Origin of the sequence: Pseudomonas sp., from assembly GCF_048269965.1 — a bacterium.
Classification (GTDB): Bacteria; Pseudomonadota; Gammaproteobacteria; order Pseudomonadales; family Pseudomonadaceae; genus Aquipseudomonas.
On sequence record NZ_JBLWTV010000001.1, the window covers coordinates 167,754 to 223,380 of the forward strand.

The 55,627-nt window shown below is 63.3% G+C and carries 49 protein-coding genes, 2 tRNA genes and 1 pseudogene (1 of these 52 running past the window's edge); 29 read left to right on the plus strand and 23 right to left on the minus strand.

Annotation, left to right across the window (positions count from 1 at the left end):
* Positions 1–906, plus strand: the 3' portion of a protein-coding gene (locus ACN0X6_RS00810; RefSeq protein WP_417701290.1) for a DEAD/DEAH box helicase. Its footprint begins 420 nt before the window's first position; the window shows 906 of its 1,326 coding nt (coding positions 421–1,326); the start codon falls outside the window, past its left edge; the stop codon is at positions 904–906.
* A 156-nt stretch (positions 907–1,062) separates the two neighbouring features.
* Here ACN0X6_RS00810 and ACN0X6_RS00815 read toward each other — a convergent pair whose 3' ends face one another.
* Complete coding sequence (locus tag ACN0X6_RS00815) at positions 1,063–2,898, minus strand: ABC transporter ATP-binding protein (RefSeq protein WP_417701292.1); 1,836 nt, start codon at positions 2,896–2,898, stop codon at positions 1,063–1,065.
* 46 nt (positions 2,899–2,944) lie between these two features.
* Positions 2,945–4,009 (minus strand): metal-dependent hydrolase, encoded by a 1,065-nt coding sequence (locus ACN0X6_RS00820; RefSeq protein WP_417701294.1) that lies wholly within the window; start codon positions 4,007–4,009, stop codon positions 2,945–2,947.
* A 131-nt stretch (positions 4,010–4,140) separates the two neighbouring features.
* Here ACN0X6_RS00820 and arfB point away from each other — a divergent pair, with 131 nt between their 5' ends.
* Entirely contained in the window at positions 4,141–4,554 is a 414-nt protein-coding gene (gene arfB / locus ACN0X6_RS00825; protein ID WP_196475372.1) for an alternative ribosome rescue aminoacyl-tRNA hydrolase ArfB, read from the plus strand.
* Positions 4,555–4,673: 119 nt separating this feature from the next.
* Here arfB and ACN0X6_RS00830 read toward each other — a convergent pair whose 3' ends face one another.
* Both ACN0X6_RS00830 and gap read right to left on the minus strand, forming a co-directional pair.
* Positions 4,674–5,138: a methylglyoxal synthase gene (locus ACN0X6_RS00830; RefSeq protein WP_417701295.1), complete on the minus strand. Its 465-nt coding sequence runs from the start codon at positions 5,136–5,138 to the stop codon at positions 4,674–4,676.
* Positions 5,139–5,151: 13 nt separating this feature from the next.
* Positions 5,152–6,153: a type I glyceraldehyde-3-phosphate dehydrogenase gene (gene gap, locus ACN0X6_RS00835; protein WP_417701297.1), complete on the minus strand. Its 1,002-nt coding sequence runs from the start codon at positions 6,151–6,153 to the stop codon at positions 5,152–5,154.
* A gap of 130 nt (positions 6,154–6,283) precedes the next feature.
* On the opposite strand from gap, the gene edd reads away from it, so the two are divergent.
* A complete protein-coding gene (gene edd, locus ACN0X6_RS00840) occupies positions 6,284–8,107 on the plus strand; it encodes a phosphogluconate dehydratase (RefSeq protein WP_417701299.1) in 1,824 nt (607 codons plus the stop codon).
* Between the two features lie 79 nt (positions 8,108–8,186).
* Here the strand turns inward: edd and rdgC are convergent, their stop codons facing one another.
* Positions 8,187–9,107 carry a recombination-associated protein RdgC gene (gene rdgC / locus ACN0X6_RS00845; protein ID WP_160020646.1) on the minus strand — a complete coding sequence of 307 codons (921 nt, stop codon included), beginning with the start codon at positions 9,105–9,107 and terminating at the stop codon, positions 8,187–8,189.
* Between the two features lie 304 nt (positions 9,108–9,411).
* Between rdgC and ACN0X6_RS00850 the strand changes: the two genes are divergently transcribed.
* The 4 genes from ACN0X6_RS00850 to ACN0X6_RS00865 all read left to right on the plus strand — a co-directional run bounded on the left by ACN0X6_RS00850 (position 9,412) and on the right by ACN0X6_RS00865 (position 11,261).
* A tRNA-Val gene (locus ACN0X6_RS00850) sits at positions 9,412–9,487 on the plus strand.
* 15 nt (positions 9,488–9,502) lie between these two features.
* Positions 9,503–9,579 (plus strand) — tRNA-Asp (locus tag ACN0X6_RS00855).
* Positions 9,580–9,766: 187 nt separating this feature from the next.
* A complete protein-coding gene (locus ACN0X6_RS00860) occupies positions 9,767–10,483 on the plus strand; it encodes an FKBP-type peptidyl-prolyl cis-trans isomerase (RefSeq protein ID WP_417701301.1) in 717 nt (238 codons plus the stop codon).
* 334 nt (positions 10,484–10,817) lie between these two features.
* Positions 10,818–11,261, plus strand: a complete 444-nt coding sequence (locus ACN0X6_RS00865; RefSeq protein ID WP_417701303.1) for a YkvA family protein — start codon at positions 10,818–10,820, stop codon at positions 11,259–11,261.
* Here the strand turns inward: ACN0X6_RS00865 and ACN0X6_RS00870 are convergent.
* Positions 11,212–11,982, minus strand: coding sequence for a substrate-binding periplasmic protein (locus ACN0X6_RS00870; protein ID WP_417701304.1), 771 nt, complete (start codon positions 11,980–11,982; stop codon positions 11,212–11,214). The two genes, ACN0X6_RS00865 and ACN0X6_RS00870, sit on opposite strands and share 50 nt — an antisense overlap.
* A gap of 182 nt (positions 11,983–12,164) precedes the next feature.
* On the opposite strand from ACN0X6_RS00870, the gene ACN0X6_RS00875 reads away from it, so the two are divergent.
* The 3 genes from ACN0X6_RS00875 to ACN0X6_RS00885 are packed head-to-tail and all read left to right on the plus strand — an operon-like array spanning position 12,165 to position 13,328.
* Positions 12,165–12,488, plus strand: a complete 324-nt coding sequence (locus tag ACN0X6_RS00875) for a helix-turn-helix domain-containing protein (RefSeq protein ID WP_417701306.1) — start codon at positions 12,165–12,167, stop codon at positions 12,486–12,488.
* The gene (locus tag ACN0X6_RS00880) at positions 12,485–12,850 is read left to right on the plus strand and encodes a hypothetical protein (protein WP_192983598.1); all 366 of its coding nucleotides are present in this window, start codon (positions 12,485–12,487) and stop codon (positions 12,848–12,850) included. The genes ACN0X6_RS00875 and ACN0X6_RS00880 overlap by 4 nt, the downstream gene beginning before the upstream one ends.
* The gene (locus tag ACN0X6_RS00885) at positions 12,843–13,328 is read left to right on the plus strand and encodes a tetratricopeptide repeat protein (protein ID WP_417701309.1); all 486 of its coding nucleotides are present in this window, start codon (positions 12,843–12,845) and stop codon (positions 13,326–13,328) included. The genes ACN0X6_RS00880 and ACN0X6_RS00885 overlap by 8 nt, the downstream gene beginning before the upstream one ends.
* Here ACN0X6_RS00885 and ACN0X6_RS00890 read toward each other — a convergent pair.
* On the minus strand, positions 13,317–15,071 hold the full coding sequence (locus ACN0X6_RS00890; RefSeq protein WP_417701310.1) for a bifunctional diguanylate cyclase/phosphodiesterase: 1,755 nt from the start codon (positions 15,069–15,071) through the stop codon (positions 13,317–13,319). The genes ACN0X6_RS00885 and ACN0X6_RS00890 overlap by 12 nt on opposite strands.
* 98 nt (positions 15,072–15,169) lie before the next feature.
* Entirely contained in the window at positions 15,170–17,251 is a 2,082-nt protein-coding gene (locus ACN0X6_RS00895; RefSeq protein ID WP_417701312.1) for a carboxy terminal-processing peptidase, read from the minus strand.
* 128 nt (positions 17,252–17,379) lie between these two features.
* Between ACN0X6_RS00895 and ACN0X6_RS00900 the strand changes: the two genes are divergently transcribed.
* The 11 genes and pseudogenes from ACN0X6_RS00900 to ACN0X6_RS00950 all read left to right on the plus strand — a co-directional run bounded on the left by ACN0X6_RS00900 (position 17,380) and on the right by ACN0X6_RS00950 (position 30,298).
* The gene (locus tag ACN0X6_RS00900; RefSeq protein ID WP_417701314.1) at positions 17,380–18,342 is read left to right on the plus strand and encodes an NAD(P)H-quinone oxidoreductase; all 963 of its coding nucleotides are present in this window, start codon (positions 17,380–17,382) and stop codon (positions 18,340–18,342) included.
* 314 nt (positions 18,343–18,656) lie between these two features.
* Positions 18,657–19,220: an alkyl hydroperoxide reductase subunit C gene (gene ahpC / locus ACN0X6_RS00905; RefSeq protein ID WP_160020638.1), complete on the plus strand. Its 564-nt coding sequence runs from the start codon at positions 18,657–18,659 to the stop codon at positions 19,218–19,220.
* A 203-nt stretch (positions 19,221–19,423) separates the two neighbouring features.
* Positions 19,424–20,980, plus strand: a complete 1,557-nt coding sequence (ahpF, locus tag ACN0X6_RS00910) for an alkyl hydroperoxide reductase subunit F (RefSeq protein ID WP_417701316.1) — start codon at positions 19,424–19,426, stop codon at positions 20,978–20,980.
* A 221-nt stretch (positions 20,981–21,201) separates the two neighbouring features.
* Positions 21,202–22,375 (plus strand): annotated as a pseudogene (gene moeB, locus ACN0X6_RS00915) (molybdopterin-synthase adenylyltransferase MoeB).
* 31 nt (positions 22,376–22,406) lie between these two features.
* A complete protein-coding gene (locus ACN0X6_RS00920) occupies positions 22,407–22,838 on the plus strand; it encodes a Mov34/MPN/PAD-1 family protein (RefSeq protein ID WP_417701318.1) in 432 nt (143 codons plus the stop codon).
* A gap of 59 nt (positions 22,839–22,897) precedes the next feature.
* The gene (locus ACN0X6_RS00925; protein WP_417701320.1) at positions 22,898–23,170 is read left to right on the plus strand and encodes a MoaD/ThiS family protein; all 273 of its coding nucleotides are present in this window, start codon (positions 22,898–22,900) and stop codon (positions 23,168–23,170) included.
* A 91-nt stretch (positions 23,171–23,261) separates the two neighbouring features.
* Positions 23,262–25,121, plus strand: coding sequence for a CoA transferase (locus ACN0X6_RS00930; RefSeq protein ID WP_417701322.1), 1,860 nt, complete (start codon positions 23,262–23,264; stop codon positions 25,119–25,121).
* Positions 25,118–26,767, plus strand: a complete 1,650-nt coding sequence (locus ACN0X6_RS00935) for a class I adenylate-forming enzyme family protein (RefSeq protein WP_417701324.1) — start codon at positions 25,118–25,120, stop codon at positions 26,765–26,767. Before ACN0X6_RS00930 ends, ACN0X6_RS00935 begins: the two co-directional genes overlap by 4 nt.
* A 10-nt stretch (positions 26,768–26,777) precedes the next feature.
* Complete coding sequence (locus tag ACN0X6_RS00940) at positions 26,778–27,995, plus strand: acyl-CoA dehydrogenase family protein (protein WP_417701326.1); 1,218 nt, start codon at positions 26,778–26,780, stop codon at positions 27,993–27,995.
* A gap of 9 nt (positions 27,996–28,004) precedes the next feature.
* The gene (locus ACN0X6_RS00945) at positions 28,005–29,228 is read left to right on the plus strand and encodes a CynX/NimT family MFS transporter (protein WP_417701328.1); all 1,224 of its coding nucleotides are present in this window, start codon (positions 28,005–28,007) and stop codon (positions 29,226–29,228) included.
* Positions 29,225–30,298 (plus strand): glucuronyl hydrolase, encoded by a 1,074-nt coding sequence (locus ACN0X6_RS00950; protein WP_417701330.1) that lies wholly within the window; start codon positions 29,225–29,227, stop codon positions 30,296–30,298. The genes ACN0X6_RS00945 and ACN0X6_RS00950 overlap by 4 nt, the downstream gene beginning before the upstream one ends.
* A 37-nt stretch (positions 30,299–30,335) precedes the next feature.
* Here the strand turns inward: ACN0X6_RS00950 and ACN0X6_RS00955 are convergent, their stop codons facing one another.
* From ACN0X6_RS00955 to ACN0X6_RS00975, 5 genes are all read right to left on the minus strand, one after another.
* Positions 30,336–32,846, minus strand: a complete 2,511-nt coding sequence (locus ACN0X6_RS00955) for an aminotransferase class III-fold pyridoxal phosphate-dependent enzyme (RefSeq protein WP_417701332.1) — start codon at positions 32,844–32,846, stop codon at positions 30,336–30,338.
* 24 nt (positions 32,847–32,870) lie between these two features.
* A complete protein-coding gene (locus ACN0X6_RS00960; RefSeq protein ID WP_417701334.1) occupies positions 32,871–35,285 on the minus strand; it encodes a decarboxylase in 2,415 nt (804 codons plus the stop codon).
* A gap of 88 nt (positions 35,286–35,373) precedes the next feature.
* Positions 35,374–36,639 carry an MFS transporter gene (locus ACN0X6_RS00965; protein ID WP_417701335.1) on the minus strand — a complete coding sequence of 422 codons (1,266 nt, stop codon included), beginning with the start codon at positions 36,637–36,639 and terminating at the stop codon, positions 35,374–35,376.
* Positions 36,636–37,688 (minus strand): methyltransferase, encoded by a 1,053-nt coding sequence (locus ACN0X6_RS00970; protein WP_417701337.1) that lies wholly within the window; start codon positions 37,686–37,688, stop codon positions 36,636–36,638. Before ACN0X6_RS00970 ends, ACN0X6_RS00965 begins: the two co-directional genes overlap by 4 nt.
* Positions 37,685–39,673, minus strand: coding sequence for a TonB-dependent receptor (locus ACN0X6_RS00975; protein WP_417701339.1), 1,989 nt, complete (start codon positions 39,671–39,673; stop codon positions 37,685–37,687). Before ACN0X6_RS00975 ends, ACN0X6_RS00970 begins: the two co-directional genes overlap by 4 nt.
* A gap of 176 nt (positions 39,674–39,849) precedes the next feature.
* Between ACN0X6_RS00975 and ACN0X6_RS00980 the strand changes: the two genes are divergently transcribed.
* The gene (locus tag ACN0X6_RS00980) at positions 39,850–40,851 is read left to right on the plus strand and encodes a helix-turn-helix transcriptional regulator (protein WP_417701341.1); all 1,002 of its coding nucleotides are present in this window, start codon (positions 39,850–39,852) and stop codon (positions 40,849–40,851) included.
* Positions 40,852–40,935: 84 nt separating this feature from the next.
* Here the strand turns inward: ACN0X6_RS00980 and ACN0X6_RS00985 are convergent, their stop codons facing one another.
* Complete coding sequence (locus ACN0X6_RS00985) at positions 40,936–41,778, minus strand: bifunctional allantoicase/(S)-ureidoglycine aminohydrolase (protein ID WP_307317030.1); 843 nt, start codon at positions 41,776–41,778, stop codon at positions 40,936–40,938.
* Positions 41,779–41,921: 143 nt separating this feature from the next.
* On the opposite strand from ACN0X6_RS00985, the gene ACN0X6_RS00990 reads away from it, so the two are divergent.
* Positions 41,922–42,776, plus strand: a complete 855-nt coding sequence (locus tag ACN0X6_RS00990; RefSeq protein ID WP_417701344.1) for a LysR substrate-binding domain-containing protein — start codon at positions 41,922–41,924, stop codon at positions 42,774–42,776.
* A 96-nt stretch (positions 42,777–42,872) separates the two neighbouring features.
* On the opposite strand, the gene ACN0X6_RS00995 is transcribed toward ACN0X6_RS00990, so the two are convergent.
* From ACN0X6_RS00995 to ACN0X6_RS01020, 6 genes are all read right to left on the minus strand, one after another.
* Positions 42,873–43,526 carry an HAD family hydrolase gene (locus ACN0X6_RS00995; RefSeq protein WP_417701346.1) on the minus strand — a complete coding sequence of 218 codons (654 nt, stop codon included), beginning with the start codon at positions 43,524–43,526 and terminating at the stop codon, positions 42,873–42,875.
* On the minus strand, positions 43,526–44,512 hold the full coding sequence (locus tag ACN0X6_RS01000) for an ABC transporter ATP-binding protein (RefSeq protein WP_417701348.1): 987 nt from the start codon (positions 44,510–44,512) through the stop codon (positions 43,526–43,528). Before ACN0X6_RS01000 ends, ACN0X6_RS00995 begins: the two co-directional genes overlap by 1 nt.
* Entirely contained in the window at positions 44,509–45,303 is a 795-nt protein-coding gene (locus ACN0X6_RS01005) for an ABC transporter permease (RefSeq protein ID WP_417701350.1), read from the minus strand. The genes ACN0X6_RS01000 and ACN0X6_RS01005 overlap by 4 nt, the downstream gene beginning before the upstream one ends.
* Positions 45,290–46,132: an ABC transporter permease gene (locus ACN0X6_RS01010; protein ID WP_417701351.1), complete on the minus strand. Its 843-nt coding sequence runs from the start codon at positions 46,130–46,132 to the stop codon at positions 45,290–45,292. The genes ACN0X6_RS01005 and ACN0X6_RS01010 overlap by 14 nt, the downstream gene beginning before the upstream one ends.
* Entirely contained in the window at positions 46,129–46,935 is an 807-nt protein-coding gene (locus tag ACN0X6_RS01015; protein ID WP_417701353.1) for an alkaline phosphatase family protein, read from the minus strand. Before ACN0X6_RS01015 ends, ACN0X6_RS01010 begins: the two co-directional genes overlap by 4 nt.
* A gap of 102 nt (positions 46,936–47,037) precedes the next feature.
* Positions 47,038–48,096 carry an ABC transporter substrate-binding protein gene (locus ACN0X6_RS01020; RefSeq protein ID WP_072422729.1) on the minus strand — a complete coding sequence of 353 codons (1,059 nt, stop codon included), beginning with the start codon at positions 48,094–48,096 and terminating at the stop codon, positions 47,038–47,040.
* Between the two features lie 316 nt (positions 48,097–48,412).
* Between ACN0X6_RS01020 and ACN0X6_RS01025 the strand changes: the two genes are divergently transcribed.
* The 4 genes from ACN0X6_RS01025 (at position 48,413) to ACN0X6_RS01040 (ending at position 50,947) form a co-directional block, all read left to right on the plus strand.
* On the plus strand, positions 48,413–49,129 hold the full coding sequence (locus ACN0X6_RS01025; protein ID WP_417701356.1) for a UTRA domain-containing protein: 717 nt from the start codon (positions 48,413–48,415) through the stop codon (positions 49,127–49,129).
* A gap of 200 nt (positions 49,130–49,329) precedes the next feature.
* Positions 49,330–49,692 (plus strand): YciI family protein, encoded by a 363-nt coding sequence (locus ACN0X6_RS01030; protein WP_417701357.1) that lies wholly within the window; start codon positions 49,330–49,332, stop codon positions 49,690–49,692.
* Between the two features lie 28 nt (positions 49,693–49,720).
* Positions 49,721–50,503 carry a DUF899 domain-containing protein gene (locus tag ACN0X6_RS01035; protein ID WP_417701359.1) on the plus strand — a complete coding sequence of 261 codons (783 nt, stop codon included), beginning with the start codon at positions 49,721–49,723 and terminating at the stop codon, positions 50,501–50,503.
* Positions 50,504–50,524: 21 nt separating this feature from the next.
* Positions 50,525–50,947 carry a YybH family protein gene (locus ACN0X6_RS01040; RefSeq protein ID WP_417701360.1) on the plus strand — a complete coding sequence of 141 codons (423 nt, stop codon included), beginning with the start codon at positions 50,525–50,527 and terminating at the stop codon, positions 50,945–50,947.
* A 14-nt stretch (positions 50,948–50,961) separates the two neighbouring features.
* Here the strand turns inward: ACN0X6_RS01040 and ACN0X6_RS01045 are convergent, their stop codons facing one another.
* Positions 50,962–51,498 carry a tetratricopeptide repeat protein gene (locus ACN0X6_RS01045; RefSeq protein WP_417701362.1) on the minus strand — a complete coding sequence of 179 codons (537 nt, stop codon included), beginning with the start codon at positions 51,496–51,498 and terminating at the stop codon, positions 50,962–50,964.
* 150 nt (positions 51,499–51,648) lie between these two features.
* Between ACN0X6_RS01045 and ACN0X6_RS01050 the strand changes: the two genes are divergently transcribed.
* A complete protein-coding gene (locus ACN0X6_RS01050; RefSeq protein ID WP_417701363.1) occupies positions 51,649–52,776 on the plus strand; it encodes a M14-type cytosolic carboxypeptidase in 1,128 nt (375 codons plus the stop codon).
* 232 nt (positions 52,777–53,008) lie between these two features.
* Here the strand turns inward: ACN0X6_RS01050 and ACN0X6_RS01055 are convergent, their stop codons facing one another.
* Positions 53,009–54,268 carry an OprD family porin gene (locus tag ACN0X6_RS01055; protein WP_417701365.1) on the minus strand — a complete coding sequence of 420 codons (1,260 nt, stop codon included), beginning with the start codon at positions 54,266–54,268 and terminating at the stop codon, positions 53,009–53,011.
* Positions 54,269–54,751: 483 nt separating this feature from the next.
* Here ACN0X6_RS01055 and ACN0X6_RS01060 point away from each other — a divergent pair, with 483 nt between their 5' ends.
* A complete protein-coding gene (locus ACN0X6_RS01060) occupies positions 54,752–55,105 on the plus strand; it encodes a 5-carboxymethyl-2-hydroxymuconate Delta-isomerase (protein ID WP_417701366.1) in 354 nt (117 codons plus the stop codon).
* Here the strand turns inward: ACN0X6_RS01060 and soxR are convergent.
* Positions 55,102–55,554 (minus strand): redox-sensitive transcriptional activator SoxR, encoded by a 453-nt coding sequence (gene soxR, locus ACN0X6_RS01065; RefSeq protein WP_417701729.1) that lies wholly within the window; start codon positions 55,552–55,554, stop codon positions 55,102–55,104. The two genes, ACN0X6_RS01060 and soxR, sit on opposite strands and share 4 nt — an antisense overlap.
* Positions 55,555–55,627: the final 73 nt, after the last annotated feature.

Sequence of the window (55,627 nt, forward strand, 5' to 3'; positions counted from 1 at the left end):
AACCTGCCGCTGAACGAGGTCGAGGTGCTGGTGTTCGACGAGGCCGACCGCATGCTCGACATGGGCTTCGCCGAAGACGCTCAGCGTCTGGCCGAGGCCTGCGGGCCGCACCAGACCCTGCTGTTCTCCGCCACCACTGGCGGCAATGGCCTGCGCGAGATGGTCGCCAAGGTGCTCAAGGATCCGCAGCACCTGATGCTCAACAGCGTCAGCCAGCTCAATGAAGGTACCCGCCAGCAGATCATCACGGCCGACCATAACTACCACAAGGAACAACTGGTCGACTGGTTGCTGACCAACGAGGCCTATGACAAGGCCATCGTCTTCACCAATACCCGCGTGCAGGCCGACCGTCTCTACGGCAAGCTGGTGACCGCCGGGGTCAAGGCGTTCGTGCTGCATGGCGAGAAGGACCAGAAGGATCGCAAGCTGGCCATCGACCGCCTGCGCCAGGGCGCAGTCAAGGTCCTGGTGGCCACCGACGTGGCCGCGCGCGGCCTGGACGTCGAAGGCCTGGATCTGGTGATCAACTTCGACATGCCGCGCTCCGGCGACGAGTACGTGCACCGCATCGGCCGTACCGGCCGTGCCGGGGGCGAAGGCCTGGCGGTATCGCTGATCTGCCACACCGACTGGAACCTGATGTCGAGCATCGAGCGCTACCTCAAGCAGCGTTTCGAGCGTCGCACCATCAAGGAACTGAAAGGCATCTACCAGGGGCCGAAGAACCTCAAGGCGTCCGGCAAGGCTGCCGGCAGCAAGAAGAAAAAGACCGAGAAGAAAGACCCGAAGAAAGCCACCGCTTCCAAGCGCAAGACCGGCCCGCGTCCAGCTGGCAAACCGTCTGTGCTGGTCAGCGCCGATGGCAGCGCGCCGCTCAAGCGCAAGAAGCCGGCTGCTGAGTGATCTGTCCGGCTGACTAATGTTGTAGCCCGGAACCGCAGGGTGCGCCGTGCGCACCAGATCCCTTGGCCGCTTGCGGTTACTCGGATTACGTCTGTGGCTAATCCGGGGCTACGGCTGATCTTCTCGGTGCGCACGGCGCACCCTACTGCGTGGTTTTCACTCCACCCCGACGAAACCACCGGTCTGATGCTGCCACAGGCGTGCATACAGACCGCCGTGGGCGATCAGTTCGGCGTGGGTGCCGGTTTCGATGACCTGGCCCTGATCGATCACCACCAGGCGATCCATTCGCGCGATGGTCGACAGGCGGTGGGCGATGGCGATCACCGTCTTGCCTTCCATCAGGCTGTCCAGACTTTCCTGAATGGCCGCTTCGACTTCCGAGTCGAGCGCCGAGGTGGCTTCGTCCAGCACCAGAATCGGCGCGTCCTTGAGCAGCACGCGCGCGATGGCGATGCGCTGGCGCTGGCCACCGGACAGCTTGACCCCGCGTTCACCCACCTGAGCATCCATGCCGCGCCCGCCCTGGCTGTCATCGAGCGTGGGGATGAAGGCATCGGCGCGTGCCTTGCGTACCGCTTCCCAGAGCTCGTCTTCGCTGGCGCCGGGTTTGCCGTAGCGCAGGTTGTCACGGATCGAACGGTGCAGCAGGGCGGTGTCCTGGGTCACCACGCCGATGTTGGCGCGCAGGCTTTCCTGGGTCACCGTGGCGATGTCCTGATCGTCGATCAGGATGCGTCCGCTTTCCAGGTCGTACAGGCGCAGCAGCAGATTGACCAGGGTCGATTTGCCGGCGCCGGAAGGGCCGACCAGGCCGATCTTTTCGCCGGGACGAATCGCGATGCTGAGGCCGGCGATCACGCCGCCCTTCTTGCCGTAATGGAAGTGGATGTCCTCGAAACGCACACCGCCCTGCTGCACCTGAATCGCGTTGGCATCGTCGTGGTCGAGCACCTGGCGTGGCTGAACGATGCTCTGCATGCCGTCCTGCACGGTGCCGACGTTCTCGAAGATGCCGTTGACCACCCACATGATCCATTCGGCCATGTTGTTGATGCGGATCACCAGGCCCAGGGCCAGGGCGATGGCGCCGGTGGTGATCAGCGACTGGCTCCACAGCCACAGGGCCAGGGCACCGGTGCCGACGATCAGTACGCCGTTGAGGCAGGTGATGAGAAAATCCAGGGCGGTGATGGTCCGCGACTGCAGGCGGAATTTCTCGAGCAGATCCTGCATGGCTTCGCGGGCGTAGCTTTCCTCTTCCTGCGAGTGGGCGAACAGCTTGAGCGTGGCGATGTTGCTATAACCATCGACCACGCGCCCCATGACCTTGGAGCGCGCCGAGGAAGCGGCTGCCGAGCGCGCCTTGATGCGCGGCACGAAGTACCAGAGCGCTGCGCTGTAACCGACTATCCACAACGACAGCGGCACCACCAGGCGCAGATCGGCGGCTGCGAACAGGTACAGCGCGCTGCCGGCGTAGACCACCACATGCCACAGCGCATCGATCACCTGCATGGCCGAGTCGCGCAGCGAGGGGCCGGTCTGCATCACGCGCTGGGCGATGCGGCCGGCGAAGTCATTCTGGAAGAAGCTCAGGCTCTGCTTGAGCACGTAGCGGTGGTTCTGCCAGCGGATCAGGTTGGTCAGGCCCGGATTGACTGCCTGGTGCGTGAGCAGGTTGTGCAGGCCGAACACCACGGGGCGGATGACCAACGCCACCAGCACCATCCACAGCAGCGCGTTCTGGTGCTCGCCGAAGAAGCTGCTGGCATCCGTGCTGGCCTGGGCCATGTCGATCAACTGGCCGAGGAAGCTGAACAGCGCGACCTCGATCAGTGCGGCGAAGAAGCCGATGATCAGCACCGCCAGCATCAGCGGCCACACCTGTTTCAGGTAGTGGCCGTAGAAGCGCAGCATGCCGGTTGGCGGGGCGACGTCGGGACTGGGTTTGAAGACGTCGATCAGGGATTCGAAGCGGCGAAACAGCATTGCAGGCGTCCTGCCTCAATAGGGTGGGACGCCGATAGTAACGCTGTCAGTGCGAGCGGGTCTCAGTTAAAAGTGGTTTCTGCAACTCGCCGGCCCAGGCCAGCAGCGGAATCTCCACTTGCGGTTGCCAGATGCGCTTGAACAGCAGAGCCAGATGCTCGGCTTCGCCGCGCTCGAAGGGCAGGCGGTCGATGCGCTCGTGCACCTGCCACTGGCCGTCCTGCAGATGGGCGAAGTCGAAGCGGAAGGGATGAAAGCCGGTCATGCCCAGACGCAGATCGGTGACGATCAAACGCTCGCCCACCTGGTCGTAGCGCAGCACGCCGCCGGTGAACCACTGCAGGCGCTGGTGCATGGGCGAGTCCGTCAGTTGTTCGCGCAGGTGCGTGCCGCGCGGCAGGCGTTGCAGTTGCGGCGGCTGGTCATCGAACCAGCCGACCAGGGCTTCGTGATAGTCCTCGCCATCGAGCACGATGACGCGCCATAGCAGCGTGTTGAGCGGCGTCGGCGTAGTGAATAGTCGTTCGGCCTGGATGCCTTGGCGCGCCAGTTCGTGCTCCACGCGCTGCTCGGCCATGAATTTGCCGGCCAGGCTGAAGCCGATGTACAGCGTCGATACCGCCAGCGCCACGGCCGGTACGCGCCAACTCTGCTCGCGCAGGCCGGTGAACAGGCTGATCACCAGCGCTGCGATCAGCGGCACGGTATACAGCGGGTCGATGATGAACAGGCTGGACCAGGCAGTGGGCGTTGGCATCAGCGGCCAGAACAGCTGAGTGCCGTAGCTGGTGAAAGCGTCCAGCAAGGGGTGGGTGATCAGCACCAGCCATAGCGTCAGCAGCAGGCGATTGGCCGAATAACCAGGGTGGGGGCGAAAGCGTCTGGCCAGCCAGGTCAGTAGCAGGGCAAAGCCGCTGAGGACGAACAGCGAGTGGCTGAAGCCGCGATGGTAGGTCATGTTGGCCACGGCATCGCCGTATTCCATGACCACGTCCAGATCGGGAACTGTAGCGAGCATGGCACCGTAGAGCAGGGCTTTGCGGCCCTGCCAGCGACCGAGCAAGGCGCCCTGGATACTGGCGCCGAGTACCGCCTGGGTTATGGAGTCCATCGAGTGCTTCCGGAAAAAGTCAGGCCGCTACGTTAGCCGAGGTGCCGAGCGAATGCCGTGGGGAAATTTCAAGCAAAGATTACAGCGGCGGCGGGTATCCTGATGCCCATGCCTTTCAAGAAATCATGGCCATGCTGATCGTCTCCAACAGTATTCACCTTCCCGATGATGAAATCGAACTGACCGCCATCCGTGCCCAGGGTGCCGGCGGGCAGAACGTCAACAAGGTATCCAGTGCGGTGCACCTGCGCTTCGACAGCCAGGCTTCATCGCTGCCACCGTTCTACAAGGAACGCCTGCTGGCGCTCGCTGACAGTCGTATCACCGCTGATGGCGTGGTGATCATCAAGGCGCAGCAGTATCGAACCCAGGAGCAGAATCGCGCTGACGCTCTCGAACGTCTTGTCGAGTTGATCCGCAGCGCCGGCAAGGTGGAAAAGAAGCGCCGCCCGACCAAGCCGACCCTGGGCTCGAAAAAGCGCCGCCTGGATGGCAAGAGCAAGCGCGGGGTGATCAAGGCGGGACGGGGCAGGGTGGATTTCTAGTGGCGCGTCAGCAGTCAGGTGCCGCAGAGGATGACAGCGGCTTTGCCTAAGGTGCGCCGCGCGCACCGGCTTTGCTGTGGAGGCATTGGTGCGCATGACCTAGGCGGCCTTGCGACACCCTATCCGCGTGCCGCCAGATAGGCCTGGTAATCGGGAATGCGATACTCATGCTGTTGCTCCAGCAGGCTGCTGCTGAGCAGGTAGTCGGCGCTGCTCTCGTTGCAGGCTACCGGGATGTTCCACACCGCCGCGACGCGCAGCAGGGCCTTGATATCCGGGTCGTGTGGCTGCGGCTCGAAGGGGTCCCAGAAGAACACCAGCATGTCCACGCGCTGTTCGGCGATGCGCGCGCCGATCTGCTGGTCACCGCCCAGCGGGCCGCTGATCATGCTCTCTACCGGCAAACCCAGGCGCTTGCTCAAAAGCAGGCCGGTGGTGCCAGTGGCCAGCAGTTGATGGTTGGCCAGCCGCTCGCGCTGGCGTTCGCACCAATCCAGCAGGAAGCCTTTGCAGTGATCGTGCGCCACCAGGGCGATACGTTTGCGCGCCGGCAACTGGGCGCGGGTGAAACTGATACGGCTCATCGAGCCTCCTCGTTCAATGCAGGCGGGCCAGGACCATGCAGTTGTCCAGCATGCGGTTGGAGAAACCCCATTCGTTGTCATACCAGGCCATTACCTTGAGCAGCTTGCCGCTGACCTTGGTGTGGTTGGCGTCGAAGATCGATGACAGCGGGTTGTGGTTGAAATCGCAGGACACCAGCGGCAGCGCGTTGTAGCCCAGCACCGGGGACTTCTCGCTGGCGGCCTTGAGCAGGGCGTTGACCTCCTCGGCAGTGGTCTCGCGCTTGACCTGCAGGGTCAGGTCGACCAGCGATACGTTGATCACCGGCACCCGCACGGCCATGCCGGTGAGCTTGCCGGCCAGCTCCGGCAGCACCAGACCGACCGCTTCGGCAGCACCGGTCCTGGTCGGGATCATCGACTGGGTCGCCGAGCGCGCACGGTACAAATCGCTGTGGTAAACGTCGGAAAGGTTCTGGTCATTGGTGTAGGCGTGAATGGTGGTCATCAGCCCCTGTTCGATGCCCAGCTCGCGATGCAGCACCTGCGCCACCGGCGCCAGGCAGTTGGTGGTGCAGGAAGCGTTGGAGATGATCTGCATGTCAGGCGTCAGCACCCGTTCGTTGACGCCATACACCAGGGTGGCGTCGGCGCCCTTGGCAGGTGCGGAGATCAGCACCTTGCGTGCGCCGGCCGCGAGATGCGCAGCGGCCTTGTCGCGTTCGGTGAACAGCCCGGTGCATTCGAGCACCACATCGACCTGATGGGTTTTCCAGGGTAGTTCGGCCGGATTGCGAATGGCGCTGACGGCGATGCGGTCACCCTTGATCCACAGGCTTTCGCCGTCGACTCTAACGTCCTCGGAGAAATGGCCGTGGACGCTGTCATATTGCAACAGGTGGGCATTGATCGCGCTGTCGCCCAGATCGTTGATCGCCACGACCTGCAGGTGCTGGCGATAATTCTGGGTATAGAGTGCGCGTAGCACGTTGCGACCGATACGGCCGAAGCCATTGATGGCGATGCGTAGTGTCATGGTGAGGGTCTCGTCAATTTGTTGTTGTAATTACAAGATTATTCCCATTGCTCTAGAAATCAAGCCCGTTGAGTGGCAGTATTTTGTTGTAAATACGAACAGACGCTAGAAGCTAGCCTGGAGATTTCCCATGCATCCCCGCGTTGTTGAAGTTACCGAACGTCTCGTCGAGCGCAGTCGCGCCACCCGCCAGCGCTATCTTGAGATGATCCGTGCGGCCGCCAGCGAGGGGCCGCAACGTGGCAAGCTGCAGTGCGCCAACTTCGCTCACGGTGTGGCGGGTTGCAGCGGTCACGACAAGCAAACCCTGCGCCTGATGGAGGCGGCGAACGTGGCCATCGTGTCTGCTTACAACGACATGTTGTCGGCCCATCAGCCTTACGAAACCTTTCCCGAGCAGATCAAGCAGGCCCTGCGCGAGCTCGGCTCGGTGGGGCAGTTCGCCGGTGGCGTGCCGGCCATGTGCGATGGCGTCACGCAGGGTGAGCCCGGCATGGAACTGGGCATCGCCAGCCGCGAGGTGATCGCCATGTCCACCGCCGTGGCGCTGTCGCACAACATGTTCGACGCCGCTCTCTATCTGGGGGTGTGCGACAAGATCGTGCCGGGGCTGGTGATGGGGGCGCTGCGTTTCGGTCATCTGCCGTCCATGTTCGTGCCGGCCGGTCCCATGACCTCGGGGTTGTCCAACAAGGAGAAAGCCGATGTGCGCCAGCGCTACGCCGAAGGCAAGGCGACCCGTGAAGAGCTGCTGGCTGCGGAAATGGCTGCTTACCACGGGCCGGGGACCTGCACCTTTTATGGCACGGCCAATACCAACCAGTTGCTGATGGAAGTGATGGGCCTGCACCTGCCGGGCGCTTCCTTCATCAATCCGGGTACGCCGCTGCGTGATGCGCTGACCCGTGAAGCCGCGCAGCAGGTCACGCGCCTGACCAGGCAGAGTGGCCAGTTCATGCCCATTGGCGAGATCGTCGACGAGCGTTGCCTGGTCAACTCCATCGTTGCCCTGCATGCCACCGGCGGTTCCACCAACCACACCCTGCACATGCCGGCCATCGCCCGCGCCGCCGGGATTCTGCTGACCTGGCAGGACATGGCCGACCTGTCCGAGGTGGTGCCGACCCTGGCGCACGTCTATCCCAACGGCAAGGCCGACATCAATCATTTCCAGGCGGCGGGCGGCATGGCCTTCCTGATTCGCCAGCTGCTCGACGCCGGGTTGCTGCATGAAGAGGTCAACACCGTGGCCGGGCGCGGGCTGTCGCGTTACACCCGCGAGCCCTTCCTGGAAGATGGCAAGCTGGTCTGGCGCGACGGGCCGACCGAAAGCCTGGAGCAAAGCGTGCTGCGTCCCGTGGCGCGGCCGTTCTCGGCCGAAGGGGGGCTGCGCCTGATGCAGGGCAATCTGGGGCGTGGGGTGATGAAGGTATCTGCGGTGGCGCCCGAGCATCAGGTGGTGCAAGCGCCGGCGCTGGTGTTCGAGGATCAGCTGGATCTGGTCGAAGCCTTCAAGGCTGGCAAGCTGGAGCGCGATTTCGTCGCCGTGGTGCGTTTCCAGGGGCCGCGCAGCAATGGCATGCCGGAGCTACACAAGATGACGCCTTATCTGGGCGTGCTGCAGGACCGCGGTTTCAAGGTGGCGCTGGTGACCGATGGGCGCATGTCCGGTGCCTCAGGCAAGATCCCGGCGGCCATTCATGTGTGCCCGGAGGCATTCGATGCTGGGCCCTTGGCGCGGGTGCGCGATGGCGATCTGATACGCCTCGATGGGCTGACGGGAGAATTGCTGCTGCAGGTCGACGAGGCCGAGTTCGCAGCGCGCGAGCCGGTCGCGCGGCCTGCGCAGGCAATGGGTTGTGGGCGCGAGTTGTTCGCCTTCATGCGCCACAACTTCAGTTCGGCCGAGCAGGGCGCCAGTGCCTTTACCGAGAGTCTCGAGTCGCTGGTCTGAGGGGGTAGGGTGGACAACGCGCAGCTTGTCCACCGTCTGTCCGAAGGGCGGATGAAAAAGCGTCATCCACCCTGGGTCATCAGATGCCCTGCGGAATCTCTTCGCCGCCCAGTGCGGTGAACAGCTCTGGCAGGAACTCCACCAGCGTCATCATCATCAGGATGAAGCTGGCGTCCTGCTGAGCCAAGGCGTCGTCACCGCCATCCTGTTCGGCCTGTTCCTGCAGCACGTCCTCGAAACGCAGGCGCTTGATGGTCAGCTTGTCGTCGAGCACGAACGACAGCTTGTCCTGCCAGGCCAGTGACAGCTGGGTAACCTGCTTGCCGGTGGACAGGTGCAGCTGGATTTCCTCGCTGGTCAGATCCTGGCGCTTGCAGCGCACCACGCCGCCGTCCTCGTGGGTATCGCGCAGCTCACACTCGTCGAGTACGAAGAAGCCTTCGGCAGCGCTCTGATTCTTCAGCCAGTCGGTGAGGGTAGCGGTCGGTGCGATCTTCACCGACAGCGGGCGCACTGGCAGCGAGCCGATGGCTTCACGCAGGGTGGAGAGCAGGTCTTCGGCCTTCTTGGCGCTGGCGCTGTCGACCAGGATCAGGCCCTGCTTCGGCGCGATGGCGGCGAAGGTGCCGGATTTGCGGATGAAGGCGCGCGGCAGGAAGGCCTGGACGATTTCGTCTTTGATCTGGTCGCGCTCTTTCTTGTACACCTTGCGCATCTGGGTGTTTTCGATTTCGTCGACCTTCTCCTTCAGCGCGTCGCGCACCACCGAACCCGGCAGGATGCGCTCTTCCTTGCGCGCACCGATCAGCAGGAAGTCGCCACTGACATGCACCAGCGGGGCATCGGCGCCCTTGCCGAAGGGCGCGTTGAAGCCGTAGGTGGTCAGCTCCTGGCTGGCGCAGGGACGTGCCGGCTTGCTGGCCAGTGCGGTCTCCAGTGCTTCGGCGTCGAAAGGGATGTCCTGGGTAAGGCGGTAGACCAGCAGGTTACGAAACCACATGAGCGGGTGATTCTCCATTGATGATGAGATCGCGAGTTGGCGCCATCCTTGGGCTCTCCCGTTCGGGAAAGCCGGCGCGCGGCGACGGATGAAGGTGGCGGGCCATCAACAGGATCATGATCGGTCCGCCGGCACAGAGCGCGCATTATTCTCCGCTGGCGTGCTCAGGCCAACCCTGACAACGAGCCGCTGAGGAAATTCGCTGGCCTCGCCTAAGTTCTTGCTGCGGCGATAAATTTTTTTGCGAAGAGGGCTTGCCAAGGTTGGGATCGCTCTCTAGAATGCGCCCCACTTCGAGAGTGAAGGGTGATTAGCTCAGCCGGGAGAGCATCTGCCTTACAAGCAGAGGGTCGGCGGTTCGATCCCGTCATCACCCACCAATCTCGCAGTTACGCGCAGCGGTAGTTCAGTCGGTTAGAATACCGGCCTGTCACGCCGGGGGTCGCGGGTTCGAGTCCCGTCCGCTGCGCCATTCTTCTTCTCGCTTCATCCCCTCCTGTGACAAGCCTTCGGCATCCGCCGAAATCTTCGAAAAAATCCTTTGTTTGCTTGAACTTATGCGCATTGCTCGGCTCCTATGCCGTAGCCAGTGATTGCGGCGTACTGCTAAGCTCGCGCTTTCACACGACGGCCTTCGGGCGCATCTACAAGGAACAAGCATGAAACAGCATCGTTTGGCGGCAGCGGTTGCCCTGGTGGGCCTGGTGCTTGCCGGTTGCGATTCGCAGACCAGCGAAGTCGAACTCAAGAGCCCGGCGCAGAAAGCCTCCTACGGCATTGGCCTGAACATGGGGCGCAGTCTGTCCGAGGAAGGCATGGATGACCTGGATTCCAAGGCCGTCGCTCAGGGTATCGAGGACGCGCTGGCGAAGAAGGAGCCGCGGATCAAGGACGAAGACATGGTCGAGGCCTTCTCCTTCCTGCAAAACCGTGCTGAAGAGCGCATGACGGCGCTGAACAAGGAGGCCGCTGAAGCCGGCAAGAAGTTCCTTGAAGAGAACGGCAAGCGTGAAGGCGTGGTGACTACCGCTTCCGGTCTGCAATATGAAGTGATCAAGAAGGCCGACGGCGCACAGCCGAAGGAAAGCGACGTGGTGACCGTTCACTATGAAGGCAAACTGACCGATGGCAGCGTGTTCGACAGCTCTGTCGCGCGTGGCAGTCCCATCGATCTGCCGGTCGGCGGCGTGATCCCGGGTTGGGTCGAAGGTCTGCAGCTGATGCACGTCGGTGAGAAGTACAAGCTGTACATCCCCAGCGAGCTGGCTTATGGCGAGCAGAGCCCGTCACCGGCGATCCCGGCCAACTCGGTACTGGTGTTCGATCTGGAGCTGATCGCCATCAAGGATCAGGCAGCCGAGCCGACCGAGCAGTAACACTCGGTACTCGTTTACAGCGCCCCGTCTTGACGGGGCGTTGTCGTTTCTGGGGTTGCAAACAAGGATGTGGAGATCAGGGTGTTACGCTTATGCACATCGCGGGAAACATTCCTAACAAGCCTGGGCTACAACTGGATCGTGCTCGTGTCAATCAGCAACTTATTGATTTTCATGGATTTTATATGCTGTATAAAAAATATCCGATCTAAGCCCAGGCCCCATGCCACGGGGCTTTGATAAGCTTGTCGAAAGACTTTGCACAGATTTATCCACAGCTTCGGTGGATAAGCGAGGCAAGCCCTGATACTGCCTGGCTTGCCGAGGAGGCCGCATGAAAACTCCCTGGAAACTGACGCGTTACCTGCCGCTGGCTGCCCGCTTTCTGCGTGACGGCCGGTTGCCGGAGTTGCTCCGCGCGCTGGCTGACAAGCGCACGCCACAAGGACAACGCTTCGCCGCTCTCAAAGAGGATCTGCGGCTGCTGCGTGCACTCAGTCTGGCCTGGTTCAAGGGTGAGTACCGGCAGATCAGCAGTCAGGCGCTGTTGATGGTGGTGGCTGCACTGCTGTACTTCATCGCTCCGCTGGATGCCGTTCCCGACTGGCTGGTCGGCGTCGGTTTCGCCGATGACCTGGCCGTGCTGGCCTGGGTAATGCGCACCTGGCATGGCGAACTCGAGGCCTTCAGGGCCTGGCGCGACCAACAAAGTCCGGAGCGTTTGGCGCTCATCGAGCACCTGCCGACAGTGGAGCGGGTCGATCCGCTGCACTCCTGACGGCTTCATCCAGCCACTGGCCGATCATGCGTTGATCGCGCAGTTCCAGCAGCAGGGCGTCCAGTCGTTCTGCAGGGATGGGCAGGTGGCGGCTGTAGGCGCAGTAGACCTGATAGCGCTGCACCACCCAGGGACTGAAGCGCAACTGCATCTGCGGATGCTGAGCGAGCTTGTAGGCCAGGTTGCGCTGCATGTCGATCACCGCGTCCAGGCGCTGCTTGTCGAGCATGTGCAGGCTGGTGTCCAGGTCGCGTACGTCTTGCCTGTCGACCCTGCCGCTGCTGAATGCGGTCATCAGGGGCTGGCTGTAGATGTAGCCGAGGCTGGTACCAAGCACCTTGCCGTAAAGGCTGGCAAGACCGGTCAGCTCTGGCTGGTCCATTCGCTGCAGCAGCACGTCCTGTTCGTCATAAAGTGCCGGTGACCAGTGATACTGTTGCGGCTGGCTGACCCATTCGGGGTTGGTGTTGCAGATCAGGTGCAGGCGGCCCTGTTGCAGGTAGGGTTCAAGCCGATTGTTGGGGGTTTCGAGAAATTCAACGGGCAGGCCGAAGCGTTTGCTTATTTCCTGGCTGACCTGATAGGCCAGCCCATGTTCCACGTGCTGTTGTTCCAGGCCCACATAGGGCATGGAGTCGGCTGGGCCGTAACCCCACATCAGGCTTTCGGCGCTACAGAAGTTGCTCAGCAACCCGAGCGACAATGCGCATGATCTTCTCAAGGCGACTCCCCACGCAGGTTTACGGGGTCGTTTCCGCACAGATACGGCTGGCGCCGCAGTGTGGGAACCGTGCTTGATGCCCCGGCAGTATAGATCACGCCCCAGGCGCCACACGCCTGTTAAGATGGCGCGTGCAAGGAAGGGGTCGAGGTCGTCGGTCCTGCTTTCCAACGGAGAGATTCATGACTGTGCAAATCATTGCCCGCGATGGCGAGCCGGAATACGCGGTGCTGCCATGGGCCGAGTATCAGGCCTTGCTGCAGGCCACAGGTCACCAGCCGGCGGCACAGAACCGCGCCGTTGAACCGCCGGTCGAGGCCAAGCGGCCAGCGCTCGACCAGCTGCGCGCGCTGCGTGAGGCCAAGGGTCTGGCGGCAGAGAGTCTGGCGCGTAGCGTCGGTATCAGCCCGCACTACCTGGCGATGATCGAGAGTGGCGAGCGCCAACCCGATGCCGCGATTCTGCGCTCGCTGGCCTGGGAACTGGGTTTGGAGGGCTGGTCTTGAGTGTACGTATCAGCCGTCAACACTGGCAGGCACTGCTGACGGAGCTTGACGACGCTCGCCGTCAGCGTCATCTGCTGACCTACCGCGCGCTGATCGAGCGTCTCGAGCTGCCAACACCTGCCATGCAGACGCTGACCGCTGCACTGGAGCATCTGGCTGCGCTGGATGCCCGTGCCGAGCGTCCGCTGCGCAGTGCGCTGGTCATCAGCCAGGGCGCCAGTCGCCTGCCGCGTACTGGATTCTTCGACTGCGTGACGAGCCTTGGACGCTTCAGCGGCGCTTCCGATGGTGTGGCGGCTGCATCCTGGCACGCTGCCGAGGTGGTCAGGGTGTTCGAGTTCGATTATCCCGCCGATGTCTAGGTGGCTCTGGCAGTTGCGTGCGCGACTGGGCTACTGGCTGGCCCGGCGCCTGTTTCATTGGCCAGCGGCGCTGCGCCAGCCCCGTTTGTGGCAATGGATGCAGGGCCAATACGGGCGTATGGCCAATCTCGGTGACAGCGCGGCGCAGAGCTTTTACGGCCATGTTCTGCTGTTCAGGGGGCAGGGGCTCGGTGCGCGCGAGGAAGGGCTGAGGTTGTTACGCCTGGCCGCCAATGGCGGTGACGGCAAGGCCGCCTATCAACTGGGCGTGCTGGCCTTGCAGGGCGATACCCGGCAGGCGCCGGATGCCTCGCAAGCAGTGCGTTGGTGGGAAATGGCCCTGGCTGCCGGCCATCCTCTGGCTGCCAGCCGTTTGAGTCAGCTCTATCGCGATGGTGCGCCCGGGCTTGACGTTGATCTGCACGTCGCCGAGCGCTACGCCTCCATGGCTGATGAGGCTACCCGCTCAGGCCGTTGAGCCTGCGAGAATATGCAGGCTGTAACCAGGCACGGCTTTGGCCTGGCGCTTGGCCTCGGAGGCCAGCTCGGCCAGGCGCGAGGCATCGAGCTGGGCGCAGTCTTGCGTTTTTACATGCACCACGCCGATCGACAGTGACAGCAGCGCATATTCCTGGCGCTGCCCGTGGCGGTTGTGGGCGATGAAGCAGCCGGCCTGCAGGTGCTCGTCACGGTAGAAGCGTCGGCACTGATTCTGGAAATCCTCGATCAGCTTGCCGAGCTTTTCGCGCCAGTCGTCTGAGCCGAGCACCAGCATGAAGTCGTCACCGCCGATATGCCCGACGAAGTCACGGGCCGGATCGACCCGATCGTTCAGGCATTGCGCCAGGCACAGCAGGACCTCATCGCCCTTGGCATAGCCGTAGAGGTCGTTGAAGGGTTTGAAACTGTCCAGATCCACGTAGCACACCGCAGCTTCGCGCTGCTGCTGCAGCAGGCGCCCAAGGCATTGCTGGATCGGTACGTTGCCGGGCAGCAACGTAAGCGGATTGGCGTGACGGGCCTGCTGCAGCTTCTGCTCGGTGATCAGCTTGAGCACGTCGATGACCCTGCCCAGGCCCAGGTAACGTCCACCCTGGATGATGATGAAGTCTTCTTCGATGCGCTGGCGCGCACGGCTGGTGAGCAGGCGACTGACCTTCTGCAGTGACTGGGTCAGTTCCACGGCGAGAAAGTCCTGACTCATCAGGCGGCTGATGGGTTTGCGCGCGAACAGATCGGTGGCGAAGGGCTTGAGCAGCGCTTCGGACAGCGAATGGCGGTGGACGATACCCACCGGGCGGCTTTGCGCATCCAATACGGCCAGCGAGTTCAGGTTGGCCTGAGCGCGAAATACGTCCAGCACTTCGGCGATGGCCGTGTGCTGATCGACCGCGGGTTGGTCGTTGAGCAGGGCGCTGAGGTCATGGTTGTCTTCATTGAGGCTGATCTGATTGCTCAGGACCTGGGGCAGCAACTGGCGGGCATCGCGCGGCGGTTTTTCCTGCGGCCTGCTGAGCAGGTAGCCCTGCACCAGGTCGACCCCCATCTCCGCCAGCACGGCCAGCTCTTCGGGCAGTTCGATGCCTTCGGCTATCACTTGAGCCCGCGAGGCTTCGGCCATCTTCAGGATCGAGCCGACGAACTCGCGTTTCACCCCATCCTGATGGATGCCGTCGATGAAATGGCGGTCGATCTTCACGTAGTCCGGGCGCAGTTCCGACCACAGGCGCAGGCTGGAATAGCCCGCGCCGAGGTCATCCAGGGCAATGGAAAAGCCCATGGCGCGATAGTGATGCAGCGCATTGTCGAGCAGGGCGAAGTCTTCAGTGGGCGATTGTTCGGTGAGTTCGATCACCACCTGGCTCGGTGGGATACCGTAAGCCTGCAGCAGTTTTAGGGTACGCCCCGGTTGGTGGCTGGGGTCCAGCAGCGACTCCGGCGAGACGTTGAGAAACAGTTTGCCCTCCAGCCCCATTGAGCTGAAGCCCTTGCAGGCGCTCTTGCGGCACGCCATTTCCAGCTCGCTCAGACGTCCTGCGTGACGGGCGACGGCGAACAGCGTCAACGGCGAGTGCAGTGGACTGTTGGAGGGGCCACGGGTCAGTGCCTCATAGCCGAGAATGCGCTGTTCGGACAGCGAGACGATAGGCTGGAACAGGCTGCTGAGGTCGCCGTGAGCGAGGATGTTTCCCAGTGCGCTCAACTGCTCGGTGACGGTCATGATTTGCTCGATCTGCCGGAAACGAAAGGGCCGGCTTATGGCCGGCCCTTTATTTCACGACAGTTCGATGACGATTTGATGACGCTCGATGAGTCGTCTCAATGCAGCGCCAGCGAGGGGTTCAGGCCCAGGTAGTCGAGCAGGATGCGTCCGCTTTCTGCCAGGTAGGCGTCGTCTTCCGGTGTGCTCTTCTCATCGGCGACGGGCAGTGCGTCCTCGTCTTCTTTTTCCAGCTCCTTGAGCGGCTCCTCGCCTTTGGCCTGGCGGCGGCTGTTCTCCAGTGCCAGTTGCTTGGCTTCGACCTCGGCCTGGCGCGCCCGACGGGTCTGCTCGTTGAGGCTGACAGTGGTTTCCGCCATCAGCTTCTTGGCCAGGGTCAGGCGGTCGCGAGTGAAGACGAAATCCGGGTCCTTGGCCGTGCGCAGGTCATGACGGGTCTTGAGTTCGGTCAGGAACGGCTTGATCGGGTCCAGTTCGGGAGTGATCGCCGGGCGGATGCTGTCCCAGGGCAGGGCTGCAGGCAGCGCGCTTTCGCCGATGTCCTTGGTGTCCATCACGTCCGGGTAGGTGATGTCGGGAATCACGCCCTGATGCTGAGTGCTCTGGCCGGAAACGCGATAGAACTTGGCCAGGGTCAGTTTCAATTCGCCATGGTTGAGCGGCTGGATGGTTTGCACCGTGCCCTTGCCGAAGGTCTGGCCGCCGAGAATCAGCGCGCGGTGATAGTCCTGCATGGCACCGGCGAAAATTTCCGAGGCAGAGGCGGACAGACGGTTGACCAATACGGCCAGCGGGCCGCTGTAGTAGACGCCCTTGTTCTCGTCGGCGAGCACGTCGACACGGCCGTCGGCGTTGCGCACCAGCACGGTGGGGCCCTGTTCGATGAACAGGCTGGTCAGTTCGGTGGCTTCCTGTAGCGAACCACCGCCGTTGTTGCGCAGGTCGATGACCACGCCGTCGACCTTCTCGGCCTGCAGCTCGTCGAGCAGGCGTTTGACGTCACGGGTGGTGCTCTTGTAGTTCGGGTCGCCAGCGCGGAAGGCCTTGAAATCGAGGTAGAAGGCCGGCAGCTCGATGACGCCGAGCTTGTAGTCACGGCCCTCGTGCTTGAGTTCCAGGACCTTCTTCTTGGCCGCTTGCTCTTCCAGCTTGACCGCTTCACGGGTGATGGTGACCACCTTGCTGGTCTGGTCGCTGGGCGGATTGCTGGCCGGGATCACTTCCAGACGCACGGTGGAACCTTTCGGGCCGCGAATCAGCTTGACCACTTCGTCCAGGCGCCAACCGATGACATCGACCATTTCGTCGTTGCCCTGGGCAACGCCGACGATCTTGTCTGCCGGAGCGATCTGCTTGCTCTTTTCGGCCGGGCCGGCCGGCACCAGGCGCACCACCTTGACGTGCTCGTTGTCACTTTGCAGGACGGCACCGATGCCTTCGAGCGACAGGCTCATGTTGATGTCGAAGTTTTCCGCGTTATCCGGCGACAGATAGGTGGTGTGCGGGTCGTAGGTGGTGGCGAAGGCATTGATGTAGGCCTGGAACACGTCCTCGCCACGGGTCTGCTTGAGGCGCGTCAACTGGTTCTTGTAGCGCTTGCTCAGCAGCTCCTGGATGTCCTTGCTTTCCTTGCCGGCGATCTTCAGGCGCAGCACTTCGTCTTTGACACGCTTGCGCCACAGTTCGTCGAGTTCGGCGCGGTCTTTGGCCCAGGGTGCTTTCTCGCGGTCGACCTGCAACTGCTCGTCGACGGTGAAGTCGATCGTGTCGACGCCCTTGTCCAGCTCCGCCAGCGCGTAGTTCAGGCGCTCTTCCATGCGGGTCAGGTGGCGGCGATAGAGGGTGAACCCCGGCTCGAGGTCGCCGCTTTTCAGCAGATCATCGAATCTGCTGCGCCACTGGTTGAATTCGGCGATGTCAGACGCAGTGAAATAGCTGCGAGAGGGATCGAGCAACTTCAGGTAGTTGTCATAGATCTGAATCGAGCGCTCGTCGTTCAGCGGCGGCTTGTTGTAGTGGTGGCGGCGCAGCAACTCCACTACGTTGAGGCTGGCGATCACCTGCTCGCGGTCTGGCTGCAGATACTCCCAACTGGTCGCTGTGGTGGTCTTGGCCGCCAGCGGCAGGGCACTGAAGCCGAGTACGAGGGCGAGGGCGGTGCTTGCAAGAGAGCGCTTCATGCTGATTCGACGTAGTGGCAGTTGATAACGCATATTAGGCCGTATTTGAGGGCGCCAGGTTCCGTTGGCGCTAGGCAAAAGCCCGGCGGTCTGCGCTGGGCTCGGTTCACTTGCACTATGGAGGCAGCATGAAGGCATTGCAAGGCGTCGAAGGGCGTGCGGAGTGGCTGGAACAACCGGCGCAGACCTGTGACGCGGGGCAGATTCGGGTCAAGGTGGCTGCAGCGGGGCTCAACCGGGCTGACCTGTTGCAGCGCGCCGGGCTCTATCCGCCGCCGCCGGGTGCGAGCCAGGCACTGGGCCTGGAGTGCGCCGGGGTGGTGGTCGAAGTGGGCGCCGGGAGTGCCTGGCAGGTGGGGGATCGCGTCTGCTGTCTGCTCGCGGGTGGCGGCATGGCCGAGGAGGTGGTGCTCGATGCTCGCCACGCCATGCCGGTGCCGGAGGGTCTGAGCCTGGTAGAGGCCGCTGTGGTGCCCGAGGTATACGCCACCGCCTGGCTCAATCTGTTCCAGCTCGGGGCCCTGCGTCCCGGCGAGAAAGTCCTGCTGCATGCCGGCGCCAGCGGTGTCGGCTCGGCCGCCATCCAGCTGTGCAAGGCATTCGGCAGCCCTTGCTGGGTCAGCGTTGGCTCGCCAGAGCGGTTGGCCTACTGCGAAGCGCTCGGTGCCCAGGGGGGTGCCCTGCGCGGTGAAGATCTGCAAGCGCTGCGTGATTTCGGACCGTTCGATGTGATCCTCGATCCGGTTGGCGGGCAGTACGCGGCGCTGAACCTGGAATTGCTGGCCCGTGATGGTCGCTGGATCAATATTGGTTTGATGGGCGGCCGTGAGGCCACCCTGGACCTGGCTCAGGTGCTGGGCAAGCGCGTTCAACTGATCGGCTCGACCCTGCGCAATCGCGACGACTCGTTCAAGGCCGACCTGTTGCACGATCTGCAGCAGCAGGTCTGGCCGCTGTTTGCCGAGGGGAGGTTAAAGCCGCAACTCGAGCGCAGTTTTGCCCTCAAAGACAGCGAAGTGGCATTCGAGACACTCGCCGGTAATCAGGTTGCGGGTAAAATCGCGCTGCTTATCGATCCCGATCTTGTCTGAGCGAGAGCTCCAGCAGGCCGTTGAAAAACGTAGGCGAGGCAGCCAGTGCAATATCGATGGCGGCCCCACAAAAACAGGCGAAAAAGCGGAGTTTACGAGTTGTAAATGAGCATTTTGAGCTTGTTTTTAACGCAGCAATGGCAACGCAGGTAGTTTTTCAACAGCCTGCTAGCCCGCGTCTGGTGCGGGCTTTGTCAACGATTGGCTCATTCAATCAATATCATGGCCGTAATCAATAAGCTTTTTTTCGTTAGGTCGCTAAGATACGTCCTGTAGATTTCAAACCCTCACGCAAACCTCAGAAGGAGTCAGAGATGTCCCTCATCAACACTCAGGTACAACCGTTCAAGGTCAACGCTTTCCACGCTGGCGAGTTCGTCGAGCTCACCGAGCAGAGCCTGAAGGGCAAGTGGTCGGTACTGATCTTCATGCCGGCTGCCTTCACCTTCAACTGCCCGACCGAAATCGAAGACGCTGCCAATAACTACGCCGAGTTCCAGAAGGCTGGTGCCGAGGTCTACATCGTGACCACCGACACCCACTTCTCGCACAAGGTATGGCACGAAACTTCGCCGGCCGTTGGCAAGGCACAGTTCCCGCTGATCGGCGACCCGACCCACCAGCTGACCAACGCTTTCGGCGTGCACATCGCTGAAGAAGGTCTGGCGCTGCGTGGCACCTTCGTGATCAACCCGGAAGGCGTGATCAAGACCGTCGAGATCCACTCCAACGAAATCGCTCGCGACGTTTCCGAGACTCTGCGCAAGCTGAAGGCCGCTCAGTACACCGCCGCTAACCCGGGTCAGGTTTGCCCGGCCAAGTGGAAAGAAGGCGAAGCCACTCTGGCTCCTTCGCTGGATCTGGTTGGCAAGATCTAAAAACGGTTTCAGGGCTGCTGCGTTCGGCTAGGCAGCGCTCACTCAGATTTGCCTGGCCGTCGCTCGCGACGCTCTGAAATCCGTTTTGCAATTGCTGCCTGCGCTGTTTGGGCCATTAACCGGCCCTTGTGGTGCCCGATGCCCGGGCGCGATCCGTCCGGGCATTTTATTGCCCGAATTTTCGTATTTGAGGAATTTCCGCCATGTTGGACGCCAATCTTAAAGCCCAGTTGAAGGCCTACCTGGAGAAGGTCACCCTGCCGTTCGAGATCGTTGCGTCCCTCGATGACAGCGCGAAATCTCAGGAGCTGCTGGGCCTGCTTCAGGACATCGTCGGCCTGACCGACAAGATCACGCTCAAGACCGACGGCAGCGATGCCCGCCGTCCGTCGTTTGCCCTGAACCGTCCGGGTGAAGACACCGGCGTTGCCTTCGCCGGTATCCCCATGGGCCACGAGTTCACCTCGCTGGTGCTGGCGCTGCTGCAGGTGGGCGGTCATCCGTCGAAGCTGGACGCCGACACCATCGCGCAGATCAAGAGCATCGAAGGCACGTTCGCGTTCGAGACCTACTTCTCGCTGTCCTGCCAGAACTGCCCGGACGTGGTCCAGGCGCTGAACCTGATGGCCGTGCTCAACCCCAATATCCGCAACGTCTCCATCGACGGTGCGCTGTTCCAGGAAGAAGTCGAGCGGCGCCAGATCATGGCTGTGCCGAGCATCTACCTGAACGGTGAGGTCTTCGCTTCCGGTCGCATGGAAGTGAAGGAAATCCTCGCCAAGATCGACACCGGCGCTGCCAACCGCGACGCCGAGAAGATGAGCGCCAAGGACGCCTTCGATGTACTGGTAGTCGGTGGTGGTCCGGCCGGTGCTGCGGCTGCCATCTACGCCGCGCGCAAAGGCATCCGCACTGCCATTGCCGCCGAGCGCTTCGGTGGTCAGGTGCTCGATACCATGGCCATCGAGAACTTCATCTCGGTCAAGGAAACCGAAGGCCCGAAACTGGTGCGCGCACTGGAAGAGCACGTCAAGGAATACGAAGTCGACGTGATGAACCTGCAGCGTGCCTCGGCTCTGGTACCGGCCAGCAGCGAAGGCGGCCTGCACGAAGTGAAGTTCGAGAACGGCGCGTCGCTCAAGGCCAAGACCGTGATCCTCTCCACCGGCGCACGCTGGCGCGAGATGGGTGTGCCCGGCGAGCAGGAATACAAGGCCAAGGGTGTGTGCTTCTGCCCGCACTGCGACGGCCCGTTGTTCAAGGGCAAGCGCGTGGCAGTGATCGGCGGCGGTAACTCCGGCGTCGAGGCGGCCATCGACCTGGCCGGTATCGTCGCTCACGTGACCCTGCTGGAGTTTGCCGACACCCTGCGTGCCGATGCCGTACTGCAGAAGAAGCTGCTCAGCCTGCCCAACGTGACCGTGATCAAGAGCGCGCAGACCACCGAGGTCAAGGGCGATGGTCAGAAAGTCACCGGCCTGGTGTACAAGGACCGCACCACCGAGGAGCTGCACAGCGTCGAGCTGGAAGGCATCTTCGTGCAGATCGGCCTGTTGCCCAACAGCGACTGGCTCAAGGGCAGCGTGGAGCTCAACCGCTTCGGCGAGATCATCGTCGATGCCAAGGGCGCGACCAACATCCCTGGCGTGTTCGCGGCAGGTGACGTGACCACCGTGCCGTACAAGCAGATCGTCATCGCCATGGGCGAAGGTTCGAAGGCCTCGCTGAGCGCCTTCGACCACCTGATCCGCCATAGCTGATCGCCGCCACGTTGAAAAAAAGGCCACCCCTCGGGGTGGCCTTTTCGTTTTGGCGGGGCAGGTGCCAATGACCCTGCGGGGCTCCGGGGCGACCGCTCAACAAATCCCTGGTACGCATACGAATCGTACTCGAATACATACGAATCCTGCTTCAACCCCGATTGTTCGAGCCTATCTCTCGCTCGAGAATTGTTCTCAGTGAAACACTCGGGAATACGAAGATGAGACTTCCTCCTTTGGTTGAGCCGGTTGCGACGCTGAGCAAGCATGAAATCACGCGCTACAGCCGTCACCTGTTGATTCCTGACGTTGGCGTGGATGGTCAGCGCCGCCTCAAGACGGTCAGGGTACTGGTCATTGGCGCAGGAGGGCTGGGCTCGCCAGCCTTGCTTTACCTGGCCGCTGCGGGAGTGGGCACGCTGGGGCTCATCGACTTCGATGTGGTCGATGAATCCAACCTGCAGCGTCAGGTGATTCACAGAGTGTCCAGCGTAGGCCACTTGAAGGTGGAAAGTGCTGCGCAGGCGATTCGTCAGCTCAATCCCTACGTGAATCTGAAGCTGCACAGCGAGCGCCTCGAGCCGGAAATGGCCGTGCAACTCTTCGCGCAGTACGACCTGATCCTCGACGGCACCGACAACTTCGCTACCCGCTACCTGGTCAACGACGCCTGTGTGCTGGCTGGCAAGCCCTATGTCTGGGGGTCGATCTTTCGCTTCGAGGGACAGGCTTCGGTGTTCTGGGAGGATGCGCCGGGTGGCGCCGGTCTCAATTACCGTGATCTCTACCCTGAGCCGCCACCGCCGGACCTGGCGCCATCCTGCTCCGAGGGTGGGGTGCTGGGCGTTCTCTGCGCCGCCATTGGCTCGATCATGGCCACTGAGGCGATAAAGCTGATCACCGGTATCGGCGAGACGCTGCTCGGCCGGCTGATGATCTACGACGCGCTGGACATGACCTACCGGCAGGTCGCCCTGCGCCGCGCCCCCCGGTCGCAAGCCGATCACCGGGCTGAGCGACTATCAGGCTTTCTGCGGACTGAATCGTCCCCACGGCATGGCGGAGTCGGACATTCCATCGATCAGCGCCGTTGAGCTGAAGGCACTGCGTGACAACGCGGCATTGCACGAGCTGATCGACGTCCGCGAACCCACGGAGTGGGACATCGTGTGCATCGACGGTGCCCATCTGATGCCCAAGGCACCCTCGCTCGCCCGCGAGATAGCTGCGCGCTTCGGCAAGGACACCCCGCTGATCCTGCACTGCAAGAGCGGGCAGCGCTCTCGGGCGGTGCTGCTGGAATTGCAAAACCTGGGCCTGGGCAATGTGCGCAATCTGGACGGCGGCATCCTCGCCTGGGTTCGCGACGTGGATACGACCTTGCCCAGCTACTGAGCACCCCCCCCCGACCATGGGAGCAAGCAGCATGCTGATTATTCTTTCCGAACTGCTCGATGCGATGCTCGCACAGGCGCATGCGGATCATCCGATTGAAACCTGCGGCGTAATCGCCGGGCCGAGTGGTTCGCGGCGGCCGAGTCGCATGATCGCCATGCGCAATGTTGCGCAGTCGACATCTTTCTTCCAGTTCGATGCGCAGGAGCAATTGTGCATCTGGCGCGAGATGGAGGCGCTCGGTGAAGAGCCGCAGGTGATCTATCACTCGCACACCGATTCGAGCAGTTACCCCAGTCGCGACGATATTCGCCTCGCGGGTGAGCCCTCGGCGCATTACGTGATTCTCAGCACCGACAAGCGCGCCGTGGTGCCGGTGCGCAGTTTTCGCATCGTCGACGGCAAGGTCACAGAAGAAAGCATTCAGGCCGTGGCGCAGTACCCCGCCGTCAAGGTCGGCTGATCCAGGCCTTTGTTTTTTCCACCTTCGTGTTTCCGTCAAACGGTTCCAAGGAGTCAGGTATGCCCGTTTCCGTATCCATTCCCACTCTGCTGCGTCCACTGACGGACAACCAGAAACGCATCGAGATCGAGGGCGCCACCGTGCGCGAACTCATCGAGAACATGGACAGGCACTACCCCGGTATCAAGGAGCGTCTGCTGCACGGCGCCGAGATGTATCGCTTCGTCAATCTGTATGTGAACGACAACGACATCCGTTTCGCTGACAACCTTGGCACGGCACTGAAAGACGGTGATGAGGTGACGATTCTGCCCGCCGTTGCGGGCGGTTGATCGTCGTTCTGCGGACGCCTTTTGCACGCTGTCGGTTGCTTGAACGTTGCATCGGCAGGCCAGGTTCAACGCAACCTCTGGTGTGAAACCTATGACTTATCCCCTGAACGACTGCACCTTATCCGGCCCCTTCGAGCATGCCGCGGCAGCCTTTGCGCCGGCACGCTCGGCCATGCTCACCCAGGCGCACGCGTTGGGCATCGGCGTCGTATCCGAGCCGGGCGCATACCCCGATGGGCTGGTTTTTCGCTTCGCGGCTCCGGGGCTTTCACCTATCGTCGGCCGTCTGCTGGGCTGGGCTGACGGTCGTCCCGAAGGTGCCAGTGAATTGACCGTGCAGGCCGCTTCCGGGCTGATGGCCGTGCATGGACGCGCAAGTGGTGGCGCGTGCCCGCTGGGTGTGGACTATGTCTCCACCCTGGCCGCCAGCCTGAGTCTGCAGGGTCTGTTTGCCGCCGCCATTGGTCAGATGCGTGGCTGTACCAGCAGACAGATGGATGTGACGCTGGCCGGTGCCGCAGGGTTAGCCATCGGTCAGTACCTGGCCGGTGCCACAGCACCGGAGGGTGCCGAGCGGCTGTTGCCCGGCTGTGTCTCGGCGCAAGAACGTCCGCCATTTACCTCCGTCGATGCGGTGGTGTTCGAGCTGGAAACGCTTGACGCCGAACCCTGGCGCCGCTTCTGGAGCGGCCTGGGTATTTCTGGAGAACTGGCTGGCAAAGGCTGGAATGCTTTTCTGCTGCGCTACGCCAAAGCGGTTGCGCCGATGCCGATGGAGTTGATGCAGGCGCTGTCGAAGCTGTCCTACGCCGATATTCTCGAGCGCTGCGTCGAGGCCGGGCTGTCGGTGTGTCCGCTGCGCAGTCTGCGTGAGCGCCTGCGCGACGATGATCTGCCGCAGTTGCTGGCGTGCGGCCCCTGGCAGTTCACGCCGGGTTGCAGCGGCTTGCCGCCGGGGCGCCCCAAAAAGCACGGCAATCTGCCCCTCAGTGGCCTGCGGGTGATCGAGTCCTGCCGACGCATCCAGGGCCCTCTGGCAGGTCATCTGCTGGCGCTGCTGGGCGCCGAGGTCATACGCATCGAACTGCCCGGCGGTGATCCGTTACGTGGCATGCCGCCCTTGGTCAATGGTTGCTCGGTGCGCTTCGATGCGCTGAATCGCCACAAGCAGACCTGCGAACTGGATATCAAATCAGCCCAGGGCCGCGCCAGTCTGCTGGAGCTGGCCAGCCAGGCCGATGTGTTTCTGCACAACTGGGCGCCAGGCAAGGCTGCCGAGCTGAAGCTGGATCACGACGATCTGGCACGGGTCAATCCGGCGCTGATCTATGCCTACGCCGGTGGCTGGGGCGAGGATCGTCGTTTGCAGGCTTGGCCCGGCACCGACTTCATGGTGCAGGCTTACTCTGGCGTCGCCCACCTGATTGCCCGTCAGTCGGCCAGTGCAGGCGGGTCGCTGTTTACCGTGCTGGATGTGCTGGGTGGCGTGATTGCTGCGCAGGGCATCAGTGTGGCGTTGCTCAACCGTGAGCTGCGCGGCGAGGCGGGGCGAGTCGACAGCTCGCTGCTCGGCGCAGCAACCCTGCTGTGCACTCGCGAACTGGTGGCCCAGCGTGACGGCAAGGTGGCCGCCGAACCGGCGCTTTCCGGGGTTTACCCCACAGCGTCTGGGCAACTTGCCCTTGAGTGCCACAACGCAGGCGACGTCGAGCGTCTGCGCTACGCCCTGGATTGCCCGCTGGATGCGGAGCCGGCCCTGCGCGATGCGCAACTCATCGATTGCCTGGCGGCGCGCGATGCGCGTACCTGGCAAGACTTTTTGCAGGCGTTCGGCCTGGTCGCTTCTGCCGTACTTGAAGACCTGTCGAGCGCTCGCCTGGACGGGCGCATCGCGCCCTGTCTGCGCCCCGAGCGCTACACCCTGGTCAAGTCTCCCTGGAGTTTCACATGAACAATGCAGGCATTATCGATCTGGTTCCCGTGGACGTTCGCCGCAAGTGGGCAGACGATGGCACCTACCCGAACCAGTCCGTGTTTCAACTGTTTCGGCAGAACGCCGAGCGCCATCCCGAAAAGCTCGCCGTACTGTCGCCGGAGCAGGACGTCAGTTACCGCGAACTGCTCGATCGCGCGTTACGCCTTGCAGCCGGCTTTCGCGCGCAGGGGATCGTGCCGGGAGATGTGGTTGCCTACCAGCTCAGCAACAGTTGGTACTGCTGTGCCATCGATCTGGCTGCCGCCGCCCTCGGCGCGGTGGTGGCGCCGTTCCCGCCCGGACGTGGGCGCCTGGATATCGAATCCCTGCTGCGCCGCTGCGATGCACGGGCGGTGGTGGTGCCGGCCGAGTTCGGCGGTATCGACCTGTGCGAGCTGATCGAGTCCCTGCGTCCGACCCTGCTGTCGCTGCGCATTCTTGTCGTCGAAGGCGCGGCTCGACCTGGCTGGTCGTCCCTGCAGCAGATGATTGCGGCTGAGCCGCTGGACATCGCCACATTGCCCGTGGTCAACCCGAATTCGCCGGTGCGTCTGCTGGTGTCGTCCGGTACCGAGTCGGAACCCAAGCTGGTGGCGTATTCACACAATGCCCTGGTCGGCGGGCGTGGTCGTTTCCTCCAGCGTCTGCATGAAGATGGCAAGAGCTTTCGGGGCATGTATCTGGTTCCCCTGGGCTCGTCATTCGGTTCCTCCGCCACCTTCGGCATCCTGTCCTGGCTCGGCGGCTCCATCGTGATTCTGCCGAAGTTCGACGTTGCGGCAGCGATTCGCGCCATCGAGACCCTGCGGCCCACGCACATCCTGGGTGTGCCCACCATGTTCCAGCGCATCGCGGCCGATCCGCTGCTGGCCGAGGTGGACACCTCCAGCCTGATCGGCCTAATCAGCGGCGGTTCGCTGATCGATGAAACCAGCGTACGCCGCTGCGTCGAGGCGTTCGGCTGTGGCTTCATCAGCCTGTATGGCTCGGCCGATGGAGTGAACTGCCACAACACCCTGGACGATCCGCTGGAGGTCGTGCTGCGCAGTGTGGGGCGGCCCAACCCGAGCGTCTGCGAAATCCGCATCGTCGACGAGCAGGGCAGCGCCCTGCCGTCGGGAGAGGTCGGTGAGATCAAGGCGCGCGGGCCGTTGAGTCCGATGCAGTACGTCAACGCACCGGAACTCGACGCCCGTTATCGCGATGCCGAAGGCTGGGTGTGTACCGGTGATCTCGGTTACATCGACCGAGAGGGTTATCTGGTACTGGCTGGACGCAAGAAGGACATCATCATCCGTGGCGGGCAGAACGTCAGTCCGGTGCAGATCGAAATGCTCGCCACCGGCCACCCCGACGTGGTCTGTGCGGCCTGTGTGCCGGTGCCCGACCCTGACCTTGGCCAGCGTGTGTGCATCTGCGTGACCCTGCGCCAGGGTGCGTCGCGCCTCTCCCTTGCCGAGCTGACCGATTACCTGCGACAGCAAGGCCTGGAGGTGAACAAGCTGCCCGAGTACCTGCGTTTCTACCGGCAACTGCCACTGAGTCCGGCCGGCAAGGTGGACAAGAAAGCACTGGCTGCCGAAGTCGCGTTTCTTGAAAGCGGTGCAGGCATTGCCTGCTGAGGACCTGTATATGAACCTGACAGTGCAATCCCCCATCGCGCTGGATGCACAGGCACTGGCGAAGCGGGTCCGGGCGTTCGTCGACGAGCGTATCGTGCCCCGCGAAGCCGAACTGGCCGGCCCGCGCGCCAGTGCTCTGGCGTGCCAGGACGAACTGAGCGCTGCAGCCCGCGAACAGGGGCTTTGGGGGTCGTTCTACCCCGGCCGTCTCAGCAGCCTCGAAGCATACCTGGCGGTGGCCGAGCAGGAAGGACGCTCCGAGTATGGCGGGGCAATCTTCGGCACGGAGCTTGCCCTCGACACGCACATGCTGACACGCCACGGCGGTGCACATATCCGCAACGCCTTCCTCGTGCCGCTGCTTGCCGCAGAAGCGGTGTCCGCCTATGGCATGTCCGAACCCGAGAGCATCGGCTCGATCCCTGCGACCATCACCACCACGGCCACTCTGGAGGGCGAGCATTGGCGCCTGGATGGGCGCAAGTGGTTCATCTGCCGGGCCGACCGTGCCTCCTTCGTCACTGTCGTGGCGCGCACCGAAGGCGCCGGCGTAGACGGGGCGCTGTCGATGATCCTGGTGCCCACCGATGCGCCGGGCTTTGCCATCGCCCGTCAGGTGGACATCCTCGGCCGCTTCCAGGGCCAGTGCGAGGTTGTCTTCGACGCTGTGCGCGTGCCCCGCGACAACCTGCTCGGGCAATCCGGCGCCGGGCTGGCGCTGATGCATGAACGCCTCGGTCTTGGTCGTCTGCTGCGTGCCGTGCACTGGCTGGGGCTGGCGCAGCGCAGCTTCGACCTGATGTGCACGCGCATCCGCTCGGCGCGTGGTGAGCTGGCGCGCTTGGGCGACAAGCAATTGGTACGCCTGCGCGTGTTCGAGGCTTATCAGGCGATTGCCAGCGCGCGCTGTCTGCTGCGCGATGCCGCGCGCAAGTTCGACGCGGGGGTGGCGAACAGCATCGAGGTCAATCTGGCCAAGATCGCCGCATCTCAGGCGCTCAGTCGGGCGGTGGATTCGGCGATTCAGATATACGGCGCTGAAGGACTGAGCAGCCTGACGCCGCTGTCGGGCATCTACCGGGTGGCACGCGGCACACACATTCTCGATGGTGCCGACGATGCCCTGATCAGTGCGACAGGCCGTCGCCTGCTGGAGGCCTATGAGCATGCCGATGGCCTGAATTTCGACTGGCCTTCGCAGGTTGTCGCTCCTGCGCCGCAACAATGAGGTGATGCCATGACGCCGACTGTTTCCCCGCCGCCGGCCGACAGCCTGCTGGTGGCCGGGATGCTGCGCGCCGTGCTGGCTGGCGCAATGGCACTGCCGATGCTGATCTTCTATGCCATCGGCACCCTCGGCCCGTTCCTCGTGGCGGATTTTGGCGTAGCGCCGGCCTGGCTCGGCTACCTGACCATGAGCGCCTTTGGTTTCGCCGCGCTGCTGTCCCTGTGGGCCGGTCCTCTGGTCAATCGTCTGGGTTCCCGGCGTGCCCTGCTGCTGCTGTTTCTGGTGACAGCCCTGGCCTACGGTCTGATGGGTATGGCGCCCGGTTTCGCCTGGTTGGTGCTGGCAATGGCGGTGTGCGGCATTGCCCAGGCGCTTTGCAATCCGGCGACCAATCTGCTGATTGCCGAACGGGTGGCGCCGCAAAAAAAAGCCGCGGTGATGGGGCTGAAACAGTCAGGGGTGCAGGTCGCTGCGTTGTTTGCCGGGCTGCTGTTGCCGGGCATTGCCCTGCAGTTCGGCTGGCGCGCGGCGCTGTTGCTGCTGGTGCCGGTGAGCCTGCTGCTGGCACTGAGCGCGCCGCGTATCGCACCGCGACCGGCAGCCGGCAAGTCGGCAGGTTTCGGCCTGATCCGGCCAAGCCGAGCGTTGGCGTTGTTGATGACGATTCAGCTATGTGTCGGTGTGGCTTTATCGGCCTACATCACCTTTCTGGGCGTCTTCGCCGCCGGGCAGGGCATGTCTGCGCTGCTGGCTGGCAGCCTGGTAGGCGTGTTTGGTGTGATGGGCATTCTCGCCCGTGTGTTGCTCACCCCGATCAGCGGGCGGATGCGCGACGAGTCCTGGCTGTTGTCGATCCTGCTGGCCCTGGCTGCCTGCGCCGTCGCTGTCACTGCGCAGGCAACGCCAGCGCGGCACTGGACGTTGTGGGCCGGCACCATCGGCATCGGTCTGACAGCGGTGGCCACCAATGCCATTGCGATGAGCATGTTGCTGCGTGACCGCGCATTCGGTCAGCCCGCCAATGCTTCGGGCATGCTCTCGGTGGGGTTCTTCTCCGGTTTCGCCCTTGGCCCGCCGGGTTTCGGCGCATTGTCAGGCGGACCCTGGGGCTTTGCTGGCGCCTGGAACGCTTTGATCGGCGTGCTGGCACTGGGCTGTCTGCTGGCACTCTGGCTGGCGCGGGTGCGGCGTGGGATGGTCCTTGATGCCGCCCGTTCCGTGGAGGCGCGATGAGTGAGTTGATGGCGTTGCAGCGTACAGCGGCCATCGATGCGTTGCTGCTGCGTCTGGAGGTGATCGAGCACCTTTGTGGCGAGGATTTTCCGCTGTACTCGCCGGGCCTGGAGGATCGTTGGACGGTTTCCAGGGGCGGTTCCTGGCTTGGCGGATTCTGGGCCGGATTGTGGTGGTTGCGAGCGCGGGTCAGCGGCGCTTCTGCCGACCGTCACAAGGCGGCGCGAATCAGCCAGCGCCTGACCGGCAAGATGGCGGCGCCGACCATCAACCGCAGCATGATCTTCTGGTACGGCCTGGCGCCCGGTGCGCTCTGGTTCGATGATGTGCCGTGCCGGCTGATGCTGGATCAGGCAGGTGCGGCACTGGCGATATCCTTCAGTCGCACGCTGGGGTGCATTCCCCTGGGTCGCGACATGGGCGGCGGCCCGCAAGGGGATCAGCGTATCGTCATCGATACCCTGGCGCCGGCCCTGCGCTTGCTGGACAGGCACCCGCTGGACAGCGTGCGCGAACTTGCCGCTCAGCACCTGCAAGGAACCTTGGCTGCCTGTGGCACCTGGCGCGGCGCCTATTGCGCCAGCGTGCAGTACTGTCAGCAGCGCGTGGTCGTGCAGGAGCAGGCCGGCTGCTGGTCACGTGGCCAGGCTTGGGCGATGCTCGGGCTGGCTCAGGCCGCCGGGCTCTATGGTCAGCCGTTTACCGATCTGGCGCAGCGCGCCTGTGACTACTGGTTGGAAACGCGGCGCGAAGCACTGCCGGCGAACCATCTGCAACACCCTGATGCGGGGGACGACCCCTGCGCAGCCGTGATCGCGGCCCTGGCCATGCTCGGGCTAGACAGCCTGCCGGGGCAGAGCATGCCCTGGCGCGAACACGCCGAAGGCTTGCTGGCCGCTGTGGTGCACAGCCAGCATGTCGAACTTGGCGGCGCGACACCGGGCCTGTTCGGCGGTATGCGCTACCGTACCGGCGAGGGCGATGTGCTGGTCGAATCGGCGTGTTCCAGCTTCTTCCTGCTGCTTGCGTTACTGGTACTGGACGGTCGTATCAACGCTTTGGATTGCTGATCGTGCCGCGTGACGTCCCTGTCTGCGCGTTTGACGCTCACTCGAGGAAGGTTGACATGTCCTGGCACACCGCCGCGAAGGCGTCGACGAAGTGCTGTGCTTCCTGCTCGCTGAGTACCAGCGGTGGTTGGATGCGCATGACGCGGTTGTTGTTGGCGGTGACGAAGGTGAGGATGCCGTGCTCCTTCGACAGCTTGGTGACGAAGCGCAGCACGAACATCTCTTCGAAATTCTTTTCCAGTTCGTCGATGGCTTCGCGGATCAGCCGCCTGGCCGTACCCGACATCATGCGGTAGGTGCCCATTGCGTTGCCCGGCATGCGAGTGGCGAACTCACGCACGAAGGCTTCCACGCCACCTTTGAAGCTGTTCTGGAACTCGATGGCGATCATCAGCCCGCGGCCACGCACTTCGCGAATGAACGGATAACCGGCCACGGCTTCGCTGAGTGCATCCTTGAGCATCGCGCCGACATGCGCGGCATTGCCGGCGAGATTTTCGGCCTCGAGTACATCCAGGGTCGCCAGTGCCGATGCCGCAGCCAGGTTGCCGCCGCCAAAGGTGGAGGTATGCAGGGCGAAACTGTCGATGTTGCCGTAGGCGCGGTCCCAGATATCCGCACGCGACAAGGTTGCGCCAATGGGCACGGCACCACCGGACAACGACTTGGACAGCACCAGAATATCGGGCTCGATATCTTCCCACTGGCAGGCAAACAGCTTGCCGGTGCGCCCGAGGCCAGTCTGAATCTCATCGAGAATGAGGATGCAGTCATGGTCGTTGCACAGCTCGCGGACTTGTCTGAGGTAACCGTCCGGCGGCAGCATCACTCCGCCTTCACCCTGGATGGGTTCGAGGATGAAGGCGCCGACGTCACCTTGCAGCAGGGCCGCTTCCAGCGCCCTGACATCGCCGAACGGGATCGAATCGCAGCGTGGCAGCAGTGGCTGGAAGGGCTGGCGGTGTTTGTCGCGTCCGGTAACGGAGAGGGCGCCGAGGGTTTTGCCGTGGTAGCCGTTGTCGCAGTACAGCACCCGCGAACGATCCATGGCGGCAATGGCCAGTTTCAGTGCAGCCTCCACCGCCTCCGTCCCCGAGTTGCTGAAGAACACCCGGCGCAGATTACCCGGTGCCAGCTCGCTCAGCCGCTGGGCCAGCAGGCTGGTGTGCAACGGCACCGAGACGTACTGGACGAAGGTCGGCTGTTCCTGCTGCAGGTAGCGTTGCAGCGCGGCAGTGATCCGTGGGTGGTTGTGACCGGTATTGAGGCAACCGTAACCAGCGACGAAGTCGAGATAGCGACTGCCGTCCAGATCAGTGAGCCAGCAGCCGCGGCCATGACTGAACACCCGCTCGATGTGATTGAAGGCATAGAACTCGCGAAGGATCGGATTGATGTGTTCGCCGAAGCAGCGCAACGCCTCGTTGCGCAGTTGCGCCTCGTTCTCCGTCGCCAGCGGCTCGCTGCGGGGATGATGGAAGCGCCGCAAACTGTCGAAATCCGCCTGGGTCAGACGCTCACCGTAGGACGCCATCGGCGTGGCTAACAGACCATGACCTTCGGCCAGACGACCGATCTCCAGCACCTTGTCCTCCGGTAGCTCACGGCCGATGGAGAAGGCTTCGGCGCGGCCCTCCAGACTCAGCACCAGGGTCTCCGCCAGGCAGCCGTTGAGGAACTTCTTCGGTGACAGGCTCATGCTCTCGCCCCCGAAGCGCAGCTCGGCGCCAGCCGAGACCAGGCCGCCGTCGATGATCAGAATGTCATCGCGGTCTCGCCGGTAAGGCATGACGTCACGCGGCAGTGCCGCATCCACCACCACCGAGCCCGGTGCCAGGCGATACGGATCGATGACCGCGCCGCTCGACGTGGCAGCGACATAGAAACGCAGGCTGTCATAGCAGTGGCTGATGTCGTTGCTCAGTCGCACGTTGGCGCGCATGGCCGGCGGCAGGTATTCCAGTCCCTGGCGCGCCTGCTCCTCGCCACCGCGATAGATCAGGCGCAGGCGGCAGCCGTCGCGGCCGAGCAGTCTGGCAATGGCCAGGGCGATGGAACCGGGATAACCGACCACAGCCACTTCACTGTCCGCGGGATTCACCTCCAGACGGTGCATGGCTTCCAATACGTTGCGGTAGGCCGCATACGCCGTGAGCGAGTTGCCTGTGGTGACGGGTACGCCGGTACGCTCCAGGGTTTGCAGACCACGGTTGCCGACGATGGCGGTAAAGCCGCCCAGGCCGACCAGTTGCGCGCCCTGGTCCTTCAGGCTCTCCACGGCATCGATCACGCGCCGGGCGATTGCACGCGGCTGGGCGAGCATTTCTTCAGCGGTCAGCGGCATGTAATGGACAATGCCTTCGCAGGCTGTTCCGCGTGCACTGACGATGCGCCCGAAGTCGGCAAAGGGCACCAGATTGCGCCATTGCCAGAGGTCGCGGCTGTAACCGCGATCCTGTTCGGCAATGTTGCGCTCAAGCAGGTCGAGGAGCTTGACGTGGCGCTTCAGCGCTATCGAGGTTGGGTGTGCGATGAATCCGAATTTCATGCTGCAAGCTCCGTTGTGCCGGTATCAGCGGCGGTTCCAGGCGGCTTCGGAGAGCAGGCTGAGCCCGTCTCCGTCCGAGTTGTGAGCGAGGGTGACGTCAATGATGTTGAGGCGGCTGGGGGTGGTCAGGGCGTCACGCAGGTACGACGCATCGAACTGCGTCAGGCAACTGCGATGTATGCCAAGCGCGCCGATTCGATGCATGGCCAGTGGGGGTGCGGGTTGCGGCACCGCCACCTGGCGTGCGCCGTTGTAGGCATAGCGCTTGTCCAGATAGGTCTGGATCATCGAGAGGACAGCGTTGCTCAGGTAGAACAGCGTGATGTTCCGCTTCTGCGCCTGTGGGTGCTGAGCCAGGCCGGCCGCCAGGCGCGTTTCGATGTCCGGTACCAGCGCTCGCGCACCGTCGCCGATAAACGCCAGCACATTGCCGGTGCAGGTACTGGCGATATAGGGCAGCGCCATCAGGCCATCGCCCATCAGCGCCCGGCCATACCAGCCGGAAAAGCCCGGATCGGTACGCGGTACGTTGCGCAGTGCGGAAATACCGCAGCGCCCGACGTCGTAGATGCCGGTATAGCGGTAGTCCTGATGCTCGATCAGTTCACCTATCAGGTCGCCCAGGCGCAGGAAGAAGTAATTGGCGGTCATCGGTACGGTGGCGATCTGATCCACCGGCACCGCTTCGGGGATGGTTCGTATGTTGGCAAGCTTGGCCCTGCGCTTGGCCAGCACGTCAGGATTGACCTGCAGATTGGCCTGGACATGGTCGAGGAAGCGATCCAGCGGCACATCCACCGCCAGGTCGGTAAAGGGCGAGCGGTGGCGTGGCTCATGGTTGACCTGTACCACGCGGACCTGCCGTTTCAGCTTGCCTTCGGAGAACGGTGTAGCGGCCTGATCCACCTTGCTCTTGAGAAAGAACAGGCACTGCTCATCCGGGCCGACCAGCTCATGAGCCTCGTGCAGAAAGTGGTAGATACGCCGACTGAAACCATAGAGCGACAGGGGGCCGAGGTAGTTCGCTACCGCTCGGCCCTGGTGATAGGGCGCGACGCTGCCCGGATGGGTGATGGTGTCGGCCAGTGCGATACCGGCACTCTCGGCGATGGCGTAAATCCGCTCGCGCTGGGTATCGGAAAGCGCGCCGCATTGCCAGAGCATATGCAGTGGTGCCTGGTTGATCAGGCGCAGCGCCTCGTTCAGGGCGCCCAGTTGTACCTCGCTCAAGGGCAGACTGTGGCAAGCATCGGATGTCGGCAGCGGCACGTTCAACGGCTGCAGCGGACGCGACTCCAGCACGGCCTGCGTGGCCAGTATGAACACCGGCTCTGGGCGTTCGGCGAGCATGGCGAACGCCTGTTCGAGCTTGTCGGCAACCTCGTCCACCTTGCGGATGAACACGTGACGCAAACCGCGTGAGGTGATGACCTGACGGCCATCGTGGTCCGCATCCAGGGTGCCCTGAAAGGCGAACCAGGCATTGTCCGGGCTGTCGGCGCAAATGATCAGGCCCGGCGCTCTGGCTCTTTTCAGGTTGGCCAGGGTGCCACGGAACTCGTCGATCATGCCGGAGGTGACTGCGATCACGTAGGCCCGCCCATACAGTTGCCAGCCGGCCAGCGCCGCCACCGCCAGGCTGTGCTCGTTGCAGCCGTGCAGGCTGCGTATGCTGCTGCCGGCGGTGGTTTGCTGCATCGATTGGATCAGTCCGGCCACCATGGAACCGCTATAGGCGTGGAAATCCCAGCCCTCCCGCCAGCGGTCGAACATGAAGCGCGTCACTTCGCTGGCGATGCCGACTGGCGACAGTGTTGGGCTTACCGAGCGGACCAGCCGGCGATTGAAGTGCGCATGTTCCAGATGATCCACGGCGATCCGCAGCAGATCGGCACGGCTTGCAGCCCGATCCGTCAGCAGGACGCGCAGGTGACGATTACCGCCTGCACGTGCCATCCACCCAGGCAGTGCCGTGGCCTGGCAGTAGAGCAGCGCCGAGTGTGGCGACAGTCGAGGTTCTGCGTGTCCATAACGGCAGGCCGCGAAGAGTGCCTCGAATGGGTCCTCGTCGATTTCATCCTGCGGGCCTGTATCGACGATGAACAGCTCCACCCGCGAAGGCTCGTCCAGCCTGACAAGGGCGGTTTGCGCCGCATGCGCTGTGGCGAATTGCAGCAGCTCTATTTGCAGCGGCTCTCCACGGCTCAGGGCGTTTCCCTGTAGGTAGTGTCCAGCCTGGAGCATCAGGCTCTCCAGTACCTCTGCGCTGTGCGGTCGCCGGCCCAGTGATCGGCACATGTCCCCGAAACACGCGCTGGCGCTCGGGGGGGCGGTTGTTTCGCGAGCCAGCCCGGCCCTCAACTGTTCGATCACGAACACCACATCATCGATCAGCCTTTGCTCCTGGCTGACCAGGCACACTCCCAGAACGCTTGTCATGCTGTCTTCCTCTGCACAGGGTTTTCGTTGCGGCGGTGTTTGCCGCAATCGCGTTGGCGTGCCCGATTGGCCTGTGCACAGGGCGTTTTCATGGGCAGGTCGTATTGGCTGCGCAGCGCTCGGGCGCGCCCCGCTGTCGTTCTGTGATTCGCGCCAGAGGCGGGCCGGCGAACAGGGCCAGGGCGCAGACGCCGAGCATGGCCAGGGTCAGGCCGAGGAGCATGCCGCCATAGCCCAGGTGGTCGAGGAGCAGGCCGGCGGCCACTGGCACCGCCAGGCGCGAGACCACGAACAGGCTGGTTTGCAGGCCGTAGTCGGCGGCCTGGCGTTGCTGGCGGGTGAAGAACATCATCAGGCCGAAGACCAGGCTGGAAATCGCGCCCATGGCCGCAGCCACCAGGGCTGCGCCGACCACCAGCCCGGATGTGCCGACTCCGCCCCAGACCAGAGCGGTCAGCGTGGCCAGGGCAAGCAGGGCGAAAGCGCTGAACAGCGGCACGGCGCGGGCGACCCCGAGCCAGCGCTGCAAACGCCCGCTGGCCACGCTGGACAGGGCGCCTATGACGCCGCCGCCGAATCCGGCTATCCAGGCTACCTGGGTGGCCGGCATGCCCTGATCGAGCAGCAGGGGTTTGAGGTACAGCCAACTGGCGCCAATGAACGGGAAGCAGGACAGCAGCAGGCAGGTCCACAGCATTGCGCCGGGTTGCTGGAAGTAGCCGCGCCAGCCGCTCTCACGGCTGTTGCGCGCTGCACTCAGCGGACGCGGCATCGAGCTTTCGCCGAGCAATGCAAGCAGCAGTGCGCCCAGCAGCAGAGCGGCGCTCATCAGTATGAAGGGGGCCTGCCAGCCCCAGTGTGCGTGCACCAGCAGCATCAGGCCGGCGCCGACCACGGCGGCCAGGAACAGCGCCGCCGAGCGAATGGCTCCCGCGCGCACGCGTTCGCTTTCCGGTAGCAGCTTGATCGCCAGGGCGTTGACCGGGATGTCGGTCCAGGCTGCCAGGACACCGGCGAGCAGGGTCAAGGCAAAGAACAGGGCATGCCGGTCAAGTAGCTCCTGGCGACCGACCAGCAGCAGCGTCGCCGCCAGCCCCAGGCACAGCAGCAGCGCCCAGCTTTTGTAGTGCGCCCCGGCGAAACGCCAGCGCTCTACCGGCAGCGCCAGAAGGAACTTGAACACTGCGGGCAGGCCGGCCAGTTGAAACAGACCGATCTCGGTGCCCGACCAACCGTGCTGGCGCATCACCAGCGGCATGCCGAGCAGCAGGTAGATACTCGGTAGCGCCAGGGCGAAGTTCAACCAGCCAAAGAGCATCTGGCGCCCGAGCAAACGTACTGCTTGCGCGTTCATTGCGAGGCCCTGCGGCCGATCACGGCGGTCACCGGAGTCATGGGAAATGGCACTCCGTGCAGTGTTTCCAGGGCGCTGAAACCGACGCGTTGCATGGCCTGGCGCAGACCGCCGGCATGGGTCAACTGGCGGCCGAGCATGCGCATGGACAGGTAATAGGAAAGCATCTGCCGCGCGGCGTCCCGACGCTCGGGAATCTCCGCCTGGGCACACACCAGCACGCCGCCGGGGCGCAGCGCGGCGTGAATCTTGCGCAATGCCTGATCGATGTCGGGTACGAAATGCAGCACCGAGGAACACCAGATCAGGTCATAGCCCTCGCCGAAGTCATCGCGCGTCAGGTCGCCGCTGCGGCAGCGCAGGCGTGCGCCAAGGCCGGCTACGGCGATGTTCTGTTCGGCCACGCTGATAGTCTCCGGCAGGTCGAACACCTCGCCGTGTAGCGTCGGGTTGGCCTTGGCCAGGGCGATGGCGACCAGAGCGGGACCTGCGCCCAGGTCGAGCATGCGTGTAGCGCGGGAGAACTCGGGCAGTTGCGTGATCAGTGCCAGTGCCGCCTCCACTGTTGCCGCGCGCTGCTCCTGGGCGATTTGCAGGCGTGCGGCCGCCTGCCAGTTGGCTGCGGTGCCGGTGAGCCGGGGCGCGGTGCTTGCTTCACCGCTACGCAGTTGTTCGCGCAACTGCTGGCCGAAGTGCCGCAGTGCATGCAGGCGCAGGCTCCAGGCATCGCCGCAGTGCTGAGGCGAATCCTGATCCAGATACCGAGCTGCCAGACTGGAGGCGCGATAGTGCCAGTCGGATTCGGCTTCATCAGCCTTCTGTCGTTCCAGCAGGCGCATGCTCCAGAGCATATCCAGCAGATAGGCGGTGTTCCCCGCGTGCAGGTGCAGGCGGCTCGCTACGACGCTGGCCGGCAGGGGCTCGGCCAGCAGGTTGAACAGCTTCAGCTCCAGTGCCACGCGCATGACATCAGCCTGGACCGAGGCCAGGCTCAGATCCCAATAAGGTTGCAACGGATGGCTGACAGGCGCCTTGAAAAGCAGCGTCATAGTAAATAACTCAGGCGCAGGCCGATCTCGCGTGGCGCGCTGTAGGCCCGCGCCATGCCGTTGAGGAAACCGACCGCGTCATAGCGTTTGTCGGTGGCGTTATCCACATAGGCGGACACGCCGATCTGGTCGAAGCGGTAGCCGGCGTTCAGGTCGAGCAGGGCATGGCCCGTGCGGCTGTAACGGTTGGCGGAGTCGAGATAGGTGCGTCCCACGGCACTCAGCCCGGCCTCGGCGAACCAGCCGCTGGCGGTGTCATAGCTCAGGCCCAGGTAGCCGGTGAGGTCGGGGGCGAAGGGCGCATGATTGCCTTGGTAGCGGGCGTTGCCATTCTGGAACTGCCTGAAGCGCGTACGGTTTACGCCGAGTGAGGTCTGCACACGCCAATGCTCACTGAGCAGGTAGTTGGCCTCCAGCTCCAGACCGCTGGCGCGCGCCTTGGCGGCGTTGCTGATGTAGACCACGCCGGGCTGCACGATCTGTTGCACCTGCATGTCACTGATAGCCATCCAGTAGACGGCTGCCGAGTACTGCAGACGCTGCTGCGCTGCCCAGCCCTTGATGCCGAACTCGTAGGCGTCTACCTGCTCCGGGTCGTAACCCGGATAGTCGGCTGAGGCGGCGAAGGCGTTGAAACCACCGGCGCGGTATCCCTCGGCGTAGCTGGCGTAGACCTGGGTGTCGTCAGTCAGGGCGTAGTTCAGTGCCAGCTTCGGCGTGAAACGCTGCCACTGGTCACTGCGCTTGCCGGCATTGCCGGGGGACAGGCTGACCTTGTCCCGCTCGATGCGCGCGCCGAGGGTCAGCGTCCAGCGCTCGGCCAGTGGCTGTGTCCACTGGCCGAACAGGGCGTTGGAGTTGCCAGTCAGATCCACCTCGGTGCGGGTCAGTGCCAGAGGCAGTTTCTGCCGGAAATCCAGCGAATGATCGCTGCGCTCGGCGTAGAGTCCGAGCAGCCAGTGGCTGTCGGCCCATTCACCTTCCAGGCGCAGTTCCTGAGACAGGGTGTTCAGGTGGTAGTCGCGCTCCACGTGCAGCCTGTCGAGTGGAAGGAAATCGGTGTCCTGGCGCACGCGGTCATAGAAGTCGTTGCGCGCCGTGATCGAGCGCAGTTGCAGGCCGGACTCCAGCTCATGCGTCACATCCAGCGACAGGCTGCGACCGCTGGAGTGATTCCAGCTCGACGTGCCGGAGCGCACCTCGCGGTGCGAGGAGGTGGCCGGTCCCCATTGCGAACCGCCGTCGCGGTAGTCCTGACGGCTGTAGCGCAGTGTGGCGCTGGTCGCGGCAGCGGGTGTCCAGCGCAGTACGGCGCGGCCGTTGTGCCGTTCGCGCGCGTCCTCCTTGCCGCCCCGGTAGGTGTTGTCGATGAACCCATCCTGTTCCAGCCACTCGCCGGCGAGGCCGCCGTAGAGGGTGTCGGCCACCAGCGCCTGGCTCAGGTCGAAGCGCAGCGAGCGCTTGTTGCGGCTGCCCAGAGTGGTGTCGAGCAGTGCGTAAGGTTCGTCGCCGGGCTGGCGGGTATGGATACTCATCACGCCGGCTTCGGCATTGCGCCCGTACAGGGTCGATTGCGGCCCGCGCAGGATTTCTACCCGCTCTACCCCCAGCAGGTTGTGATCGAAGCCCTGTCCCATCAGGGTCGGCACGCCATCGACCAGCATCAGCATCGAGGATGAAAATGCCGTGGCGCTGGAGGTCAGGCCGCGCACTACCGGCACGTTGGTGCCGGACTGGCCGAAGGGTTGAAAGACGAAGTTCGGCGTGCGCCGCGCCAGTGTCTGCAAGTCATTGACCCCAGCATCGCGCAGGTCGTCGCCGTGCATGACCGACAAACTGGCCGGTACTTCCTCCTGCGGCTGTGCGATCTTGTTGGCTGTGACGGTCATCGTTGGCAATTGCTGCTGTACCGACGAGAGCGCCAGCGCCGGCATGAACATGCCGACCAGCACGCCAACCTTCAGGCAGATACTGTTCTTGCTCATCTCACCTCCGAGCGATACGCATGACAGGCGCCACCACAGACGCGCTGACAAACCATATGCCTGCCACAGGAACAGGCGTTGGATGTAGCTCGGATGATATTTGCAAATAATAATGAGTATCATGAAGCTTTGTATGAAATCAGGATTTCCCCGTATCCGAACTGGAGGAAGGCCCCATGGCTGCCATGCAACGGATAACTCAGCCACATCGTCTGGCGATGAGCCAGGCGCGCCTGATCCGCCGTGAACCCTCTGGTTGGGAGCGCCAGCAACTTCCCGAGGAACTGGGCGACTGCTATTCCGAGCGTTTCGTTCTGGAAAAGGATCTGCTGCTGGTTCGTTCGCGCTATCACCCGATCCGTGATCTGATCGAGGAGACCATAAACCCCCACGACCGCCCGATATTGGTGATTACCCTCGGCTTGCAGGGACAGTCCGGTTACAAGGCGCGCAATGGCGATTCCTTGTCTTTTTGTGCCGGTTTCACCACGGTGACGGCGTTCCATGGCAGCCAGGGCGAACGCTGCTATCAGGCTGGCTGCACGGTGTCGCAGCTGCGCCTGCTGGTGGGGGAGAACACCCTGGGACGCTATCTGGGCGCCGAGCGCGCGCGGGCCTTGCTCGGTACAGGGCACATCCGTCAGCTAGCCTTTCGCAAGACTTCCGGGGCCAGCAGCGCCCATGCCGTGGCGCTGCTTCGCTATCTCAACGACCCACAGCACATCGCTGCGCTGGACATGCACATTCACAGCCTCAGTCTGCTTGCCGAGCAGCTCAATCTGCTCAGCCCGGCGACACCTGCGTCGTTGCAGTTCAGCACTCAGGACATCGAAAAACTCGACCATGTCCATGACCTGATGATCGAGCAGATCGACCAGCCGCTGACCATCGCCTATCTCTGTGCGGCGGTGGGGCTGAACGAATTCAAGCTCAAGGAAGGATTTCATTACCGATTCAAGACCACACCGCATCGCATGCTGCACGAAATGCGCATGCGCAAGGCATACGTCCTCCTGGAAAGCGGCCATCAGGTGGCTCAGGTGGCGTATCGGGTGGGGTATCGCTATCCGAACAACTTCAGTGTGGCGTTTTCCGCGTTCTTCGGGCAGGCGCCGAAGCCGGTGTTCGGTGCGCATCGGCGCAAGCAGGACGCCGAGGGCAAGGCAGGTGCACATTAGGTGCGTCCGCGCTGATCAGGAAAGGATGCCGCAGTCTCGTTGCAAACCGCGGCATGCCGGTGTTGCCGTTGCGCCAGCCTGGGCTCAGCGCTTCAGGCCGCCCAGGGTCAGCGGCATCTGACGGTTCACATCCTTGTACAGCAGGTAGCGGAAGCGGCTCGGGCCGCCGGCGTAGCAGGCCTGCGGGCAGAAGGCGCGCAGCCACATGAAGTCGCCGGCTTCCACTTCGACCCAGTCCTGGTTCAGGCGATACACCGCCTTGCCTTCGAGCACGTACAGGCCGTGTTCCATGACGTGGGTTTCGGCGAAGGGGATCACGCCACCCGGCTCGAAGTTGACGATGTTGACGTGCATGTCATGGCGCATGTCGCTGATCTCGACGAAGCGCGTGGTGCTCCAGCGGCCTTCGGTGCCCGGCATGACGATCGGTTCGATGTCCTGTTCGTTGGTGACGAAGGCTTCCGGGTAAGGCACGCCTTCGACCGGCTGATAAGCCTTGCGCAGCCAGTGGAAGCGCACGGCTTCACTGCTGTTGTTGCGCAGCGACCAATCGCTCTGCGGCGGGATGAAGGCGTAGCTGCCCGGACGCATGGCGTGCTGGGTGCCATTGAGGGTCAGGCTGAATTCGCCTTCGACGACGAAGATCACGCCTTCGGCAGTGGCGTCCAGCTCGGGCTTGTTGCTGCCGCCGTTCGGGCCGACCTCGACGATGTACTGCGAGAAGGTCTCGGCGAAACCGGTCAGCGGGCGGGCGATGACCCACATGCGCATGTTGTCCCAGAACGGCAGGTGGCTGGTGACGATGTCACGCATCACGCCTTTGGGGATCACGGCGTAGGCTTCGGTGAACATGGCGCGGTCTGTCAGCAGTTGATCCTGACCTGGGTGACCGCCATGCGGTGCGTAGTAGTAGGGCGATTTGCTCATCGAGAGATTGCCTCGGCGGGTGAATGGCGCGGGGTTCGATCCCCGAGCGGGAAATTGGCTCCCAAGCACTATAGGAATTCGCGGCTGGATTCGGAAATTAAATAGTAGAATGCCTGTCAGTGGCTTTCATGATGAGTGGCGACATGCTCGATCCCGTGCTGTTACGCAGTTTTCTCGCCGTGGTACAGACCGGTGGTTTCACCCGCGCGGCTGCCAGTCTGCACCTGACGCAATCGACTGTCAGCCAGCAGGTACGGCGCCTGGAGGAACAGCTCGGTGCGGAGCTGCTCGACCGCAGTGGTCGCTACGTGGTGACCACCACCGAGGGCGAGCGCCTGCTCGGGTACGCCAATCGCATCGTCGCATTGATGGACGAAGCGATGCTGGCGCTGGGGCAAAGTGCGGTGGAAGGCGAAGTGCGCCTCGGCGTACCGGACGACTTCGCTGCCAACAGCCTGACGCCTTATCTGGCGGATTTCGCCGACGCGCACCCGGGCATTCGTCTGGAGATCACCAGCGGCCTGAGTCATGACGTGTGGCGCGCGTTCAACGCGGGTGAGCTGGATCTGGCGCTGATCAAGCAGCGCGCCGGTAGCGCCAAGGGCCTGGCCAGTTGGGCCGAACCGCTGGCCTGGCTCGACAGTCGTGCGCGCCCGGTGCTGGCGCGTAACCCGGTACCGCTGGCTGTGTTCCCGCCCAACGGCCTGTACCGTCTGGAGATGACTCACGCGCTGGACGCCATGGGCAAGCCCTGGCGCATTGCCTATGTCAGCAGCAGCCTGCCCGGCGTCAGCGCTGCTGCAGAAGGAGGGCTGGGTCTGACCCTGTTGCCGCGCCGCTTGATCACTGCCGCGCACCGCGAACTGGACGAGGCCGAAGGTTTCGCCCCGGTGGCGCCGGTGGAAGTGGCCCTGCATGCGCGCAACCAGCTACCCGGTTACGCGCGGGAGTTGGCGGCGGCGTTGATCGAGGCCTGCGAAGGGATCATGAGCCAGTAGGCTGTCGCGGGGCCGGGTAGGGTGCGCCGTGCGCACCAGCTTCCTGCCCGCCACGGCCGGTGCGCGCGGCCGTGGCGGGGCCGCGACATCCTGCGCTCAGCGCCAGCTCAGAATCGGCCAGCCGGCCTGTTCGGCATGGGCGCGCAGAGTCGGGTCGGGATTGACGGTGAAGGGTTTGTCCACCCGTTGCAGCAGCGGCAGATCGTTGCGCGAGTCGGAATAGAAGCTGGCACCGGCCAGGCTTTCGTCCTGTTCGGCGAGCCAGGCGTTCAGTCGGGTGACCTTGCCCTCACGGTAGGTCAGCACGCCCTGGGTGCGGCCAGTATAGAAACCGTGTTGCTGCTCCAGGTCGATGGCCAGCACCTCATCGATGCCAAAGCGTTCGGCGATGGCGCTGACCAGAAAATGCGCCGACGCCGAGATCACCAGCAGGCGATCGCCCGCAGCGCGGTGTGCCGCCAGCGTACGACTGGCGTCGCTGTAGAAGATCGGCTCGATCACGTCCTCGACGAAGGGCTCGACCACATGGGCGACTTCCTCGGGCGTACGGCCAACCAGCGGCGACAGGGTGAAGGCCATGTAGTCTTCCATGGCCAGGGTGCCGGCGGCGTACTGGCGCATCAGCTCCTGTTCGTGGGCGAGGAAGGAGTCGCCATCGGCCCAGCCGATCTTCACCATTTCCTGGCTCCACAGGCTGGCGCAGTCGCCATGGATCAGGGTCTCGTCGAGATCGAAGATCGCCAGGGCCATCACGCCACCTCCCGGATCGCATCGGCGCCAATGGCCAGGCTGACGCTCTGCCCGTCCGCATGCAGGTCGGCGGCGGAGCGATTGAGCACGTCCACCAGCAGCTCCACGCCGCGCGCTTCGACCCGGTAGCGGATGACGTTGCCGAGCAGGCTGTGACTGAGAACGGTGCCGTCGATACCGAGCCCGCCGATCTGGATGGCTTCCGGGCGAATCGCCACGCGGCTGTTCACCGGGCGCAGCAGCAGGCGGCTGGCGGCATCGGCATCGAGCAGGTTGTAGTTGCCGATGAAACCGGCAGCGAAGGCATCGGCCGGTGCGGTGTAGAGGGTCTCGGCGTCGCCGCTCTGGACGATCTGACCGCCGTTCATCAGCACGATGCGGTCGGACAGCACCAGCGCCTCTTCCTGGTCATGGGTGACGAAGATGGTGGTCAGGCCCAGCTCGCGCTGGATGGCGCGAATCTGTTCACGCAGGTGTTTGCGGATGCGCGCATCCAGGGCCGACAGCGGTTCGTCGAGCAGCAGCAGGCGCGGGCGGGTGACCAGCGAACGGGCCAGGGCCACGCGCTGGCACTGACCACCGGAAAGCTGGTGCGGATAGCGTCCGGCGTAGTCATTCAGCTCCACCAGTTCCAGCACCTCGCTGACGCGCTTGTTGGCGGAGGCGGCCGGTACCTTCTGCATGCGCAGGCCGAAGGCGACGTTCTGCGCCACGGTCATGTTGGGGAACAGCGCATAGCTCTGAAACACCATGCCGATGCCACGTTTCTGCGGCGGCATCGGCACCAGGTCCTGGCCATCGAGCAGGATCTGCCCGCCGTCGACCGCCGTGAGGCCGGCGATGCAGCGCAGCAGGGTGGACTTGCCGCAGCCGGACGGGCCGAGCAGGGTGATGAACTGGCCCTGGCCAATCTCGATATTGATGTCGGTGAAGATACGGGTCGGGCCGTAGCTTTTGTGCAGGTTCTGGATATGCAGAAAGCTCATGACTTGTCCTTGTTCAGACGGTTGGCTGCCCAGGTCATCAGCAGCACGAACATGAAATAGGAGATCACCAGGGCGCTGGTGAAGTGGCCGCTGTCGTTACGCATGTTGTACAGGTACACCTGCAGCGTCTCGTAGCGGCTGCCCACCAGCAGGTTGGCGAAAACGAATTCGCCGAACAGGAAGCTGAAGGACAGGAACACCGAGACCATCAGGCCCTTGCGCAGATTCGGCAGCACCACCATGAAGGCCGCGCGCCAGGTGCTGGCGCCGAGCAGGTGGGCGGCGTCCATCAGGTCGCGCAGGTTGATCGCCTGCAGGTTGTTGGTGATGGCCCGGTACATGAAGGGCAGGGCGATGGTGAAGTAGCAGCCGACCAGAATCCATGGCGTGCCCAGGATCGGCAGCGGCCCGGACGCGAACAGCTGCATCAGGCCGACCGAGGACACCACCGGCGGAATGGCGAACGGCAGCAGGATCAGCACGTTCATCACGCCGTCCAGCTTGGGGAAGTGGTAATTGACCACGAACAGCAGCGGCAGGATCAGCAGCAGCGCCAGTGCCAGAGCCCCGAAGCACACCAGCAGCGAGCGGCCGAAGGCGGCGAGAAAGCGCGCATCGCTCCACAGCGCCACGTACCACTTGAAGGTGAACCCGCTGGGCAGGATGCTCGCCGACCAGCTGGTGGACAGCGAGTACACCAGGGTGCCGAGCAGCGGCAGCAGCAGGATCAGAAACAGCAGGTAGACCACCAGTTGGTGGAACAGCGGCGAGCGTTTTTCAGCGGGCGACATGGTAGCTCCGGCGCAGCAGCCATTGGTGGACGATGGTGATCAGGGTCATCAGACCGACCAGCACCATGGCCAGGGCGCTGGCCATGTTCGGGTCGAGGAAGATGTCGCCGGAGACCATCGCCGCGATACGGATCGGCAGGATGTTGAAGTTGCCGGTGGTCAGCGCGTACACCGTGGCGTAGGCGCCCAGGGCGTTGGCCAGAAGGATGACGAAGGTGCCGAGCAGCGCCGGGGTCAGCACCGGCAGGCCGATGTACCGCCAGAACTGCCAGGTGCTGGCGCCGAGCAGTTCGGCCGACTCGCGCCAGTCTTCGCGCAGGGCATCGAAGGCCGGATAGAGCAACAGCACACCGAGGGGAATCTGGAAGTAGGTGTAGAGGACGATCAGGCCGGTCTTGGAATAGAGGTTGAAGTCCTCGATCACGCCCATCTGCTTGAGCAGGATGGTCAGCGCGCCGTTGAAGCCGAGCAGGATGATGAAGGCGAAGGCCAGCGGCACCCCGGAGAAGTTGCTGGTCATGTTGGAGAAGGCCATGACGAAATCGCGCAGGCGGCTGCTGACCTGGCGCAGCGAATAGCTGCCGATGATGGCGATGACGATGCCGAACAGGCTCGACCAGAAGGCGACCTCCAGGCTGTGGCGCATGGCCTGGCGGTAGAAGGCCGAAGAGAAGGCCTGCTGGAAGTTGCCCAGGCCCCAGCCTTCGGCGGTATTCAGGCTGTTGCTCGCCACCCAGACCAGCGGTGCGATCTGGAAGGCGAAGAAGAACAGGGCGAAGGGCACCAGGCACAGCAGTGCCCACCCCTTGCTGGAAATGGACGACTTCATGCAAGCAGCTCCCTGCACCAGGGTTTGTTGTGGGCCGCGCCGAGCAACTGGCAGATGGTGCCGCACAACTCGGTCTGTTGCGGGCGGGCCGCCGGGTCGAGGCTGAAGGCGCTGCCGAGGACGATCAGCGGCACTTCGCGCTCTTCCTGCAGCACGCCGTTGTGGCTGCGGTCGTTGTTCATGCCGTGGTCGGCGGTCACCAGGATCTGGTAGCCGGCGTCGAGCCAGGTCTGGATGTATTCGGCCAGCAGCACGTCGGCCATGCGCGCGGCGTTGCGGTACTGCGAGCTGTCGAGGCCGTGCTTGTGGCCGGCATCGTCGATGTTCATCGGGTGTACCAGCAGCAGGTTCGGCTGGTGGCGCTGGCGCAGGCTGTCGGCGTCGGCGAACAGGTGTGAATCCGGGTAATGGTCGGCGTAGTAGAAGTGGCCGTGCTGGATTGGCAGCGACTTATCGCAGGTATGGCGGTCACGAGCGGCCTGGAAGGGCGCGCGGTTATACAACTCGCTGACCCAGTGATAGGCGGCAGCGGCAGTGCTCAGGCCGGCGTCACGGGCGTAGTGGAAGACGCTGCGCTGATTCGACAGACGCACCACATCGTTGTGCACGATGCCGCTGTCGATGGGCGCGACGCCGGTGAGAATGCATTCGTAGAGCGGACGGGACAGTGCCGGCAGTGCGCAGTCCAGCTTGTACAGCGCGGCGCGCCCGGCCTGGCAGTAAGCCAACAGGTGGCCCAGCGCATGCTGGGCCACCTGATAGCTCAGGCCATCCAGTACCACCAGGATGACGTTGTGCTTCATGGGGTTCTCTCTTTCGCTCGTAGCCCGGATGCAGTCCGGGGGCGTACTTGACGATTGCCCCGGATTTCATCCGGGCTACGGATCAATGGTGTCGCAGCCGCATCAGTTCATATTGATGATCACGTGCTCCTGCCACAGGCGCGGCAGGGCCTTGGACGTGGCTTCCCAGGCAGCGGCATCCTTGATCGGCTGGACCTTGGCGTACTGCTCTTGCGGCAGCAGCTTGGCCTGCACCTCGGCCGGCAGTTCGATGTGCTCGGCGCGGATCGGGCGGGCGTTGCCCTTGGCCAGGTTGATCTGCCCGGCATCGCTGAGGATGTACTCGCGGGTCAGCTTGGCGGCGTTGGGGTTCTTCGCCCACTTGTTGATGATGGTGCTGTAGCCGGAGATCACCGAACCGTCGGACGGGATCAGCACCTCGAAGCGCTCGGGGTCGATCTGGTCGCGGTAGCTCAGGCCATTGAAGTCCCAGACGATGCCGACTTCCACTTCACCCTTTTCCAGGGTCTGGATGGTCGGGTTGGCCAGCGACAGGCGACGCTGCTTGGCCAGTTCGCCGTAGAAATCCAGCGCCGGTTGCACGTTGCTCTCGTTGCCACCCATGGCGATGGCGGCGGCCAGTACGCCGTTCACGGCTTGCGCAGCGGTGCTCACGTCACCGGCGGAAACCTTGTAGGTGCCGGTCTTGAGGTCGGCCCAGGAGCGCGGGATGTCCTTGACCAGTTGCTTGTTGACGATGAAGGCGATGGAGCCGGTGTAGGCCAGCATCCAGTGACCGTCCTGGTCCTTGGCCCAGTCCGGAATCTGCGCCCAGGTGCTCGGCTTGTACGGCTGGGTCACGCCCTGTTGTACGGCGATGGGGCCGAAGGCGGCGCCGACGTCACCGATGTCGGCGGTGGCGTTCTCCTTCTCGGCGGCGAACTTGGCGATTTCCTGCGCCGAGCTCATGTCGGTGTCCTGGTGCTTGAGGCCATAGAGCTTGGCCAGGTCCGCCCAGGTGTCTTTCCAGTTGGCCCAGCTGTCAGGCATACCCACGCTATTCACCGCGCCTTCGGCGCGTGCGGCTTTTTCCAGTGCCTGCAAGTCGGTGCCTTCGGCCATGGCGGAAGTCGCCAGAGCGATGGCCGAGCCCATCAGTGAAGCCAGCAGCAGTTGTTTCATTGGAAACTCCTTTGCAGTGAGAGTGTTGGTCTAGATCAGCAATACCCGAGCCAATCTAAGCGCCTTCGATGACAGTTTTATGTCCAGCCACGGCGGGCAGATGTCTAGCAGCAGTCCGCTGGCGCGCTCATCAAGCGTAGACCATGGATAAGTCGCTGATTTATTGGGCTGTGAATGGATGTGGCGGTGGCATGCAGCGTGCTTGCAGCCAGGCTGTCATCTATCAGTCATCTAGACTGCCTAGTCTTGTAACCCGTTTGAGTGAGTGACTTTTGCCCTGTGATGGGGCTGGACTAGTCCAAAAGGGGAAATATTGATGCGCGAAGAAGCGCCACGGGCCGTCACCCTCATCTGCCGTGCGTTGCAGGAGCAGATCGACCGGGGCCTGTTGCCCTCCGGCAGCAAGTTGCCGGCCGAGCGCAAGCTCAGTGAGTTGTTCGACACCACGCGTATCACCCTGCGCGAGGCGCTCGGCCAGTTGGAGGCGCAGGGGCTGGTCTATCGCGAGGAGCGTCGTGGCTGGTTCGTTTCGCCGCAACGGGTGGCTTACAACCCCCTGGTGCGTACCCACTTCCACGCCATGGTGGCCGAGCAGGGGCGGGTGCCGGCGACCGAGGTCCTGAGTGCGCGCCTGATGCCGGCTACCGCGCAGATCTGCCAGGTGCTGGAGTTGCCGGCGCTGTCGAGCGTCTATCAGGTGTGCCGCGCGCGGCGCATCGACGGGCGCCTGGTGCTGTATGTCGAGCACTACCTGAATCCGGCCTACTTCCCAGGCATTCTCGAGTTCGACCTGACTCGCTCGCTGACCGACCTCTATGCCAGCGAATACGGCATCCACTACGGCCGCGTGCGCTTCGACATGGTGCCCACCGCCCTGCATGCCGAGGCGGCGACCAGCCTGAAGGTTTCACCCGGCAGCCCGGCGCTGCGCATCACCCGCGTCAACCGTGACCAGCACGGACGCATCATCGACTGCGACCTGGAGTTCTGGCGTCACGACGCCATTCACGTCAGCGTCGAAGTCCCCGAGTAGGGGGGGCTGCGCGCACCGAGGTTGCCGACAGACTTCGACTCGTCGGTGCGCAAGGAGGGGCAGGTGCAATCCGGAGAGGTGGGTGCGCGCGGCGCACCCTACCGTTCGTCGGCTGCAAAGATGTTTTTCCGGCCAATGTCGAAATGAGCTCGCCGCGTTCGACTATCCAGTACCCACCCGCCAAGGAACTGGAGCGCCTCATGAAATACCTCTGCCTGGTTTACGCCAACGAACAGGAGCTGCACAGCTCCCCCGACAGCCCGCATGACAGCGAGTGTCACACCTACGCCCAGCGTGTGCAGGAGAGCGGGCGCATGCTCGCCGCCGAGGCCTTGCAGTCGGTGCAGACCGCCACCACCGTGCGCATGCGTGGCGGCAAGCTGGACATCACCGATGGCCCCTTCGCCGAAACCAAGGAGCAGCTCGCCGGCTTCTACCTGATCGAGGCGCGCGACCTCAACGAGGCCATCCAGCTCGCCGGCCACATTCCCGCCGCACGTGTCGGCTGCGTGGAAGTGCGGCCGATTCGCCAACTGGATGTCGACCCGGCCGCTCAGCACTGAGCGGCCCTCGTTCAGCAGGAGAACCCTCATGGACCGTCGTTATATTCCCCAGGTCGCCACGCGTGAGCAGTGGCTGGCCGCCCGCAAGGCGCTGCTCGAGCAGGAAAAGGCACTGACCCGCCAGCGCGACGCGCTCAACCGCGCCCGCCGTGCCCTGCCCATGGTGCTGGTGGAAGAGGACTACCGCTTCCAGGGCCCGCAAGGTGAGGTCGGCCTGGAGGCGTTGTTCGACGGGCGCAGCCAGTTGATCGTCTACCACTTCATGTATCACATGGACCGTGGCGAGGGCTGCGACGGCTGCTCCTGTGTGGTGGACAACATCGGCCACCCGTCCCACCTGCATGCCCGCGATACCAACCTGGTGCTGGTTTCGCGGGCGCCGCTGGCCGATCTCGAGGCCTTCAAGCGGCGCATGGGCTGGACGCTGCCCTGGTACAGCGCCTACGGCAGTCGCTTCAACTACGACTACCACGCCACCACCGATGAGCAGGTCGCGCCGGTCGAATACAACTACCGCGACAAAGACGAGCTCAAGCGACTGGGCCTGACCTATCACATCCAGGGCGAGCAGCCCGGTGTCAGCGTGTTCCTGCGCGACGGTGGGCGCATCTATCACACCTATTCCACCTATGGCCGAGGCGTGGAGATGCTGATGAGCAGTTTCCACTTCCTCGACTTCACGCCTTTTGGCCGCGGCGAGGGTTGGGATGGCATGCCCGATCTGGACGGCAAGGGGCTCAACTGGACGCGCCTGCACGACGAGTACGAACAGACCGCGCCTACCCACGACTGCTGCGGCCACAAGGCCTGAACCTCAGCGAAGGAGAACGACATGAGTCAGCACGAACTGCAAGATGCCCTTAACGACTGGACCGAAGCCTGCCGCAGCAAGGACGTGGCGCGCATCATGGGTCACTACGTCGAGGACGTGGTGTCCTACGATGCCATCGGCCCGTTGCGTTTCCAGGGGCGCCCGGCGTACCAGGCGCATTGGCAGGCCTGCATGGAGATGTGCAGCGGCCCGGGGATGTTCGAACCGCACGAGCCGACCTTCAGCGCCAGCGGCGATCTGGGCGTGACCCATTACCTGCTGCATTGCGGCGGCGCCAATGAAAAGGGCGAGCTGGAGACCTGCTGGATGCGCGTGACCCAGTGCCTGCGCCGCCAGGGCGGTCGCTGGCTGATCTTCCACGAGCATTTCTCTGCCCCGAGCGACATGGAAAGCGGTAAGGCGCTGTTCGATCTGCAGCCCTGATGCAGGGCCGTTGACTACTGACGACCCAGCGCCATGCAGGACGGCTCGTAGTTCTGCTGGCAGGCACTCTGGTACAGGCGCTGGGCCTGGTCGGGATCGCGCGATACGCCACCTTCGCCGCGACGGTAGAGATTGCCCAGCACATGCTGCGCCATCGGGTTGCCCGCAGCGGCTGACTGGTTGAGGTACTTGAGCATGTCACGCTGGTTGGCGAACTCAGGGGCGTCACGGCCGGTATAGAGGTAGGCCAGGCTGACCGCAGCCATGCCGTGGCCCTTGTCTGCAGCCTGCTTCCACCAGTATTCGGCCTGCTTGAGGTTCTTCTCCGGCTGACCGACGAAGTAGCTGCTGCCGAGCTGGAACTGGCTTTCCAGATCACCGCGTTGGGCTTGTTGGCGCAGCTGATCCTGCTCGGTCTGGGTGACGGGCTGTTCGACCTGAGGCTGTTTTTCCGCTGCGGCGGAGTCGGCTTCCCGCCCGGCGCAGCCCGCCAGCAGCGCGAGGGCGAGCAGGGCGGTGATGGCGTGAAGCGGGCTGATCGGGCTGGGCATGGCAGTGACTCCGTAGGCAATAAACAGGGCAAGTCGCTATTAGGCCTGCCGCGCTCACCTTAGTTCGCTCTGATCCGTCTGTGCAGTGTCGACTTCACACTCGCGCCATGAACTGCAATCCTGAGCGCTGATTTCGCTTACGAGGTAGTCATGAAGATCAGCGCGGATTTCGACAGTGGCAACATCCAGGTCATCGACGCCAGTGACCCGCAGCGCGTACTGCTGGCCATGCGGCCGGACCTCAACAGCCACCATTACCAGTGGTTTCACTTTCAGGTCGATGGCCTGCAGCCTGGTCAGGGTTATGGGTTTTGCCTGACCAACGCCGGGCAATCGGCCTACAACCGTGCCTGGACCGGTTACCAGGCCGTGGCCAGTTACGATCAGCAGGACTGGTTTCGCGTGCCCACCCGTTATCAGGATGGGCAGCTGCACTTCGAGTTGCAGGCCGAGCACGAGCGCGTCTGGTTCGCCTATTTCGAGCCCTACCCGCGAGCGCGGCATGAACGCTTGATTGCCAACGCGCTGGAGCGCGGCGCCGAACTGGTGGCCAGCGGCAGAAGTCTGGAAGGCCGTGATATCCAGTTGCTGCGCATCGGTGGCCAGGCGGGCGCTGCGCGCAAACTGTGGATCATCGCCCAGCAGCATCCGGGTGAGCATATGGCCGAGTGGTTCATGGAGGGGCTGATCGAGCGTTTGCAGAATCCACAGGATGCCGAGATCGCCGCGCTGCTGGCCGAGGCCGAGTTCTATCTGGTGCCGAACATGAACCCGGACGGCGCCTATCGCGGTCATCTGCGCACCAACCAGGCCGGGCAGGACCTCAATCGCGCCTGGCAGTCAGCCAGCTCCGAGCGTAGCCCCGAGGTGTTGTTCGTGCAGCAGCACATGCAGCGCATCGGCGTCGATCTGTTCCTCGATATTCATGGCGACGAAGAGATCCCTCACGTGTTCACCGCCGGTTGCGAGGGCAATCCGGGCTATACCCCACGGCTGGCGGCGCTGGAGGAAGAGTTCCGCAGTCGCCTGGTTGGCATCGGCGCCGAGTTCCAGACCCGTTTCGGTTATCCGCGTGACGCGCCAGGCCAGGCCAACCTGACCCTGGCCTGCAACGCCGTCGGCCAGGCCTTCGATTGCCTGTCGTTCACCATCGAGATGCCGTTCAAGGACCACGACGACAGCCCACAACCACGCACCGGCTGGAATGGCGCACGCTCGCAGAAGCTGGGGCAGGATGTGTTGACCGTGCTGGCGCAGATGGTCGCGAGCTTGAGGTAGGGCGCGCGCACGGCTCATCGATGCGCAGCACAGGCAGGGTGGATCACGCTTTGCCGATCCACCGCTCTGGTGGATGTAAAAAGCGACATCCACCCTACGTTTTCCCAAGGCAAGCTGCCTGTGCGGCCGGGGAGAGGCAGTCATTTTCCAGGCAAAAAAAGCCCGTCACGAGGACGGGCGTAAAGTGCCGTTAACACACAGGAGTCAATAGGACGCAGTGATGCGTCCGGTATTACAGAATCGACAGCGGATAGTTGATGATCAGACGGTTCTCGTGCAGATCCTGGCCAACGTCGCGGCGGACGTTGGAGTTACGCCAGCGCACGTTCAGGTTCTTCAGGGTGCCTTCCTGGATGGTGTAGGCCAGCTCGGTCTCACGGCTCCACTCTTCGGCATCGGTGCGGCCGCCAGTGTGGATGTTGGAGCCGCTGGTGTAGCGGTTCATCAGGGTCAGGCCCGGGACGCCGAGGCCGGCGAAGTTGTAGTCATGACGCAGCTGCCAGGAACGCTCCTCGGGGCTGTCGAACGCCGACAGGAAACCGTCGTTGACCAGCGAGCCGCCACTGGCGCCGTCGATACGCAGGAACTTGGTGTCACCGCTCAGTCGCTGGTAGGTGACCTGGAAGGTGTTGTTGCCTCTCTTGGCCGACAGCGCACCTTGATACACCTTGTTGTCCAGGTCGCCGGCCTTGGCCGCGCCTTCGTCCTTGCCGTTGAAGTAGCCGAGGTTGGCGCCCAGCACCCAGTCACCGACAGGCTGACTGTGGGTCAACTGCAGGAAGCTCTGCTGATAAACGTCTTCCAGGCGAGCGTGCCAGGCGCCGACCATGGTGTTGTTGCCGTTGAAACGGAACTCACCACCACCGAAGTTGAAGTCATCGCCTTCCACGCCATTGAACGACATGTCCTCACGGCTGGCATCGTTGCGCTGGCTGTTCTTCCAGAACTGGCCGCCGTACAGGGTCAGGCCATCGATCTCGTTGGAAGTCAGCTGGGCGCCCTGGAAGGTTTGCGGCAGCGAACGACCGTCGTCGGCGCGCAGGATCGGCAGCACGGCGAACCACTCGCCGACCTTCAGTTCGGTCTTGGAAATCTTGGCCTTGGCAGCTACGGCGGTGCGGCCGAACTGGTCGGCGGCCTGGCCGTCGTCATGGATCGGCATCAGTTGGGTGTTGGCGGCGCCACGGTTGCCGTCCAGCTTGATGCTGTACAGACCGAGCACATCGAGGCCAAAGCCGACAGTGCCCTGAGTGAAACCGGAGCGGGCATCGAGGATGAAGTTCTGCGTCCAGCCTTCTGCCTGGCCCTGGCGCTCGCCACGGATCACGGGGTCGGTGCCGTTCAGGTAGTTGCGGTTGAAGTAGTAGTTGCGCAGGCCGAGGGTGACCTTGGCGTCTTCGACGAAGCCGGCAGCGTGCGTGGTGGTCGGCATAACCAGGGCCAGGGCCGTGCTGCCAAGCAGGGCCAATGGAATGATGTTGCGTGCGGTCATTGTTGTTGTGCTCCCAGTTTTTGAACGAACCATCCCCTGCCGGTCTGCATCAGGACCTGCATGATGGGAATGTTGTGTTTGCCCCGTAGAGGGCGATAGTCCGGCCGAACGCGGCCGGTCATTGCTGGTGGCTGACGTCAGCCTCCGGCGAATCCGGTGCTATGGCGTGTGGCGGCTATGGGTGCCGAGCAGGCGAGGGACTGCTGCGCTGAGGGAGAGGCAAGGATAGTCATGTCATGGCCCTGATTCTTGTTGTTATCGTTGTTATATGTCGTCATACAACTTGCTGGATTATCGACAGCCTTTTTATCGCTTGTCAACGTATGGCTAGACGAAAGTCTGAGTAGGTTTTCCCCTTGCAGCGGTGCTATTGGCGATGCCATGGGCTTTCAGCGCGGTTCTGTGCAGAGCCGGTAAACCATCTGGTATCGAATTTGTTGTGTGATAACGTATGACAAATTTACCTGCATCAAGGGTTTATCCATGCCGCATTGCCTGATCGAAGCCGCCCGCGAGGTGGGTGAGCTGATTGCACCGCAGGAGTTGGTGCAGCTGGTGCATGACCAGGCGGCCGAGACGGGGCTGTTCCAGCCCGGCGAGGTCAAGGTACGCCTGAGCCTGTACGAGCATCACTGCGTGGGTGGCGAGCCAGGGTTGTTCGTGCACCTGATCTTCTACGTGCTGGCCGGGCGCAGCGACGACGACAAGCGGGCGCTGTCGCGACGGATCGTGCGCACACTGGTCGAGCGCCTGCCGCAGGTGCCGGCGATCTCCCTGGACGTGCGCGACATTTGCCGCGAGGTGTTCAGCAACAGGCGCAACTGCCTGGACGATTAATCCGTCTCCAGCAGACGTGCCCCTGCGCCCTGTTCACCGAGTTCGTCGCTGGGGTTGCGCAGTGGGCAGTCCTGCATCGACAGGCAACCGCAACCGATACAGCCGGTGAGCTGGTCGCGTAGCCGCGTCATTTGCTCGATGCGTGCGTCCAGGTCGTGCTGCCACTGCGCTGACAGTCGCTGCCAGTCCGCAGCCGTGGGGATGTGGTCGCAAGGCAGCGTGCTCAGCGCCAAACCGATATCTGCCAGGGGAATACCCAGGCGCTGCGCCACCTTGATGAGCGCCACGCGGCGCAGCACATCGCGCCGATAACGTCGCTGATTACCGGCATTGCGTTGGCTGTGGATCAAACCCTTGGCTTCGTAGAAATGCAGTGTGGAAACCGCCACGCCACTGCGCTCGGCTACCTGGCCGACGCTCAGCGGACGCTCGTGAAAAGCGCGGTGCATGTCCATGAGAAATTCCTGTTGACCTCAAGTTAAGTTGAGGTTTTACCCTCGCTGGCCTTGATAGACAACACCG

Coding starts and splice junctions, on each gene's coding strand:
- ACN0X6_RS00815 (WP_417701292.1), bottom strand. CDS start 2,898: ATGCTGTTTCGCCGCTTCGAATCCCTGATCGACGTCTTCAAACCCAGT.
- ACN0X6_RS00820 (WP_417701294.1), bottom strand. CDS start 4,009: ATGGACTCCATAACCCAGGCGGTACTCGGCGCCAGTATCCAGGGCGCC.
- arfB (WP_196475372.1), top strand. CDS start 4,141: ATGCTGATCGTCTCCAACAGTATTCACCTTCCCGATGATGAAATCGAA.
- ACN0X6_RS00830 (WP_417701295.1), bottom strand. CDS start 5,138: ATGAGCCGTATCAGTTTCACCCGCGCCCAGTTGCCGGCGCGCAAACGT.
- gap (WP_417701297.1), bottom strand. CDS start 6,153: ATGACACTACGCATCGCCATCAATGGCTTCGGCCGTATCGGTCGCAAC.
- edd (WP_417701299.1), top strand. CDS start 6,284: ATGCATCCCCGCGTTGTTGAAGTTACCGAACGTCTCGTCGAGCGCAGT.
- rdgC (WP_160020646.1), bottom strand. CDS start 9,107: ATGTGGTTTCGTAACCTGCTGGTCTACCGCCTTACCCAGGACATCCCT.
- ACN0X6_RS00860 (WP_417701301.1), top strand. CDS start 9,767: ATGAAACAGCATCGTTTGGCGGCAGCGGTTGCCCTGGTGGGCCTGGTG.
- ACN0X6_RS00865 (WP_417701303.1), top strand. CDS start 10,818: ATGAAAACTCCCTGGAAACTGACGCGTTACCTGCCGCTGGCTGCCCGC.
- ACN0X6_RS00875 (WP_417701306.1), top strand. CDS start 12,165: ATGACTGTGCAAATCATTGCCCGCGATGGCGAGCCGGAATACGCGGTG.
- ACN0X6_RS00885 (WP_417701309.1), top strand. CDS start 12,843: ATGTCTAGGTGGCTCTGGCAGTTGCGTGCGCGACTGGGCTACTGGCTG.
- ACN0X6_RS00890 (WP_417701310.1), bottom strand. CDS start 15,071: ATGACCGTCACCGAGCAGTTGAGCGCACTGGGAAACATCCTCGCTCAC.
- ACN0X6_RS00895 (WP_417701312.1), bottom strand. CDS start 17,251: ATGAAGCGCTCTCTTGCAAGCACCGCCCTCGCCCTCGTACTCGGCTTC.
- ACN0X6_RS00900 (WP_417701314.1), top strand. CDS start 17,380: ATGAAGGCATTGCAAGGCGTCGAAGGGCGTGCGGAGTGGCTGGAACAA.
- ahpC (WP_160020638.1), top strand. CDS start 18,657: ATGTCCCTCATCAACACTCAGGTACAACCGTTCAAGGTCAACGCTTTC.
- ahpF (WP_417701316.1), top strand. CDS start 19,424: ATGTTGGACGCCAATCTTAAAGCCCAGTTGAAGGCCTACCTGGAGAAG.
- ACN0X6_RS00920 (WP_417701318.1), top strand. CDS start 22,407: ATGCTGATTATTCTTTCCGAACTGCTCGATGCGATGCTCGCACAGGCG.
- ACN0X6_RS00925 (WP_417701320.1), top strand. CDS start 22,898: ATGCCCGTTTCCGTATCCATTCCCACTCTGCTGCGTCCACTGACGGAC.
- ACN0X6_RS00930 (WP_417701322.1), top strand. CDS start 23,262: ATGACTTATCCCCTGAACGACTGCACCTTATCCGGCCCCTTCGAGCAT.
- ACN0X6_RS00935 (WP_417701324.1), top strand. CDS start 25,118: ATGAACAATGCAGGCATTATCGATCTGGTTCCCGTGGACGTTCGCCGC.
- ACN0X6_RS00940 (WP_417701326.1), top strand. CDS start 26,778: ATGAACCTGACAGTGCAATCCCCCATCGCGCTGGATGCACAGGCACTG.
- ACN0X6_RS00945 (WP_417701328.1), top strand. CDS start 28,005: ATGACGCCGACTGTTTCCCCGCCGCCGGCCGACAGCCTGCTGGTGGCC.
- ACN0X6_RS00950 (WP_417701330.1), top strand. CDS start 29,225: ATGAGTGAGTTGATGGCGTTGCAGCGTACAGCGGCCATCGATGCGTTG.
- ACN0X6_RS00955 (WP_417701332.1), bottom strand. CDS start 32,846: ATGAAATTCGGATTCATCGCACACCCAACCTCGATAGCGCTGAAGCGC.
- ACN0X6_RS00960 (WP_417701334.1), bottom strand. CDS start 35,285: ATGACAAGCGTTCTGGGAGTGTGCCTGGTCAGCCAGGAGCAAAGGCTG.
- ACN0X6_RS00965 (WP_417701335.1), bottom strand. CDS start 36,639: ATGAACGCGCAAGCAGTACGTTTGCTCGGGCGCCAGATGCTCTTTGGC.
- ACN0X6_RS00970 (WP_417701337.1), bottom strand. CDS start 37,688: ATGACGCTGCTTTTCAAGGCGCCTGTCAGCCATCCGTTGCAACCTTAT.
- ACN0X6_RS00975 (WP_417701339.1), bottom strand. CDS start 39,673: ATGAGCAAGAACAGTATCTGCCTGAAGGTTGGCGTGCTGGTCGGCATG.
- ACN0X6_RS00980 (WP_417701341.1), top strand. CDS start 39,850: ATGGCTGCCATGCAACGGATAACTCAGCCACATCGTCTGGCGATGAGC.
- ACN0X6_RS00985 (WP_307317030.1), bottom strand. CDS start 41,778: ATGAGCAAATCGCCCTACTACTACGCACCGCATGGCGGTCACCCAGGT.
- ACN0X6_RS00990 (WP_417701344.1), top strand. CDS start 41,922: ATGCTCGATCCCGTGCTGTTACGCAGTTTTCTCGCCGTGGTACAGACC.
- ACN0X6_RS00995 (WP_417701346.1), bottom strand. CDS start 43,526: ATGGCCCTGGCGATCTTCGATCTCGACGAGACCCTGATCCATGGCGAC.
- ACN0X6_RS01000 (WP_417701348.1), bottom strand. CDS start 44,512: ATGAGCTTTCTGCATATCCAGAACCTGCACAAAAGCTACGGCCCGACC.
- ACN0X6_RS01005 (WP_417701350.1), bottom strand. CDS start 45,303: ATGTCGCCCGCTGAAAAACGCTCGCCGCTGTTCCACCAACTGGTGGTC.
- ACN0X6_RS01010 (WP_417701351.1), bottom strand. CDS start 46,132: ATGAAGTCGTCCATTTCCAGCAAGGGGTGGGCACTGCTGTGCCTGGTG.
- ACN0X6_RS01015 (WP_417701353.1), bottom strand. CDS start 46,935: ATGAAGCACAACGTCATCCTGGTGGTACTGGATGGCCTGAGCTATCAG.
- ACN0X6_RS01020 (WP_072422729.1), bottom strand. CDS start 48,096: ATGAAACAACTGCTGCTGGCTTCACTGATGGGCTCGGCCATCGCTCTG.
- ACN0X6_RS01025 (WP_417701356.1), top strand. CDS start 48,413: ATGCGCGAAGAAGCGCCACGGGCCGTCACCCTCATCTGCCGTGCGTTG.
- ACN0X6_RS01030 (WP_417701357.1), top strand. CDS start 49,330: ATGAAATACCTCTGCCTGGTTTACGCCAACGAACAGGAGCTGCACAGC.
- ACN0X6_RS01035 (WP_417701359.1), top strand. CDS start 49,721: ATGGACCGTCGTTATATTCCCCAGGTCGCCACGCGTGAGCAGTGGCTG.
- ACN0X6_RS01040 (WP_417701360.1), top strand. CDS start 50,525: ATGAGTCAGCACGAACTGCAAGATGCCCTTAACGACTGGACCGAAGCC.
- ACN0X6_RS01045 (WP_417701362.1), bottom strand. CDS start 51,498: ATGCCCAGCCCGATCAGCCCGCTTCACGCCATCACCGCCCTGCTCGCC.
- ACN0X6_RS01050 (WP_417701363.1), top strand. CDS start 51,649: ATGAAGATCAGCGCGGATTTCGACAGTGGCAACATCCAGGTCATCGAC.
- ACN0X6_RS01055 (WP_417701365.1), bottom strand. CDS start 54,268: ATGACCGCACGCAACATCATTCCATTGGCCCTGCTTGGCAGCACGGCC.
- ACN0X6_RS01060 (WP_417701366.1), top strand. CDS start 54,752: ATGCCGCATTGCCTGATCGAAGCCGCCCGCGAGGTGGGTGAGCTGATT.
- soxR (WP_417701729.1), bottom strand. CDS start 55,554: ATGCACCGCGCTTTTCACGAGCGTCCGCTGAGCGTCGGCCAGGTAGCC.